Below are 57,671 nucleotides of genomic sequence, written 5' to 3'. Positions count from 1 at the left end.
CTAAATTAAAGGTCACTGGACCGTCATTAACCAAATGCACTTTCATGTCGGCAGCAAAGATGCCTGTTTGTACATGGTCATATTGGCTCTTGGTGTAATCGACCAGCTGTTCATACAGTGCTTTGGCATCGTTTGGCGGCATGGCAGGGCCAAAATCGGGGCGCAGGCCTTTTTGCGTTTGCGCCATCAGGGTAAATTGAGACACCAAGAGGATACCGCCGCCGGCTTGACTGACATTCCAGCCCATCTTGCCTTGTTCATCATCAAAAAAGCGGTATTTCAAGATCTTATCAATCAGCTTTTTGCCTTTTTCTAAATCGTCAGCTTTGCCAAGGCCTAAAAACACCAAAATACCGTGATTAATTTCACCCGTGATCTCACCATCGACCACCACTTTGGCTTCCAAAACACGTTGTAACAAGGCCCGCATAAATTCTTCCGAGTAGAAAATTGAACATAGGGCAGGGATTGTAGCAAAGACAGCATTCTTTCGAAGCGATGTTTAGAAAATTTTGGGCTCAAACATTTGAAAATGAAATGTATATTTTTTATAAATCTAATAATGCGATTGAATTTATGAAAATAATCTGTTTTATCTATTTATTAAATATCAGTATCTTTGCGGGGCAGGAAAGGTATTTAACAGAGAGATTAAGACGATGTTTAAGCGTTCTTTATTGGTTGCGATGTTAGCAACAGCAACAGCGGCGACTCAAGCAGCGCCATTAACAAAAGACAATGGTGCACCAGTAGGCGATAACCAAAACTCGATTACTGCGGGTCCAAATGGTTCAGTTCTACTTCAAGACGTACAATTGGTTCAAAAATTACAACGTTTTGGTCGTGAGCGTATTCCTGAGCGTGTGGTACATGCCCGTGGCACAGGTGCGTATGGTGAATTCGTTGCAACTAAAGATTTATCTGATCTCACCATTGCTTCATTGTTCAAAGCAGGTACTAAGACTCCAGTTTTCTTACGTTTCTCGACTGTAATTCATGGTAAAGGTTCTCCAGAAACTTTACGTGACCCGCACGGTTTTGCGATCAAGTTCTATACACAAGAAGGCAACTGGGACTTAGTGGGTAACCAAACTCCAGTATTCTTCATCCGTGATGCGATCAAATTCCCAGACTTCATCCATGCCATGAAGCCTAGCCCAATCAACAACGTTCAAGACGCAAACCGCGTATTTGATTTCTTGTCTAGCCAGCCATGGGCAACCAACATGTTGACTTATGTGTATGGTAACCAAGGCGTGCCTACCAGCTACCGCGAACAAGACGGCTTTGGTGTACATGCGTACAAGCTTTATAACGACAAAGGCGAATACAAATACGTTAAATTCAACTTCCGCTCTAAACAAGGCGTGAAAGGTCTGAACGTTAAAGAAGCTGCTGAGCAACAAGGTAAAGATTTCAACCACTTGACTAACGATCTTTATAACAACATCAACGCTGGTAAATTCCCGAAATGGGATCTTTATATCCAAGTGTTAGATCCTAAAGATTTAAACAGCTTTGATTTTGACCCGCTTGATCCAACAAAAATCTGGCCGACGAACCTAGTTCCAGAAACTAAAGTCGGTACGTTAACGCTGAACCGTATGCCGAAAAACTTCTTCAATGAAACTGAACAAGTGGCATTGGCTCCAGGTAACTTAGTTCCAGGTATCGAGCCTTCAGAAGACCGTCTATTACAAGGTCGTATCTTCTCTTACTCAGATACTCAAATGTACCGTTTAGGCGCGAACCACCAGCAAATTCCAGTCAACCGTCCGCTTGTTGCTGTTAACAACAACAACCAAGATGGCTACATGAATGTTAGCGAGCGTGATTCTGACGTGAACTACGAGCCAAGCCGTAAAGAGCCTAAAGCTGCCACTGAGAAAGCACGTGCAGTTCAAACACCGCTGACTGGCACAGTTCAACAGATCGGTACCAAAGAGCAAAACTTCAAGCAGGCGGGTGAACTTTACCGTTCATACTCTGCTAAAGAAAAAGACGATTTAATCATGAACTTGGCTGCTGACCTTGGCAACGTGAAAGATTCAGAAACGAAACACATCATGTTGTCTTACTTCTATAAAGCAGATGCAGACTACGGTACACGTATGACTAAAGCAGTAAACGGTAACCTTGCAACTGTAAAAGCTAAAGCAGCACAACTGAAAGACTAATTTCGATCAGTCTGAAGGATTGGTAACTAGGGTCTAGAACGTTACCTCAAAAAAGTCCTATGAAGCTCCATACCTTTCCTGCACCCTAGGGGGAGTTTCATAGGCACTCCTTAAATATTCATTTTTATGAAATGAATCATTTCTAATTCAATTCTACATTTGTTTTCTGTTGGAGTTCATCATGAAAGTTATGCAGCATTTGACTTTAGCCAGTCTTCTTGCGTTTGGTTCCGCATTCGCAAACGTGGCAATCGCGGAAGATATCTCCCCCGCTAAAGCAACTGCAAGCGATCAGATGACCTCACAACAGGAATTGATCGCAATTTTCTTTGCTGCAGCCAAAACTGGCAATGAAGAAGTCATCAATGAATTTCTTAAGCACGGTTTTCCGGTCGATGTGCGCAATGCTTCGGGTTTTACACCACTGATGATGGCGACCTATTATGGTCATCAAAATATTGTGACTCGTTTGCTAGAACAAGGTGCAGACCGCTGCGCACGTGACAATAAAGGCAACACCGCATTGATGGGTGCCATGTTTAAATTAGAATGGGCGATTGCAAAGCAATTACGCCAAGTGGATTGCGATGCAAATGCCAAAAAAATGGGGCAAAAGACTGCAGAACAGTTTGCGCGTGAATTTGGTCAAGAAGAAAAATATCGACAGTTACTCAAAAAATAGTGAGCTTGATCGCGCTCAGCTTCAGCAAAAAAATTGAAAAAAGTCGATGAATCGCGGTGATTTATAAGTTATTCCACTAAATCAATCGGCTTTTTATCAATAAAGTATGCTTTAATGCAAAGAGTTGATAAAAACTGAAAGTCTTTATGTCTCCAATCATCCAATCCTTATTAGACACAGATCTGTATAAATTCACCATGCTTCAGGTGGTGTTACACAAATTTCCGCAAACCCATAGTGTGTATCACTTTCGCTGCCGTAACTTGGATGATACAGCCTATCCACTGGTTGAAATTTTGGATGATTTAAACACGCAACTCGACATGCTGTGTCAGTTGAAGTTTAAAGAAGATGAATTGCAGTATTTACGCAGTTTACGTTTTATTAAAAGCGATTTTGTTGATTATCTTGAATTATTTCAGCTTAAACGCCGTTTTATTAAAGCGGGTATTGATGATGAAGGTCGACTCGACATTTGGGTAGAAGGCCCAATGGTTCAAGCGATGATGTTTGAAATCTTTGTTTTAGCCATCGTCAATGAATTATATTTCCAACGTATTCGTACACCCGAAGTTTTAGCCGAAGGTGAGCGTCGTTTGCAACATAAGATTGCCTTGCTGAAGCAGTATGAAGTACGGCAAAATCCAAATGATCCACCATTCTTGGTCTCTGATTTTGGCACGCGTCGTCGTTATAGTTATGCATGGCAAAAGCATGTAATTGAAGAATTAAATCAGGCTTCACCGTATATTTTCCGCGGTACAAGTAATGTTCTGATTGCCAAAGACTTGAACATTACTCCAATTGGTACAATGGCGCATGAGTTCCTACAAGCATTCCAAGCGCTTGATGTTCGTCTACGTAACTTCCAGAAGTCTGCGCTAGAAACATGGGTACAGGAATACCGCGGTGACTTAGGAATAGCCTTAACGGACGTTGTCGGTATGGATGCGTTCCTACGTGACTTCGATTTGTACTTTGCCAAACTATTCGATGGTTTACGTCATGACAGTGGCGACCCGTATGAATGGGGCGATAAAGCCTATGCACATTACAAAAAGCTTAAAGTCGATAGCAAAAGTAAAATGCTGACCTTTAGTGATGGTCTAAATATCGAAAAAGCGTGGGATTTGCATAATTACTTCAAAGACCGTTTCCAAGTTAGCTTTGGTATTGGCACCAACTTGACCAATGATATGGGGCAAACTGCGCTGAATATCGTACTGAAACTGGTTGAATGTAATGGTCAATCTGTGGCAAAAATTTCAGATAGTCCGGGTAAAACCATGACGGATAATGATACTTTCTTAGCGTATCTACGTCAGGTATTTGACATCCCAGAAGTTAGCGCTTAAACACAGCATTAGATAAAACTAAAAAAGCCGAATCAATGATTCGGCTTTTTTATATCTAAAATATTGCTAAAGGAATGCAAAAATTCAGAATAATAGTGAAAATGACTTATGCTAAGATCGAATTTAATCGCACAAAATACAACACGAACAACGATGACAGCATCTACACTGAATTTTGGTCTGCTGATTGAAGCGGAAGAATTGGTTCCACATCTTGGTAATGAAAAACTACGGATCGTCGATTTGAGTCGTCGTTCAGTTTATGACCAATTGCATATTCCACATGCACTGCATGTGCAGCCGAAACTGTTAGTGCGCCAAGAAGAACAAGCGATGGGGCTTTTACCTGACCAAGCCGGTTTAGAACAGCTCATCAGCTATCTGAATATCAGTCCAGAACATCATGTAGTAGTGTATGACGATGAAGGTGGGGCATGGGCTGGTCGACTGATTTGGAACTTACATTGCCTCGGTTTTGAAAATACCAGTCTCCTCAATGGTGGCATCCATGCTTGGCTTGGGGCAGGCTTACCGACCTCGTCTGAAATTGAGCAATTTGAACCCGTGAGCCCATTGGTTGAAGTAAGTGCAGAGGCGCGTGCTCAGTATCAAACAGATTATGATGAGCTATTGGCTCGTGTGCAGCAGGAGCAAATCCAAGTATGGGACTGCCGTACCGAAGATGAATATACAGGCCTACGTTTGGCTGCGCGACGCGGCGGTCACATTCCGGGGGCACGACATTTCGAATGGAGTACTGCCCTTAACCGGGAAAATCATTTAAAATTGCATCCTTTAGAACGCACACAACAACGCTTAGAACAATTGGGATTCAATTTAAACGAACCTGTGGTGGTATATTGTCAGTCCCATCATCGGTCGGGCCTAGCTTATATACTGGGACGTTTACTCGGTTGGAATATTCGAGCTTATGATGGTGCGTGGAGCGAGTGGGGCAACCGACTCGATAGTCCTGTGATCACCGGAGAGTTGCCGTCTTGAGCCTTACATCTCAGTTAAAAAAACAAATTTTTATTCAAGCTCAGCGTGTTGTTCCGCAGCACAAATTATCACGTATCGTGGGTAAATTGGCTGCGAGTGAAAACCCTGTGGTGAAAAATGCTGTGATTACCGCATTTAAAGCACAGTATGGCATCGACATGTCGATTGCTGAGCAAAGTAATGCCCTGAAATTTAAATCATTCAATGAATTTTTCACTCGTTCTTTAAAAGAAGGCGTACGTGTAGTTGATGCAAATGCCAACAGTGTTGTTTCACCCGCAGATGGTGCGATTTCACAACTGGGTAAAATTGAAAATGGTGATGTATTTCAGGCCAAAGGGCAGAAGTTCACTGTTGAAAACCTGATTGCCGATCCACAATTGGCTGAGCCGTTTAAAAATGGTCAGTTTGCTACGGTCTATTTGTCTCCAAAAGACTACCACCGTGTACATATGCCATTTGCAGGGACATTGACAGAAACTTTGTATGTACCGGGTGAATTATTCTCTGTAAACCAAACCACTGCTGAAAATATTCCGGGTTTATTCGCTCGTAATGAACGCATGGTCTGCTTATTTGATACAGAAGTTGGTCGTATGGCGGTCGTACTGGTAGGTGCAATGATCGTGGCAGGTATTGAAACCGTGGCTACAGGTAAAGTTAAACCGACAGGGCGTTTGGAACTGAATCAACACGATTTATTCTTAGAAAAAGGTGCAGAATTGGGCCGTTTCTATTTAGGTTCAACAGCGGTTGTGTTGTTTGAAGAAAACAAAATGCAATGGGATGCGACCTTTAAAGCCAACTCGACTGTGGTGATGGGCGAAGCTTTAGGGCATACCATTTAATGAATTCCCTGTCCCTTTAGGAGAGGGTTAGGGAGAGGTTTTTGAGCTAAGCTGATGTATTCAAAAAAGAATCCCTTCTAACCTCCCTTTATTAAAGGAATGAATAAAAAAAAGCGCCATCAGGCGCTTTTTTTTAATTTCAAAATTTAGCGTTTTACGACAATCGAGTCGATACTGCTATGACGTAAAGTTTGCTGTGCAATCACAGCAGCTTCTTGTGAATCATAGGGGCCAGACACAACGCGATACCAAACTTTGCCGTTTTCATTACTTTGAATCACATCGGCAGATAAACCGTTCAAAATAATTTCAGCACGTCGTGCATCGGCTTGATCAGGATCATCATAACTGCGCACTTGCAGAATATAACTTGCAGCAACAGGCGCAGTTTCTGTGGTTTCTAGTCCAAGCTCTGTGGTTTCAACTGGCTTTTGTTCTGGTGCATCAACAATCACCACCGTTTCTTTATTTTCGGTTTCTGGAACAGCTTGTTCAGGAATTGGCGTCACTTGTTGCTGAGGCAATAGGTCGTAGAAACGATAGTCTTTATTGGTTTCTTCTTGGTAGTGTTCAGAGGTAATTTGACCTTTTGGCTTCACAGGCTCCCAAGGTTTCCAAAGCATGAGCGCAACTAAGAAACTCAACACGATTAAAATGATGACAAGTGTACCTAGCCATGCTGGAATCAATGGTTTTTTAGGCTTATTTGGCCGATCAGATACACCGCGCTGCGTTTTTCCAAACACGTGGAAACCTCATTTAATTTTAATTGTCACGAACCACTTTGGGGCAGCCCAAAGTAGCAAGTCTTGATTGTTATATATTACATGAGTGTCATCAGGAATTTGTTTAATTTTCACAATTTCAGCACAGCCAAGATGACACGGACATATTGCTGAATATAAACGAAATACAGGCTCATTTCGAGCCTGTATTGAAAAGGATTCTTTTTAGCACAATGCAATTGATGACGCTTAAACCCATGCGCTGTGTTTGTGCATGGGCGATGCCGATGAATTTCTATTGTGCTCGCAACATAAAGGGTTGCTTACATGCTTTCAGGCGCACTCACACCCAATAATTCAAGACCATTGCGTAAAACTTGCTGTACGTTTACAGACAGTAATAAGCGAGCTTGAGTCAGTTCTGCATCATCACCCAAGACTTTATTTTCGTTGTACCAACCATGGAACAACGCCGCCAACTCTTTCAAGTAGTTACCCACTTGGTGTGGTTCATAGCTGTTTGCTGCACGAACCACAATTTCAGGGTAAGCCGCAAGTTTAGCAAGAACTTCAGTTTCAGCTTCTAACTCAAGTTTAGCTGCAAATTGACGTGCAGCTTCAGCAGAGAATTGAACGTCTGTCGCAGCCGCTTTTTCGAGCATACGGCAGATACGTGCGTGTGCGTATTGGATGTAGTACACCGCATTGTCTTTACTTTGAGACACAGCAAGGTCTAAGTCGAAGTCAATGTGTTGTTCTGATTTACGCATGACGTAGTAGAAACGAGCAGCATCGTTGCCCACTTCTTTACGTAAGTCACGTAAAGTCACGAATTGACCTGAACGAGATGACATTTGAACCATCTCGCCGCCACGCCATAGGCTCACAAATTGAACCAAAAGTACGGTCAATTTTTTAGAATCATAGCCAAGCGCATCAATCGCTGCTTTCACACGTGCAATATAACCGTGGTGGTCTGAACCCCAAATATCAATGATATCGGTATAGCCGCGTTGTAGTTTATTTAAGTGATAAGCAATGTCGGATGCGAAGTATGTAGTTTGACCATTACGACGTTTCACAACACGGTCTTTTTCATCACCAAAATCAGTTGATTTGAACCAGATGTTGCCATCTTTTTCGTATAAGAAACCACGTTGATCGAGCATTTGTAATGCTTCATCAATTTTTTCAGTCAAGGTTGCTTCGCTGAACCATTGATTGAAAGTCACGCCAAATTCACCGAGGTCATCTTTAATGTCATCAAGAATGGCTTTCAGCGCAGCTTGATGGAACACACGGTAACCCGCAGCCAAATGGTTTTGTGAATTATGAATTAGGCCATCAATGTGTTTTTCTTTATCGCCTGAAACAACGACTTTATTGCCTTCGCTATCGAGTTCAGCGGCATATTGCACATCTTCTGGAACATCTTTGTAGATGTCGGCAACAGGGCGTACATAAGCATCGCCATCTTTGTCGATAATGCTTTGTGCGATTTCTTTAACGTAGTCGCCTTGATATGCATTTTTAGGGAAGACCAGTTGTTGACCGGTCAATTCTAAATAACGCAAGTAAGTCGATGTCGCCAAGATATCCATTTGACGGCCAGCATCGTTGACATAGTATTCACGGTCAACTTTAGCACCTGTTGCTTCAAGAAGATTGGCAACGGTCATACCGTAAGCTGCGCCACGACCATGACCAACGTGTAGGCTAGACGTTGGGTTGGCTGAAACGAATTCCACTTGAACACGTTTTTCAGCATTGGCCTGTGTGCGACCGAACTGATCTTTCTGAGCTTGAATTTGGTCTAAGACAGCAAAACGTTGGTCAGCATTTAAAAAGAAGTTAATAAAGCCAGGACCTGCAATTTCTGCTTTGCTGATATCTGCGACTTCTGGAAGATTTGCCAGAATTTTTTCGGCTAAATCACGCGGCTTCATACCTGCAGCTTTAGAGGCAATCATGGCAATGTTTGACGCAAAGTCACCGTGGCTTCGGTCTTTGGTTCGGGTCAAATTGCTAGTATTGTTCCAGTCAGTTGGGAGTACACCTTCAGCTTGAAGGGATTGCACTGCATGATCGAGCGCTGCTTGTATTGCCGTATTCATAATCAGTCGAAAAATAAATGTCGCAGAAAAACGGTAAATATAGCAAATTTCAGGCTCTTTAGGTGAACCCATTTGTTGCGAATAAAAAATATTCGATAAAAGTGAAGCATTGCTTATATCGAAGTAAAACGATATAAGTGGTTTAGCGATTCAGGATCACTGCTTGAGTATATGGACATGTCACAACCCACCCCTAAAATTTTTGGCAATGTGCCGAAGTTAGCTGCACGCTGGGCGCTGATTATCGTGCCGTTTATTTTATCCTGTCTCATGAGCGGTATTATTTCGTTTATTAATATGCTCAGAAATTTAGGCTGGTTTGAGGGATTTCTGACTCTATGGCTGCATAATTGGATGATTTCATGGGCAATTGCTTTCCCCATTGTACTGATTTTATTGCCATTTGTTCGAAAGTTTACAGGCCTGCTGGTTGATATGTCAGGGCCACAGCCACCTGCAAAATAAGCCTGCATGTAAGTCACAGTTGAGTAAAACGGTGACTTACTGCATTTCGCTTTAAATATTTATAGGCTATCGCGACAACTTACTGCTTTAGAGAGTAATTCGGCTTTGTTGTTTTGGAAGGTATAGAGTTTTGAGGAATTAAACACTTTAATGACTTTGGCCTGAGCGACAGCGGTTTTAAAGCTTTGGAACTTTTGCTGATGGGCTGTCTCAAACGGATTTCCAAAGTTTTTATTGTCGAGCAGAATTTGAATTTGCCCCACATTTGTATCATGTGCTTTTAGGATGTCTTGGCCATCTGCATTGCTTAAACTGAAAGTAGGGCGCTGAGTGCTGATTTTGCAATTCAATTTGAGGCTCAAGGTGAAATTGTCTGCCGATTTATTTTTGAGGGTAGACGTACCTTGTTGATCATTTTCAATATAGACCCACTGATTTTTCGGCATATTGGTCAGTAGGGTTTCTAACTGTTGTTGGGTACTTTTGCTGATATCGACCGTGCCTTTTTTATCGATTTCAGGGGCTTTTTCTTTACCGAGCATGCCCATCACTTTGTCACTGACTGTGCTGCTGGTTTTGGAAATGGTCTGGCAAGCACTTAAGCTACTGATAATAATAATGAAAGGTAGGGTATAGATGGCAGGTAAATGCATAGATTTTATTGTTCTATTAAATTTTCAGATCGGCAAAGTTTAACGGTTCTACGCATAAAGCTCAAACCTACGACCTATCTCCTGTGAGAAGGACTGTAGCGGGCGGCTAAAGCAGCCATTCTACACAGGCACGAATAACCCCCAGTGCAAGGCCAATAAAACCACCGACCACGACACCATTGACTCGAATCATATGCAGGTCGCCACCGACTTCGTTTTCGATCTTATCGATCATTTCACGTGAGTCCCATTCGTGTATACGTTCACTGATAAACCGAATGACTTTTTCACTGTATTGGTCGGAGAGATTGATGGCAATATCACTCATTTTTTCATTCAGCAATTGGCGTACAGCAACGTTAGAGACAAGATTTTCGCCTACTTGTTGAATGGCGACACGTAGGTTTTGTGCAATGCCAGAGTCGGGTTTTTCTAAATCAGAACGAATCGCATCGCATAAAATCACCACTGCACCACTGATAAAATTCAACATTTGTGGACTATCGAGCATGGCATCTTTGGTGCTATTTAGGCGTTGGCTGGCAACACTCTGATTGTCCGCCAGTTGCTGCATAAGCTGCTGTGCCATGTCTTCGATTTTACGGCGCCACGGATGTTCATGGTCGGCAAGCATGGACTCGACACGACTGACCAGTGAATCAATGGTGCGCTGTTGTACATCAATACCAATCCAACTCGCACCTTTGGCGAGCTTCCAAACTCCAAGTTCTTTAAACAATTGACGTGATAAATCACGGGTTTGTTCAGGGTGTTGTAGCATCCAATCATGGGCTAAATCCAGTCCACGTTGCAGGACATCTTGATGGAAGTCATTTTCTAAAACTGCCCGTAGCATTTCACTGGCAAGATGGTTGACTTGCGTATTGCGTACCCATTGCACGCTGTTATTTTGGATAAAGCGTCCAATTTGTTCCTGACCGACAAATTCGAAAATTTTCGGTACCGTTTGCTGAATGACTTGGGTCACTTGCGCATTATTGTGCGGATTGGCCAACCATTTCCCGACGGCAAGAGAGAGATCCGTCTCCGCTAAACTTTTTTCAACCACTTGGGGTGAAAGAAAATTTTCCTGAACAAAGCGGCCCATGGACTCAGCAATGCGCGCTTTATTGCGTGGAATAATTTCTGTGTGGTCACGTAAAAATTTAGGAATCGGAATACGACCAAAGGGATTGCGAAATAAAACGGTTATCGCATACCAGTCTGCCAAACCACCAACCACGCCAGCTTCTGCTGAAAGCATCAAAATATGAATGAGCCAAACATATTCGGGCAGCAATTTAGCTGCGATCATCAATGCAATCCACGCCAACACCGCCACCACCAAAGCAATGGTGGCGAAGCGTTTACTGCGTTGCAGACTAGGTGAAACAGCGGGCTGTTCAGTTGGGCTCATCAATGATCGGGTCTCTATGGGTTGACTTATTTAGAGGTGGGCTCAGCGGCTACAGGCAAAGGATTTCCTTGGCTGTCTAAACCATATTTAGCTCCGAGTGACTGCAAAATCAAGCGAGCATCAAAGGCATCCTGAGGGGCTTTGGCACGATCTTTATAGCAAGTAATACTGTAGGAAACTTGAGTCGGATCGAGTGTGACCACCTGTGGAACGTCATAAAACGGGCCTGGCCAAAAGCCGGGATGGCGACGATAATAGCTATATGGATAAGGCATAGGGTCTGGGTAAATCACCGCTTGACGCGGTGGTTTTTGACTCCGATTACTCGGATCATCCATGACTTTAAAATATTGAAAGCCATTGTGTAGGGTGGTTTGAGCGGCTTTAACCAAGGTAATTTCTTCGGCAGTACCATAGCTCATATTGGGTCTAGCTTGGAAGCTAATCCGATAGCTTTGAGCATTTAATGGTGTCGCAGAATATTGACCGAGTTGTTCAAAGGTCAAAGGTTTTGATGGGGTTGTGGCACAGCCAGTTAAACCGAGTGCTGCGGTTATGGCTGCTGCGATAATGAGTTTGTTCATGCGCATACTCCTGTTTAATCGGTTCATGGCAAGGGGAGATACTGGCCAAAAGCCGTCAATTAAAAGCTAGAATTGGGCTGAGTTAAAAATTCCAATTCCTCTGCTGTAGATGTTCTGCCCAATACCGCATTGCGATGCGGGTAACGTCCAAATCGATCGATAATCACTTTATGCTTTTTCTCAAATTCTAAGTTGATCGGATTGCCCAGTTGCTCAAATAATTTTAACGCGCTTTGATGGATTTTTGTCGATTCGCTATGCATAAAGGGCATATATAAAAATGAGCGCTGTTCAGGGCTTAATTGTAGATCTAAACCCTGCGCGATGGCTTCTTGTGCAAGCGCCAAAGCCAGTGCATCTTGGGCAAAAGCCAAGCCAGAGTCACGGAATAAATTTCTAGAAAATTGATCTAAAACAATAATTTCAGCCAATCGACCTTCGGCAGTAGTACGCCATTGCCACAGTTCTGCTTGACTGGCCGCTTGATGGATGTCTTTAAACTTTTTTTCGATTAAAACATCAAAATTATTGCTTTTAGCGAACCAATTAGGCTGATTTTCTGGGTTAAACCAAAATTCGAGAATATCTTGATAATTCATAAGTTTTAAGCATTATTAGTATATATTTGTTTATAAAATCACAAATTTCAAATGTCATATAGAGTAAGTTTGTGATAAAAAATTGCCAAAATAAAATCACGGTTTGTCTCAAAACTATACAGTGGGTCATATGCCCACTTCAAATCGCGTTATACTGATATAAACTGATGATTTTATTTTAGTAGTTTCTTCCATTTAAGCGAGATAGCAATGAGTCAACCCGAATCGACCTCTCAAGACATTTTACCGACTTGGGTAGATTCTTCGCTGATTAAAGGAATGTTGCGCGGTATTGAGCGTGAAAGCTTACGTATGCAAAGCAACGGTTTCTTGTCTCAGGCCGACCATCCCCAAGCCTTGGGTGCGGCATTGACTCATCCGCATATTACGACAGACTATTCTGAAGCTTTAATGGAATTTATCACGCCACCAAAAGAAACTATTACAGAGGCGTTGAACTATCTGCAAGATATTCATGCTGTTGCGCATACGCATTTGGAACATGGTGAAAAACTTTGGCCGTTGTCGATGCCATGCATGTTGGATAAAGACGAGGACAGTATTCGTTTAGCGCAATATGGCAGCTCGAATATTGGGCGCTTTAAAACCTTGTACCGTCGTGGTTTAGGGGTGCGTTATGGTCGCCGGATGCAGACCATTTCAGGGGTGCATTATAATTTATCCTTCCCAGATCATTTCTTTGAAGCACTTCAACAGCATGAAACTGACGACGCCCTCAAGGCATTGAGCTTACAGGATTATCGCAGTCATCGTTATTTCGGCCTGATCCGTAATTTTATTCGTTTAACGCCATTGGTGATGTTTTTGGTTGGGGCGAGTCCGTCGGTGTGTAAATGTTTTATGACTGGACGTGAACATCAGCTGTTACCGCTCTTAAAAGGCACGCTATTTTTACCCTATGCAACGGCGCTGCGTATGGGAAATTTTGGCTATCAAAATTCAGCACAAAAACAGTTAGGGATTCACTACAACGACATTCAGGCGTATTTGGAAGGTTTGCAAAAAGCGGTGCATACCCCGTATGCCGCATTTAGTCATTTAGGTTTAAATGATGAACAGGGTGAACCGATTCAAATTAATGACCATGTGTTGCAAATTGAAAATGAATACTACAGTTTGGTTCGTCCGAAACAAGTGCCGCAGGATGGTGAAACACCGTCTGAAGCCCTGCAAAATCGTGGCGTAGGTTATGTTGAATTACGCGCGGTAGATGTCAATCCTTATAGCCCGATTGGGATCAATGAAGACACGGCAGGCTTGCTCGAAGTGGTGGCTTTGTACTGTTTATTGCAAGACAGTCCAGCGTTGTTAGATGCCGAACAAAATGAAATTGAGAAAAATCAGGCGGAAGTAGTGAACCGTGGTCGTGCGCCAAATGCAGTGATTTTACAGCAAGGCCAAGCGATTCCAATTGAAACATGGTGTCGTACACATGTTGCTGCGATGCAACCGTTGGCTGAATTGCTAGATGATTCTTACAATACAGATATTTACACTCAGGCAATGGCTGTGATGCAATCACGCATCGATGAAGTCGATGAAACATTGTCGGCACGTATGATTAGCGATACTTTAGAACAAGGTGGAACTTGGGGCTTTGGTAGCTTTATGGCCTTACAACATGCTGAAGTGTATGAGCAGCATGTCTTGAGCCCTGAAACTGCAGCATACTTTGCACAAGCTGCTGAGCAGTCTTTAGAAAAACAGGCTCAACTTGAGCAAGACTGTACCTTGAGTTTTGAAGAATATTTGAAAAACTTCAGATAAAAAATTTTAAGAGGATTTACCATGAAATGGAGTTTCCGCTTCGTGAGTGGTTTGTTGTTTTTAACCAGCGTGATCGGTATGTCTTTTGCGCTGTTTTTAGAACATGTACAAGGCTTAGAACCATGTCCGTTGTGCGTATTCCAACGTATTGGTTTGATTGGACTCGGCATCATTTCATTGATTGCATTGATTCACAATCCAGCATCGAATTGGGGTAAACGCATTTACGCATTGTTGGGGACACTATCAATTCTTTGGTCTGCTGGGGTAGCTGCGCGTCATATTTGGCTGCAAAACTTACCGCCAGACAAAGTACCTAGCTGTGGCCCAGGACTGGATTATTGGGTAGAAACGCTGCCGTTAAAATCAGTCTTTGAACAAGTACTAACCGGCTCTGGTGAATGTGCCAAAGTGGATTGGACGTTCTTGGGACAATCATTACCGGTTTGGTCATTGGTGTTTTTTGCGGTCTTAACTTTGCTCAGTCTTTGGCAGTTAATACGTAAATACCCAAGCAAACCCGTGCCACGTTTACGTGATAAATTTTAATTCAGTGATACATAAAAAAAGCCCTCAGTTGAGGGCTTTTTTATACGAGTGTGCATGGGGGAAGTTTACCTTAGGTTAGGGCAATACCTTCCATACTTTCCAAGTCCATCATAAATTCATAGATATGATCACAAGCTTTATCGTCATTGTTTGGATAGAACCAATGCACGATTTGCTCGGCCACTTGCGGGTGATGCTGAATTTCAAAATGGTTCAGACCATAAAAAATCGCTTTATGTGAATCTGGCACTTTCAGTTGATAACGTGCATTTGGGTGTTCTCCTAACGCACTTTTCACGCTGACCAAGTAATCTCCAATCACATGTCGCGTTTTATTGCGACGATGTTCATATTCGATGGTTCCTGCCACGAGGTAGGTATTGATATGTGATGGAATCGGGGCAGGTTTACGGTTGTCGTCCATGAGTCCAATGCGGACATCATTATGTTCCCAATCATCATCACGCACGCTGCCATAGCGCAAATCTAAAATGCCGTTACTACGGATATTCACCACGTGGCCCACGATTTTGACCAAGGGGAAACGCCCCAATTGATCTTGCAGATGAAATCCGACACGTTCAAGTACCGCACCATGATGTGGTGAGCCCAAGCAGACTAGATTTTCAACTTGATGAATCCATTGATACATATTTTGTTTGCCATAAAAAATGGCACTACGGGACACTAAGCCCCCCATACTATGACCAATTAAGTCGATACTGGTAATACCTGGGTTGCGACGGACCAAATCTTCTAATGTATTGGCAAGGCTGCGGCCATTGGTCGAAATACGACGACCCGTGTTGTAATTTAAATACAGCATGGTGTTGTGGTCACGTTGTGACAGTAATTTTTCACCAATGCCGCCATATTTGGCTGTCGACCATGACAGATGATTCATGCAGAGCCCATGAATCAACAGGGTAATACGACCGGTTAATTCGCCTTTTTGTACCGCACCATAATGGTCGTAAACTACCATGGGTAAGGCCATCGGGTTGTGATATTTCAGTAAATAGTCGCCCAAGACCCCATTCAGCGCGCCCACTAAAAAATGTAAAGACGGCGTGAGCGGTTTGTCGTGTAAGCGTGGGAATTTTTCAATAATGCTACGCAGCGTTGGTGCAAGTAAATAATTGCCATAGTTGAAAAAGGTGTTGTAAGAAAATTCATAAATCCGTGCAATGGTCGGCTGCTTATGAAAGGCTTTCGAGCCTTGTTCGCTCATTCCAAAAATACTGATTAAAATTTCACGTTGAATGTTTTTGATCAAGTCATGCACGACATCACTAAAACGCATTGTCACGAGCTGTGCCAAACCTTCCAGTACATCTGCTTGACTGGGCGGCGTGCGGTCCCATTTACAATAGGTTTCATGCAATGGTGTTAAGCTAGGCATAATGTTCCTATCCTTACATTCAATGCTATTCCTCGATTGTATTTATTACTGGAATAGCCTGAAGTTTCATTGTTTATTTTATAAAATTCTCACGAACAGCTTTTACAATACCGATAACAGACCTGTCGGTGAATGCCTTTTGTCTGACAATTTTGCTAAAAATTCAAATTTAGAAAATGTGACGCAGTTAGCACTTACATGCCACTTTTAAAGCAATTTAAAGATCAATTTGGAATCAAAATGATGAATATTGTGTATTTGCATGGTTTTCAAAGTAACTCAAATTCAGTGAAAGGACAGATATTGCGGCGCTATTGCGCAGACTTAAATAGTCTGCATGTGCATTTGCCAGATTTGAATATGCCACCGCTACAGGTGATGCAGCAGATGTCAGAGCTGATTGACGGTTTAGATGATGTGGTTTTGGTGGGCAGCAGTTTAGGTGGCTTTTATGCGACGCAGCTGATGACGCGCCATCACATTCCTGCAGTGCTCATCAATCCTGCGGTCTATCCATGGCAATTATTTCGTGATTTATTTGGCGAGACGGCATTGCCCTATCAGGTGACTGAAACGTGGTGCTTGGATGATGCACAGCTAAATCAAATGCAGGCTTTGGCGGTATCTAAGGTTGAGAACGCAGATCAACTGTTGGTCTTGCTCCAACAAGGCGATGAAACCTTGGATTATCGAGATGCCGCTGGTTTTTATAGTGCGGCTCAAGCCGGCATGGCCATGTTGATCACTGAGGTGGGTGGAACACATGGCATGGATGATTTTGCAGAAAAAATACCGATGCTCTTGCAGTTTTTGTCCGATGCTGTCAAAAATATGCCTAAATAAAATGATCCAATACAAATGCTGACCAGCTAGATCTAACATACAAATAATGGGCAGTTACGACATCATTTGACGTTTAAATTGTTTAAGAAAATGGCGGCTGATCGCAAGAGATATGCATTTTAATAAAAAAGCATATACTGTAGCGCTTAAAGAAATGTTTTAACCAAAAAGCAGGGAATTTTGCAACGTGACGCAATATACGGCTCAATCACTTGAAGTTTTATCTGGCCTAGATCCGGTACGTCGTCGTCCGGGGATGTATACAGACACTACACGACCAAACCATTTGGCGCAGGAAGTGATAGATAACGCCGTCGATGAAGCGCTTGCAGGACATGCCAATAAAATTACCGTGACAGTGTATAAAGATGGCTCATTGTCAGTTGAAGATAATGGTCGTGGGATGCCAGTTGACATCCATCCTGAGTATGGTCAAAGCGGGATTGAAATTATTCTGACCAAACTACATGCCGGCGGTAAATTCAGCACAGACAATTATCAATTTTCAGGTGGTCTGCATGGTGTGGGGATTTCTGTCGTCAACGCATTGTCCAACCGTGTTGAGGTGGAAGTTCAACGTCATGGCAACCTGTATAAAATGGCCTTTGAACATGGCGTTCCTGTGGCACCGCTTGAGGTGTTGGAAGGTAAATGCGCTAAACGTGCAACGGGTACTACCGTGCATTTTTGGCCTGAAGCCAAATATTTTGATTCGCCTAAATTTGCGCTGAAAGCCTTAAAACACAACTTAAAAGCCAAGGCTGTTTTGGCGGCAGGCTTGCAGATTATTTATATCGATCAAATCAACAACGAAAAGATCGAATGGCAATTTGAAAATGGTCTGGTTGACTATTTGATGGATGAACTGCAAGACCGTGACATCGTTCCTGCCCCTGCATTTGTGGCGACCGGTGAGGCAGAGCGTGCCAGCGCTGAGTTTGCGATTTGTTGGAATGTGGAAGGTGGTGAGTCCATTCAAGAGTCGTATGTCAACCTCATCCCGACTGCGCAAGGCGGTACCCATGTCAATGGTTTACGTTCGGGTGTGACAGATGCGATTCGTGAATTCTGTGAATTACGGAATTTATTGCCACGGAATATGAAGCTATCTGCCGAAGATGTCTGGGATGGCGTCAACTTTATTCTGTCTTTGAAATTCCAAGAGCCACAATTCTCAGGTCAGACCAAAGAACGACTTTCAAGCCGTGAAGCCTCTGGTGTGGTGTTAAATATTGCCAAAGATGCTTTTGCACTGTGGCTGAATCAAAACTCCGATATTGCTATGCAACTGGCTGAAATGGTGATTGCTAAGGCTGGTCGCCGTTTAAAAGCTGCGAAAAAAGTTGAACGTAAAAGGATCGTTTCCGGCCCAGCTTTGCCGGGTAAACTGGCTGACTGTGTGGGCCATACCCTCGAAGAATCAGAACTGTTTATTGTGGAAGGGGATTCTGCAGGTGGTTCTGCCAAACAAGCACGTGATAAGAACTTCCAAGCGATCATGCCAATCCGTGGTAAGATTTTAAATACTTGGGAAGTGTCTTCAGACGAAGTTTTGGCATCGCAAGAAGTACATGATATTGCGATTGCGATTGGTGTAGATCCGGGCAGTGATGACTTGTCAGAACTACGTTATGGCAAGATTTGTATCTTGGCCGATGCCGACTCAGATGGTTTGCACATTGCAACGTTACTCTGTGCATTGTTCGTCAAACATTTCCATACTTTGGTTGAGGAAGGACATCTGTTTGTGGCGATGCCACCGCTGTTCCGTATAGATGACAATAAAGATGTGCACTATGCCTTGGATGAAGATGAACTAGAAAGCATCTTAAAGAAATGTAAAACCAAAAATCCTCAAATCACACGATTTAAAGGATTGGGCGAGATGAACGCGAGTCAGCTGCGTGAAACGACTATGGATCCCGATACACGTCGTTTAGTGCAACTGGACTTGGATGACGTACAGTTTACTTCAGGTTTACTCGACAAATTATTGGCGAAGAAGCGCTCTTCAGACCGTAAATATTGGTTGGAACAGAAGGGTAATTTGGCCGATTTAGCGGTTTAAAATTGCAACAAGGAAAAAACCACGCAAGTGGTTTTTTTTTGCTTCAAATTTAGGAAAAGCTGCATGATTTGTGTGCCAAAACACCGTGTTTTTTGAAAAACGTCGCAAAATTGTTCAATTATAGGTCAAATGTTGGATACAAGTTTGTATGCATCTTTGCGGTGATTTTACGATTTTTGAATCGACCCATAAAAAATTAAAAGCAAATTTTATGATTGTAACTATGTGAAAAATAACATTTAAAAATAAATAAAAGCACTCAATCAAAATAAAAAATAAGGCTTGGCACAGTTATTGAATTGCTCTGTTGTGATGAAAGACAACAAATGCATTTTAAAAATGTGAATTACAAGCTTAGGTTGGGAGTGTGAATAATGTTTCAACGCAATGTATTTGCTAAAAGTATTTTAGCGGCAACGATGACTGGGGCGATTGCTTTAACGGGCTGTTCAAAACCTGCAGAAGAAAAAACAGAAAGCGCTACATCAGAACCAAAAGCCGCTGCAGCAAGTGGCGATACTATTAAAGTCGGGATCTTACATTCGCTGTCAGGCACGATGGCGATCTCAGAAACTTCTCTAAAAGATACGGCCTTGATGGCGATTAATGAAATTAATGCCAATGGCGGGGTATTGGGCAAAAAACTAGAACCTGTGGTGGTGGATCCGGCATCGGACTGGCCACTATTTGCGGAAAAAACCCGTCAGTTGATTACCCAAGACAAAGTAGCCGTGATTTTTGGTTGCTGGACGTCGGTATCTCGTAAGTCGGTTTTACCCGTGGTTGAAGAATTAAATGGCTTATTGTTCTACCCTGTTCAGTATGAAGGTCAGGAACAATCTAAAAATATTTTCTACACAGGTGCAGCACCGAATCAACAAGCAATTCCTGCTGTTGAGTACCTAATGAGTGAAGAGGGTGGTAAGGCAGAACGCTTTGTACTGTTGGGCACAGACTATGTTTACCCACGCACCACCAACAAAATCTTACGTGCATTCTTGAAGTCGAAAGGCATTGCCGATGCAGATATCATGGAAGAATATACCCCATTTGGTCATAGCAACTATCAAACCATTGTGGGCAATGTGAAGAAGTTTGCGGCAGGGAAAAAGACTGCTGTGATCTCGACCATTAACGGCGATTCAAATGTGCCGTTCTATCGTGAATTGGGCAACCAAGGCATCAAAGCTGCGGATATTCCTGTGATGGCGTTCTCTGTAGGTGAAGAGGAATTACGCGGTATCGACACCAAGCCGCTGGTAGGACACTTGGCGTCGTGGAACTACTTCATGTCGGTGAAAAATCCAGTGAATACTGAATTCACCAATAAAATGAAGCAGTATGCCGTGGAATACAAACTGCCAAATGCCGATAAATTTGTGACCAATGACCCGATGGAGGCTACCTATGTCGGCATCAATATGTGGAAACAAGCGGTAGAAAAAGCAGGAAGTACAGATGTCGATAAAGTGCGTGAAGCTATGGCCGGCCAAGAATTTAAAGCGCCATCGGGCTATACCTTGCAAATGGATGCGTCGAACCATCATTTGCATAAACCAGTCATGATTGGTCAGATCCGTGCCGATGGTCAGTTTGATGTGGTGCACAAAACCGCAAAAACCATTGCTGCAGAGCCATGGAGCCCGTACATCCCGAAATAATTCAATCCGAATGCCTGTTGCCATTGTGTAGCAGGCATTTTTTGATGTGATCCCTGTATGGGGTTGTTCTATTACTCAATAGGGATGCTTATAAGATGAAAAAATTACGCAATTTCCCGATCCTTTTTCTATTCCTAAGCCAATTATTCTGTCTGCAAATCGTGCATGCAGAAACTGCAGCGGATGTGGTGTCTACGGTGCAATCTGTGCAGCAAGGTGACGCCATTCAGCAATTTGTTCGCGGTAGTTTTACCGAGCGCCGCAGCTTACTCAATCAATGGCCGGGCGATATTGAATCCTTAGATCAGTTGGCCGCATTGGTCGAAAAAGACCAGTTATATAGTGGTCAAAGCGGTCAAACCTATATTTTAGAAACTGACGAAAAATTATTGAGCTATCCTGATTTGCAAACCGTGACGGATTGGCCTGCCGATTTATCTCAAGTCACCTTGGTGAATACCCTTCGTAAAGCCTTAACGTTTGCGCAAGCGAAAGAAAAGCTGCAATCGGATGATTTAAACCAACGTTTGGATGCAATTGATATTTTAGAAAATAACTTGGCTGAGTTGGATGTTAAAAATATTAATCAATTGTATTTAAATGAAAAAAATAACAAAGTTAAAGCCCGTTTAGCGCAGCTCAAAGCACGCTTAGATTATCAAAACCCTGATGTTTTACAAAAAATACAGGCGGCCAAAGTGCTGCAAGATTCTAACCGTCCCGATGTGTTGGCGATGGTGGAACAGGAATTACAACAAGCCAACCTGCATCCTGAGTTAAAAGCCGCACTGACAGAAGCCAAGAGCAATATTAAAACTCGTATTCAGGCCAGTGAATGGACTGGACATGTCTTTTCAGGTCTCAGCACGGCCAGTATTTTACTACTGGCGGCGTTGGGCTTAGCCATTACGTATGGTCTGCTAGGCGTGATTAACATGGCGCATGGTGAACTGATCATGATCGGGGCCTATACCACGTATGTGGTGCAAAGCCTGTTTAAGAGTCATCTCAGTAGCTATGTCGATTGGTACTTGATTGCCGCGATTCCTGCTGCATTTATTGTAAGTGCTTTGATCGGCATGTTGATTGAACGTACTGTTATTCGTCCCTTGTATGGCCGTCAATTGGAAACACTATTAGCCACCTTTGGTGTGAGCTTAATTTTAATGCAAGTGGTGCGCATGGTTTTTGGTGCGCAGAACGTTGAGGTGTCGAATATTTCATGGCTGTCAGGGGGCATTGCTGTGACACCAAGCCTGATGCTGCCTTATAACCGTATTGCCATTATTGGCTTTACCGTTGCGGTACTGTTGTTGCTGGTTTATTTACTAAATAAAACCCGTTTTGGTTTATTTGTTCGTGCCGTGACGCAAAACCGTCAAATGGCACAGGCCGTAGGTATCCGTTCTAGCCGCATTGACATGATGGCTTTTGGTTTAGGTTCGGGGCTTGCAGGTCTAGCAGGCTGTGCCTTAGCACAAGTCGGCAATGTCGGTCCTGATTTAGGACAAAACTATATTATCGATGCGTTCTTGGTGGTTGTGGTGGGCGGTGTTGGCCAAGTATGGGGCGCAGTACTGGCTGCCTTAGGTCTAGGTGTCAGTGGCACAGTGTTGGAAATCGGCATGGGTGCAGTCTTAGCGAAAATTATTCTACTGGTTCTTGTGATTTTGTTTATTCAAAAACGTCCACAAGGTTTGTTTGCCATCAAAGGCCGTTTTGTGGAGTAAGCGCATGAAAATCACTTCGTTATTATCAGATAAACCCTATAGTGGTATGGCGATTGCCGTGTGCTTTGCCATTTTGCTGATTTTGCCTTGGCTACATGTATTACCCGCCGATTCAGCACTGCATTTATCAGCGTATTGGGTCACGCTCATTGGCAAGATTATGTGTCTCGCCTTGGTGGCATTGGCCTTAGATTTGGTTTGGGGCTATGCCGGCATTTTAAGCTTGGGGCATGGTTTGTACTTTGCCTTGGGCGGCTATGCCTTTGGCATGTATCTCATGCGTGAGGCGGCAGGCGATGGCTTACCCGACTTTATGCGCTTTTTGAGTTGGACCGAGCTACCGTGGTACTGGATGGGTACTGAACATATCGTGTGGGCATTGGCTTTGGTGGTTTTGGTCCCAGGACTGATTGCCTTCATTTTTGGCTTCTTTGCCTTCCGCTCAAAAATTAAAGGCGTGTATTTTTCAATTATTACCCAAGCCATGACCTTTGCTGCGGCGCTACTGTTTTTCCGCAATGAAACCGGCTTTGGCGGTAACAACGGCTTTACCGGTTTTAAAACCATTTTGGGTATGGATATTACCTCTGCACCAATGCGTACAACCTTGTGTTTCCTCACTGCGCTGACTTTGCTGGTCTGTTTTGTCGGCTTACGCCACCTGATGAATAAACCCTATGGTCGTGTACTCGGTGCAATTCGTGACAGTGAAAACCGTTTGCAATATTTAGGTTACCGCACCTTATGGTACAAGCTCTCTGCATGGGTGTTGTCTGCCGTGATCGCAGGGATTGCAGGCGCTCTGTATGTCCCTCAAGTCGGCATTATTAACCCGAGTGAGATGAACCCTGTCAATTCGATTGAAATGGCGGTGTGGGTGGCTGCAGGTGGTCGCGGTACGCTGATTGGCCCGATACTGGGTGCAGGTTTGATCAACGGGATGAAGACCTATTTCACGGTGGCTTATCCAGAGGTATGGCTATTGATTTTAGGTGCGCTGTTTATTGTGGTAACGATATTCCTGCCAAATGGCGTGATTGGGCTATTAGAGCGGTTTAAAAAGGAGCGCAGCGAATGAATGATCAATGGGTTCAACCGCATGGCGGTCATGCTGTTGAAGGTTATGGACGACCGAAGGAGCAGGGTGCGGACTTCAGTCACGGGATTGCCCTGTATTTGGAAAAAGTCAGCGTTTGGTTTGATTCTTTCCGTGCATTAAATGATTTGTCGTTATATATCAAAGAAGGTGAGCTGCGCTGCATCATTGGTCCCAATGGTGCAGGAAAAACCACGCTGATGGATGTGATTACCGGTAAAACTCGCCCAACAGAAGGTTCGGCTTTTTTCGGGCAAACCTATGATTTGGCAAAAATGAGTACAGAGCAAATTGCAGAAGCCGGGATCGGTCGTAAGTTTCAAAAGCCTACTGTATTTGAAAATTTTACCGTGATGGAAAACCTGTTATTGGCAGCGCCGAAAGATAAACGGGTGAAAAAGAGTTTCTTCAGCAAACTCGATCCAGATGCGCAAAACGCCTTGGACGAATCTTTAGCACAAATCCGCTTAGAAGAATTGATCCATAAACCGGCAGGGCTGTTGTCACATGGTCAAAAGCAGTGGTTAGAAATAGGCATGCTACTAATGCAGCGTCCAAAATTGATTTTGCTGGATGAACCTGTAGCAGGAATGACCGATGCTGAAACAGAGCGTACCGCAGAGCTGTGTTTAGAGTTGAAAAAGAGCCATACCCTTGTTGTGGTTGAACATGACATGAGCTTTATTGACACCATCAGTGAAAAAGTCACCGTGTTGGCGCAAGGTGCGATTTTGGCCGAGGGTACATTGGCCGAAGTCCAAGCCAATGAAGATGTCATTGAAAAATATCTCGGACGTTAAGGAGCAGACCATGTTAGAAGTCAAAGACGTCAATCAGTTTTATGGTGGCAGTCATATTTTAAGAGATGTGACATTTGCCGCTCCCGTGGGGGCATGTTCAGTGGTGCTCGGGCGAAATGGTGTGGGTAAAACCACCCTCTTAAAATGTTTAATGGGCATTTTACCGATCAAGTCAGGGCAGATCCTACTGGATGGCAAAGATATTTCTAAGCTAAGTCCAGAGCAACGTGTACGTGAAGGCTTGGCTTATGTACCGCAAGGACGGGACATTTTCTCAACCTTGACCGTTGAAGAAAATATTTTGATTGGGATGGCAAAATTTAAAGGCGCTAAAACCCGAAAAGTGCCAGAACATCTCTATGAGATTTTCCCCGTATTGGATGAAATGAAACATCGTCGAGGTGGAGATTTATCTGGTGGTCAGCAGCAACAATTGGCGATTGCCCGTGCGCTCGCTTCCGAACCACGGGTATTGATTTTAGATGAACCGACCGAAGGCATTCAGCCGTCGATTATTAAAGACATTGGCCGTGTGATTCGTCAGTTAGCCGATGGCGGAGAAATGGCGATTGTTTTGGTTGAACAGTTTTATGATTTTGCAGAAGAACTGGCAGATGAATATACCGTGATGGCGCGGGGGCAAGTGATTGCACAAGGTGTCGGTAGTGAAATGCCTGAAAAAGGCATTCGGGAATTGGTGGCGATTTAATATTTAGTTGACTGCGATGTGTGGCGGGCTTGTATCAATCAAGCTCGTTACTCTTTTCATTCAATTTACTACGCTCAAAAAATCGTTGCTGGTCATGGAAATGGCATCAAAAAAACGAGTGGAATAAATTTTTTTTGTTTTAAACCATAAGCTTAAGTTGTTCTCAGTATCGTCATTTGAAGCTTCAGCATGTCGTGCTTCAGTGATGCTAAGTGCAGTACTGAAACTTTGGTAAAGGGCGAATGGGCATCCATCAGTATTCGATCAACTGCAGTCGAATATACAAAATATCTGCTTTATTTTTGTGTGGATTACATTAATCTAAATGTACGACATAACAAGAAGATAAGAATATGGACGCGATATTATATTTGATCCCACCGAATGATTTGGAAACTCTGATTTTAGAAGCAGAAACCCCTCAAGATGTCTTGGATTCACCTTTTGTACAACACTCCTTTTTTTTAGGGGAAGCGTGGCAAGAGTTGAATCCATTATTAAGCGTGAACAGTGATTCAGTTGCGGCACTGAGTTATGCCATTCAGGCAGAACATCCTTTGTCAGAGCGACGACCGGGACTGAGCCTTGCAGTGCATTACAATACTGTAGTTCGCGTTGCAGAAATCCATCAGGCATTACAACAGTTAAGCGTGGATGAAATCAAAAAACGTTATTTGGTCACGATTGCAGAAACCGCACCTGAGCAAGAGCTTAAATTGGCCGAATTAAAACTACTTTTTTTACAGTTACAAGATCTTTATCGTGATGCGGTGCGTCATAATTTATCGGTGCTGAGTGTGATACAAGATGGTATTCGTTTGGATAAATTACCATAAACACAGCTCAATACGGGCTATAACTGAAGTTGCATCAGGACCAGATCACGCCATTCACCAAACTTTTGTCCCACTTCAGGCATATAACCTGTTTGCTTAAAGCCTAATTTTTTGTGCAGGGCAATCGAGGCGCTATTGCCGTGATCAATGCCTGCAATCATGACATGCATATTTTGGCTTTTGGCATGCTGAATTAGGTGCTCTAATAATTGCTGACCAAGACCCTGTCGAGCATAGTTTGGGTCAATATAGACAGAATGCTCAACAGTATGTCGATAGCCAGCAAAATGGCGGAAAGAACCATAGTCAGCATAACCGGCGATTTGCTGTTGATCCTGATCTTCAATCACCACAAAAGGAAAATTTTGCTTTTGGAAATCCAGCAATTTCTGTTGAAAAGAGTCAAGAGTGTAAGCTTGATCATTCCATGTCGCAAAGCCGTTGAGAACTTCATGATTATAGATTGCGAGAATGGCCGCTAAGTCTTGTGGAGTTGCAGGTCGAATGAGAAAAGACATGCGCAAATTTCTGATAAAAATAAAGTCAATTTAAAAACTTAGGCATAAAAAAAGCAAGGTGATGAACCTTGCTTTTTTCTTCATCGCGTTCTGAGTCGAACTTAGAAGTGGTATTTCACCAAAGCGCTGACATCGTTTTGGTCCTGACCTTTCAGGCCATATTTGTTGTTCCAAACCGAGTGTTCAACACCTACGTAGAGCTTAGTCTTAGGAGAGATATGCTTACCTATATTCCATTTATATTGGCTTGTCCAGTTTAATTCACTAGCTTGCGCCCCTTTTTCAGCTGTTGACCAGTCAAGGAAAGCATCTACTAGAAAATCTTCAGAGCCAATTTTAAATGGCACAGCATAAGTGATCGTCATTTGATAATCATCTTTAGTACCGGCTGATTTAGAATCATTATCGGCTTTATAGAAGTTGATGTTTGCATACTGTGTATATGGAATGTCTAAAGCAAAGCCAATACCATACAAGAAGTTATTAAACTCAGAATTTTTGTCGTAGCCGGCATTATGTTCCCAAGTCGTTGCAATCAGAACGTCTTTGATCGGCCCCATAGAAAGGTCTTTACCAGAAACTTCGCCTAAGCTAAGGCGCGGTGCAAGCTCAAGGTAAGTTGATGCTTCATCATCTTTGTCCCAAGCTTGGTCAACGAAGAAGAATACATCTGAATATTTCAGTTTAGCGGCATATTCAGCTGTGATCGTTTTCTGTTCATTGTTGTCACCATCAAAAGGCACAACATAATTTTCACCATATAGGCCAGTTAAGCTGAAATCTTGCCATACGATAGGTGAAGCTTGAGTGAAAGCAGCAGCAGATGCTAATGCACATGATGCAACGATTTGTGTAAGTTTCATTAAAAAATATCTCCCCCGAGAAGCACTGAAAGCATACAGATTATTAAGCAAAAATAAAGCCAAATTTTACTCAACGGCAAAATTGTTTTGTAATTTGAAGGGGAAATACGCTGTGCATGATCGATGACGGTAAAAGCGAGATTTTGAGTTTGAATGGAATTGTGCAAATAGAAGGTGGGCGTCGAGGAAATGCACAAAAATATGACCCAAATCAATTAAAACAATGCAAATCTACAATAAAGTCTTACTTTTTTTATGGATATTAAAAAAATATCAAAATAGCACTTGCAAAATTCTAACTTAAGACCGATATTCGAAGTATAAGGACACGGATCTGCAGACTCTAAAGTGTTCATCATTCAATGTGGAGGACGATGTTCCATACAAAGTTGAAGATGGTCATTGCTGTAACATTTACAGCAAATGTAACGTGCCAAGATAATAAGTTTTGCACAAATTTTTATAGCTAATACAGATAGATAGAGGATGATATTATGAACATTGAAATCCGTACAGATAAAAACATTATAAACAGTGATCGACTAATTACATACGTTCGTGCAGAACTTAATGAAGAATTTCAGCGCCATAGTGAACGCATTACCCACTTTTCGGTGCATTTAAGTGATGAAAATGGGGACAAGGGCGGCAGCGACGACATCAAATGTATGATTGAAGCGCGTCCAGCAGGTTTGAAGCCTGTCGTGGTCAACCATCGTGGTCATAATGTAGATACGGCTATTCACGGTGCAATTGATCGACTTAAACGTAGTCTTGAACATGTGTTCGAAAAGAAAGAGAACCCACGCAGTACGCAACCTGCTTTTGCTGAAGCGGATGACAGCGTAGACGACGAATAAGTCTCAAAATTTAAAAAAAGCCCTGCGGGGCTTTTTTTGTGTGTTTTGTATTTTGTTTTACATGAAATTCAAACAAACGCAGCTTTATTCGGCATAATAGATCAAAATAAATTGAAGTGAGCTTTCCAGATGTTAACAGCGCAACAACAGCTTTTTGTGCAAGCGTTAGAAGAACAAGATCTTGCACAGGTGCAACGCCTGTTGGCAGATGGTCTTAATCCAAATTTTATCGACTTTGAGAAAGGACCTGCGGTTTCTGTATGGTCTGATGGTTTGTTTAAATGGTGGGAAATGGTTTGCGAAGCGTATGAAGCAGGCCAACCTTTAACAGCAGAACAGAAAACACAACATTTAGATGTACATATGCAAATCTTGGAAGCGCTGATTCAAGCCAAAGCCAATGTGCATTTATGGGATGCTGAAGAAATTTATGGTCCATTATGGGATGCTGCGAGTGCAGCATGTGTCCCTGCGGTACAGCGCTTATTGGATGAAAAAGTGAATCCAAATATGATTGATAGCGATGGTTTAACCATTTTATCGTCGATTAGTGAATTATTTTTTGACTGTGATTTTGACGCGGTAAATTGGTCGGAAGCATTGGAAGAAGAAAAACAAACCTTGGAGCTTTTGCGTAGCCATGGCGCAAAAATGAGCAAAGAATTAGCATAATTGTGAGTAAAAACATGACTGTATTTAAAGTTTTAAGCATTGCAACATTATCCAGTTTGAGCCTGTCTGCATTTGCGGCGGATTTTTCATTTGACCGTCCGGGTGCGGGTATGGGTACAGGCATTACCCCTGTTGGTCGTTTGGCATGGGAACAAAGTTTGCCAGCAGCGAGCTATAGTGAAAGTCGTGATGAAAATGGTGAAAAAGTAAAAAACACCACTTTAAATGCAGACATGTTGTTCCGTACTGGTTTGGCAAAAGATTTGGAATTGCAATTGGGTTGGCAAGGTCCGGCATGGTCTAAAACCAAAGTTGCGGGTCGCTCAGTTGAAGACGATGGTTTGGGTGATGTCAGCATTGGTCTGAAAAAAGCCATTGATTTGAATGATGAGAAATTGTCGATGGCTATTCTTGCTGAAGCGATTATTGCAACAGGCAATGAAGGTTTTAGTGCTGAGGACGATATTTATAGTCTGACTTCCGCTGTGGCTTATGATTATAGCGATACAATTGGGACTTCAATGACCATGCGTTATGAAGTTCAAGATGGTGATTGGGCTGTGAGTGCCATTCCGGGAATGGAATATCAAATTGCGGGTAATTTATCGGGTTTTTCTGAGCTGGTTTATCGCAAAGCAGAGAGTACGGATCAGGAAGTGTCTTTGGCTTCCGGTCTAACGTATGCCGTTTCGGATCGTATGCAGTTGGATGCGAGTGTCGGTCTAGAACTCACTGGCGGTCATAAAAATTATCAGTCAGGTTTGGGCGTATCTTACCTGTTCTAAAAAAACCTAAATTTTAAAACGTAAAAATACAGACTGAGGATGAATTCAGCTGAATGAAACAATGGACTTATGTTGCGGCAGCGGCTGTGCTGTCGTTCAGTATGGGCGTCTCTGCTCAGGATGCATTACTTTCAGCTGAAGATGCTTTTCCTTTCTCAGTGGTCTCTGATCGTGCAGATCAGGCGGAGCTGAGTTGGGATATTCCAGCGCATTATTATCTGTATCAGCACAAAATAGAGGTGAAGCAGGGCAATCAAGTTTTAGCTTTGGATTTGCCTGCTGCTGAGGATTTAAAAGACGATAACTATGGTCATACGCAGGTGTATTACCAACAGTTGAGTTTTAAAATTCCGACTCAAAAACTGCAGACCTATCAAGTCAGTTGGCAAGGCTGTGCCAAGGATCGGGTGTGTTATCCACCACAGAGCATCAGCTTTGAAACGGATGCTTCTGGCTTGGTCACACAGCAAAATCTTGCCAGTCCAAATAAACGCTTACTCGATTTTGCAGCAGAAAATACTGCCGAACAGCCTACGGCGAATCGTTTAGATCAGCAGCGGGCAGATAATGCTGCACTGGCTTCTGATCGCTATACCGCAAGTGACCAAATGTGGTCTGAAAAATTAGCACAAAGCTCAATATTTTATGGCCTTTTGCTGTTTTTTGGCTTGGGTTTTTTGTTGGCTTTTACGCCATGTTCATTGCCGATGCTGCCGATTTTAACCTCACTGATTGTCCGCGACAGCCGAGGTTTAAAAGCATGGATGATTGCACTGACTTTTGTCACCAATATGGCGATGGTGTATGCCATTCTCGGCTTGGTGGCGTCGTCTGCAGGTTTGAATTTCCAGCGTTGGTTGCAACAACCCTCGACCTTAATTGCCTTTAGCGTACTCTTTGTGGTTTTTGCCCTGAATTTATTTGGTTTATTTGAACTGAAATTGCCACGCAGTTGGGTCAATCGCTTAGACCAAGCTCAGTCGATGCAAAAGGGCGGTAGTCTCGTTGGCGCTGGGGTCATGGGGATGATTTCAGCATTACTGGTCGGTCCTTGTATGACAGCACCGTTGGCAGGCGCATTATTATTTATTTCCCAAACCCAAAGTCAGTGGCAAGGTGCGTTATTGTTATTCACCCTCGGCTTTGGCATGGGGACCCCGCTATTGTTGGCCAGTGTCCTTGGCTCACGGGTATTGCCTAAAGCGGGTTTGTGGATGAATCAAATCAAGGTGCTCTTTGCTTTCATTATGTTGGCATTGGCTTTGTATTTTATTCGACCATTGATCAGTGAAGCTTGGTTACAGTGGTTATCCCTTGCTCTGGGTCTGGTGTTTAGCGCTTATGTGCTTTGGCGCATTTTATGGCGCAGTACTCAGCTCAAATGGTTGTATATCTTGGTGTTCTGCGCAACCATACCTTATATTGTGTACAGTCAATATCAACACAGCCAACGTTTTTTAGTCGAAGAAAATCAACAACAAAGTGCTTGGCATGTGGCACATACAGCGGAAGAGTTTCAACGTTTGTTAAGTGAAATTCCTCAAGGTCAATCCGCGATTATTGATGTCTATGCTGATTGGTGTGTGGCCTGTCAGCCGATTGAACATAAAGTTTTAAAATCGGCTGCGGTACAACAGGCTTTGGCACCGTATTACTTAATTAAGTTAGATTTGAGTCAGTATGATGCAACCCATCAAGTACTGCTTAATCAATGGGATATTTTAGGGCCACCGACCTATTTATTTTTAGATACAGCGCATCAAGAGATACGTGGACTGCGTTTGACGGGTGCTTTTAGTGAGGAAGAATTGCTAGCGCAATTGGAAAAATTTAAATCGCGTGGAGAATAAAAATGATGCAATTATATATTGCCAATAAAAACTATTCGACGTGGTCTATGCGACCGTGGTTGGTGTTACACGCGTTTAATTTATCCTTTCAAGAGATCTTGATTCCTTTTTCTGAAGAAGCAGATGGCGGAGCATTCAAGCAGCAAATGTTAGCCCTACATGCCAATGGTAAAGTGCCCCTACTGCAACATGACGGTGTGATGATTTGGGACTCATTGGCAATTTGTGAATATTTGGCAGAGCAGTTTCAAGATCTTCCACTGTGGCCTAAAGATCCCGCGCAACGCGCATGGGCACGTAGTATTTGCGCGGAAATGCACAGTAGTTTTATGCAATTGCGTAGCTTATGTAGTATGAATCTGCAGGCGGATTATGGTCGTCATGGTCAGAGATTATGGTCTGAACATGCCGAATTGCGTGCTGAAGTGACTCGAATCGAACAGATTTGGTCGAGTCGTGCTGCGGTGGATGGCTTTCTATGCGGTGAATTTACTATTGCCGATGCTTTTTTTGCACCCGTGGTAACACGTTTACAGACCTTTCAGTTACCTGTGAGTGACAACACACAGCGTTATATGCAAAAGATTTTGCAGCATCCTTCTGTGGTGGCATGGATCACGGCTGCTCAACAGGAACAGCCAGTCCGTCGTATGGAACAGTATCCACGTTAAAAGCTCAACGCCACGTCTGATCTATATAAAAGTTTTAAACCAAATGGCTAAAGCTTTGTTGTTCAGTGTAGGCCATCACCATGTTACGACCACCAGCTTTAGCTGCATATAGCGCCTGATCAGCATGGGTCAGCAATTGTTGCGGTACCAATTCTGGCGTAGAAATCGCAATGCCAAAACTGGCTGTCACATGAATTGACTGACCATCATGTCCCCAAATTTCAAGCTGCTCAATGGCTTTTCGACAGCGCTCTGCAATGAATATCGCTTGTTCTAAGTTAGAATTTTTTAGCACCAAAATAAACTCTTCCCCGCCAAACCGCCCAACCACATCACTACCGCGTAAATGTTGGTTTAATACTTGGCTGACGAGAATCAAGGTTTCATCGCCTTTATCGTGTCCATATTCATCATTGATGCGTTTGAAATGGTCTAAGTCCAATAAGACCAGTGCATATGTATCTGTTTTAGCACTATCGAGCTGTTCCAAACATTGATTGATACTGCGTCGATTAAATAAATTGGTCAGTGGGTCGACTTGACTAAGTTTTTGAATCAGATGCTCTCGATGACGCCATTGGCTGAGTAAGATTTCAAATAAAGCCAAACAGGTTAATAAAATAGGAACAATGAAAAAGATCATTGAGAAGAGCCAAAAACTATTTTGATAGCCATAGGCATGAGGTTGAAAAATCGGGGCATAGGGGATAATGCCGCGGATGCTTAAATACATGCAAATAGATAAAAAAATCGTGGCTGGGATCAGCATGCTATAGACGATTTTTCGTGTAAATAGTACCAATCCAACGGTCACAAGGCTCACGTAGGAGATCATGGTGGCTGGACTCATAACGCCAATTAAATAACCATCACGACATAAAGAAATGACGAATAAGCCGACCGAAAGATAAGGTAAAATTAGCTGAATCTTGGGATTATCTTTTCCAGCATAGCAAGGCCAAATCAGGAGGACCATTAAGCAAAAAAAGACGATATTGGTCCACAATTGAGAGTGGATGAGATCAAGGTTAACCCACTGCCAAAGTTCTGGCGTGACATAAACATAAAATTTCCAAATGATCCAAAGCAGATGAATGGCTGAGCCAAGCATCAGCATGAGCATACACTTTTTCAGGATACTCCAATTCATCACCACTTCATCTTCCAGTAAATACTGGGCGATTCTATTGCGGAGGATCATGTCACGTATGCTTGATTTCACCGTCATCCTGTGTCATTGCCCTGTTCGAGTTATCAGTTTTTTTCTTAAAGTTTATATAGATATCATTTTATAGGCTTACATTAGCATGAAAATTTACACTTGATAACGGTCAAGAACCGCTCAGTAATTTTAAATTTTTTGCGAGTTCAAAATGATTGTTCTAAAAATAAAACATAGTGTCATAAGGATCGGGATTATTCTATTTATGAAAAGTGATTACACTAGGCTCAAGTTAATAACAACAGCTTTAGGTTTTAGTCATGAAAATTCTGCATATTGATTCAAGCATCATGGGCGACGCTTCAGTTTCACGTCAACTCAGCGCTGAAATTGTACAACAGCTACAGCAAAAACATGGTGATGCGGCACAGGTTCAACATCTCGATTTAGCTGTACAGCAGATTCCACATCTCAGCAGTGAAATTTTGATGGGTCAAAATGCAGAACAATCGGCTTTAGGCGAGCAGTTGTTGCAACAGTATTTAGATGCTGATGTGGTTGTGGTTGGTGCTGCTATGTATAACTTCGGTTTGCCATCAACTTTGAAAGCATGGATTGACCGTATCAGTGTTGCAGGTCGTACCTTTAAATATACAGAACAAGGTCCAGTGGGCTTGGCAGGTGACAAAAAAGTTTATATTGCCAGCAGTCGTGGCGGTGTGTATGGCGATAACAGCCCTGTAGATTATCAAGAAGGTTTATTAAAAGCCGTGTTTAATTTTACAGGTGTCAGCGATATTGATGTGATTCGTGCCGAAGGTGTCAATATGGGGCCTGATATGAAAGCACAAGCAATGGCGACAGCTCAGGCTCAAATTCAAGCCATTTAATAGATTGACATTTCCCTCTTAGGTCAGCATCTGCTGACCTTTTTTTATGGTGACTTTGATTAGTTTCAGGGATCAGTTTTCAGGAATTGGTTTTCACGGATTAGTCCTGATCCAGTCGGTGTGCAAAATCAGCTAAATCACTCAGCGCACGTTGTCCTTCTTCAAACCAAGAGCTAAACATTTGGAAGTTATGCCACATGCCAGTGTACAGCTTAAATTCGACATCTAGGCCGGCTTCTTCTGCTTTGACTTTAAAGCGCTGCGCATCATCCAGTAAAATTTCTTTAGAACCCACTTGAATATGAATCGGAGGCAGTCCTTTGAGCTCGGCAAAAAAAGGCGAGACCAAGGGATCAGCTCGATCGACCGAGCGTGGTACATAATAATCAATGCCGGTTTCGAGGGCTTCTATGCTTAACAGCGCATCATGCTTACGGTTATAGCGTAGGGACTCACTGCTCAGCGTCAAGTCTAAAAACGGTGACATCAACACCAAACCACTGACTTGTGGAAGTTGTTCCTGTTGAATTTTAAGGGCTAAGGCAAGCGCCAAGTTTGCACCACAAGAGTCGCCTGACAAAATAATATCTTTGGCTTGAACCCCTTGATCTAATAACACCGCATACACATCAAAAAGAGCATCGAGTGTTTCAGGAAACTGTGCTTCTGGGGATAAAGGATAATCCAAATGTAACACTTGCATTTGCGTGCGCGCAGCAACTTGAGTCAGAAACGCCCGATGTGTGTTCATCGAACCCAAGAAAAATGCGCCCCCATGAATATGAAAAATGAGTTGGGTCGATGCCTGTTGAGGTTTGATTTCTTCGGCTTTTAAGCCGGCTAAGCGAATTGGACGAATTTGTACATCCGGGTTTTGGGGAAATGCACGACACATTTGTTCCAAAGCAAAACGTAAAGTATTGGGCGGTAAATTGAACTGGCTCGGCCCACGGATTGTGGTTTTTAAAATGCTTTCTGTAATCAGTTGTTTCGTCAGTGGTGATATCTTCATTGTCTTTCCATCTTTTTCTATTTTTGGAATCGTGTGAGCATATTTACCAACACAAATTACAAGGTTACACTAAACGGTCACATACAAAAATTGATAAATTGTTGTGACTTTTGGATACTAATGTCGTCTATATCAGACCAGGGAAATAAACAAAAATGAAAAAAATTGCACTAGCATTAGGATTGATGAGTTTAGCCGCATTTGCAAATGCTGCAGACCCTCTAAATGGTACAACTTGGAAAACCATTGATGATAAAACCAAGCAGCCAAAAGCGATTGTAAAATTCACTGAGCAAAAAAATGGTACGCTTTCTGCGAGCATTCAGTCAGTTTTGACACCAGGTGAAGAGAATGCATGTAAAAAATGCGAAGGCCCATATCACAACAAATCATTAAAAGGCTTGCGTATTGTGACCGGTCTTAAAAATGTTGGTGGTACAAGTTATGAGAACGGTTCAATTTTGGATCCTCAATCAGGTAAAACGTACAAATTAAAAGGTCAGTTGGCTGATGGCGGCAAAAAATTAGAGCTTCGCGGCTTTATTGGTGTTGCTGCTTTAGGTCGTAACCAAACATGGATCCGCGCCAACTAATTTGACGTGATTCCAACAAAAAGCCTGACGATGTCAGGCTTTTTTTATGACTGCTTGCTCAGTCAAAATTGAACAAGGGCAGTGCATGAGTGTGATGAAAACATTTATTTCAATGCACGGTAAGCGTTTTCATCATAGCCAACCAATAAGTCGCTACCTGTATCCAGTACTGGGCGTTTAATCATGCTGCTATGCGCTGTTAAGCACTGAATCAAATTTTCTTCACTGGCTAAGGTTGTCTGTTGCTCTTCTTCACTGAGTTTTTTCCATGTTGTGCCTTTTTTGTTGAGAATCACATCAGCGCCTTTGGCATCGAGCCATTTTTTTACGGTTTCAGCATCAATCGCTTGTTTTTTATAGTCATGAAATTCGTAGCTTAGGCCTAATTCGTTGAGCAAGTCGAAAGCTTTTTTCATGGTATTGCAGTTTTTGATGCCATAAATTTTAAGCATGAACAGGTGTCCTTAATTATTCAAACAATAAGATAAAAAATACAATTCAGCATTATCCTACAGGCTAATTCATCAATGCTCAAAGCTCGATCGTGATGTGGATTGAGAAATAAATATTTTGCTGTAAAAGTCGCATGTAATAAATATTGGGTATTGTCATCAAAACGACATTTTGGTCTTTTAGAATAGCCTACAGAACAAAACGATGCTCAGAAAAGAAAGCGATGCAATAACAAGAAAATTCAGCTTAAGGTTGCACAGTCAAAATTAGAAAGAAAGCGAGAATAAGAAAATGCTGTGCAGATCGAATTTTTAGCTGTTTTATTTGGGGGATGTTTGAGTCTATAGATGTGGGGACTAGATAAGAGAAAACCCGCATTTAATCATCCTGATCATGCGGGTCTCAATCCAACGTCCATTGTCACATCCTTGAAAACAAGCTAAATCATTTAGTTTGTTTTTATACTTCCTTCGGCGTCCAATCCTTTTATGTCATCCTGACATGTCCCTTTGCCGTGCGACCATAATGCTATGTTCAAGTTATGAGATAAATCCACAAATTCGTCATGTAATGTGAGAAATAAGCTCTAATTGAGTAAACAATCGTTCACTCAATTAATTGTTGGCAGCTTAAATTTTATAATCAATAATCACAGGGGCGTGGTCGCTAAACCATTCATCTTTAAATATCCAAGCATTGACTGTACGTTCTTTCCAGTCTGGTGAACATGCATGGTAGTCGATACGCCAACCCACATTTTTGGCACGTGCTTGTCCTCGGTTAGACCACCAAGAGTAAAGCTCAGCTTCTTTGCGAACCTCACGGAAGGTGTCGACATAGCCAAGTTCATCATAAATATGATCGAGCCATGCACGTTCATGCGGTAAGCAGCCCGAAGCCTTTTGGTTCCCAGACCAATTTTTAATATCGATACGTTTATGCACGATGTTGTAGTCACCGCAAACAATCACTGACTTATTTTCAGCACGCCATTGCTTCAAAATTTGTTGATATTCGCCTAAAAATAGGTCTTTGCGCGCCTGAGCTTCATCACCCGATGAACCTGAAGGCAGGTAGAGCGAGCAAATATGCGCAGTTTGTCCAAGTCCTAAATCGAACTCAGCAGAAATAAAGCGGCCTTGAGTGTCTGCCAATTCAAAACCTAAACCATCTGTCACCGAAACAAAGGGTATGCGGCTATAAATCGCTGTACCTGCGTAGCCTGGGCGTTCTGCAGGGAAGAGGTGTGTAAACCAACCTTCGGGTTTAAATTTATCGGTCCATTGTTCATGGGTAATGCGGCTTTCTTGCATACAAATGACGTCTGCATCGGATTGGGAAATCCAGTCAAAGATGCCTTTCTTTTCTGCCGAACGTAGACCATTCACATTAATTGAAACGACACGAAGAATTTTTTGATCACTTGGATAGCTACTCTTTGGTATCATGCTCAGGTTTAACCTCAAACTTAAAAAAATGGAGCACCTCATGACAGCGCAAGCGGCATTTAATCCACAAGCTTTTATCGAACTCGCATTATCACGTGGTGTGCTTAAATTTGGTGAGTTTACTTTAAAATCGGGTCGTGTGAGTCCTTATTTTTTTAATGCCGGCTTGCTGAATGACGGCGAAGCTTTGTCATTGCTGGCTTCCGGCTATGCAGCAAAATTAACAGAATGCGATAATGTGGAAGTGGTCTTTGGCCCAGCTTATAAAGGCATTCCATTTGTAGCGGCAACGGCTGTGGCGCTGTCACAGAACCATGGTGTGAGTGTACCTTGGGGCTTTAACCGTAAAGAAGCGAAAGACCATGGGGAAGGCGGTGTATTGGTTGGTGCGTCTGTTGAAGGTAAAAAAGTCTGGATCATTGATGATGTGATCACTGCGGGTACTGCGATTCGTGAAGTAGTAACTATTCTGAAAAATGCCGGTGCACAAATTGCGGGCGTATTGGTGGCGCTAGACCGTCAAGAAAAAGGTCAGGGCGATTTGTCTGCGATTCAAGAAGTGCAAAAAGAGTTAGAAATTCCTGTACATGCTTTAATCACTATGAAAGATTTAATGACTTTCTTAGATGCAAAAGGCGAAACTGAAGCCTTGGCGAAAATGGAAGCGTACCGTGTTAAATACGGCATCTAATTTTTCGGGATTTCAAAAGGCAGCTGAAGCTGCCTTTTTTACGTCTTTAAATGATGATTGTTGCATCTAACTAACAAAAAACGTGAAATATTGCTTAAAAAGTAGGCGTTAAACGTGAAGAATCAATAAAAAGCCGTCTCAGTGCGCTATTTACTGAAACGGCTTTAGTTAAAGTATTGATGCTTATAGAAAATTTAAAGAATTTCGTATAACGTGTATTATGTTAATTTAGGAAAACTTACAAAATGTATATGTTAAAGATTATTGTTTGGGTGATCCTCATTTTAGTAATCTTATGGGGAATACAATGGATGTTTCATGGCTTTCCAACAGGAAATTAATATTAAACATTTATAAAAAAATTCATAAATTAGACTTAAGGTAAACATAATAATTAAGGCTTATCTAGATAGCCTAACATCTTAATGTCATGCTTATTACTCTTGAAAGCATCTATGTCTTTAAAGGAATTTTCTGAAATAGCTTCAATACTGGGTGTTATATTACTTGAAGAAATGTAATATAAATCATTAAATTTTTTAATAAAAATTTTTATAGAAGTTTCATTATTTCCCATAACTAAAGAGTTTGTATACTTCATTTTTGCATACTTATTTCCATATTTAGCGTAGATATAATAATCACTATATTTATTGATTTTAGTATTTCTATAATCTTGAATCTGAGCATCCTTATATAAAAATAAATACGTATTTGTCTGACCAATATGTTTACTTGGCTCATAACCATCTAATAAATAACCATATGTATTTATTATTATTTTTAAATTATCTTTCCTTATATCTTCATCTAAGTCAATACTGATCTGAGTTTCATATTTCTTTTCAAAATTAGCAGCTATTACCATAATTAGGCCTATAAGGATGATAAAAATTCCAATTTTTTTCTTCAATTTACGTTATTCCTATGATCATTAAATTGATTTTGGAATGCTGTTTCTATTAATACACCATTGATAAATTTTTTCATGGGTAGAGCAGGTGGAGAAAATAGTGGCACACCACGAGTTGCAGCAAAACCATCACCGAATTGATTTCCACAGATCTACAGAACCTTTATACTGATTTAAAGGACTATGTAGCATTTTCTAATCAAGCAGAATGGATTAATTATTATATCAACCGTCTAGCTCCGATCTATCAAAAGCAAAGCCACCAAGATTCACTGATGAGTCAGAGCTTTGATTTCTTTTTTCAAGCGAAGAATGAATATATTATTGGCCATGTACCCAATACTCAAAATTCAGCCACAAAATTTAAAGAAATTTCTTCTAATTTTTAGTTTATTTAACATAAAATCTCTTATACGAAACTCTCTTCATCACACTTCTTACATTCCAACATTACCCCTAACTTTTCTTTCCGTCCTTGCTCAGTGATAACCCAAGGACGGTTTTGCCATGGAGGATCATGTCGGACATGTTGTGTATGGCCACAAGCTAAAATGGCATACCAATGATTTTCATCATCCAAGGCAAAATCAACAATGGCTTGCTGCATATCGGACACCTATCTAAACTGAACTTATGCTGAAAAGGGAATAGAGTTCATCTTGAACAATTACAACGGTTTGAATATCAAATTGCTAAATAAACTGTGAAATTTGGTTTATTTCTGCCGCACGCTTAGGCCGCGACAATTCTATTTTTCCCGCCATGTTTGGCTTTATACAGCGCTAGATCAGCACGCTTAATTGTATCTTCGTAGGTACAATCTTCAGGCATGATGGTTGTCACTCCTATGCTCATGGTGACATGCGCGTTATCTATTGAAAACCGACTTAATTCTTTTCTGGAATGTTCATGAATCCGTTTTGCAAACTGAATGGCCTGATCGCAGCCCGTGTTGGGCAAGGCGACCACAAACTCATTTCCACCTAAGCGGCAGGCGCAATCGGTCTTGCGCAGCGTTAAACGAAGAATATCTGCGACTGCTCGGATTGCCTCATCACCGACATGATGGCCTTTGCTGTCGTTGATCTTTTTGAGGTTATCAAGATCGAACATCAAGATCGAGGTCTGTATAGAATGTCGTAGGTATGACTCATAATGTAATGCTAAGTCATGCTCTAATTTTCTTCGGTTGAAAAGACCGGTTAACTGCTCTGTATGGCTGAGTTCTTTCAGCTTGATTTCCAGGTTGTGACGCGCTGAAATATTACTTGCGACCCAAAGTACAACGTCTTCTTCATCTACCGAAAAACTGAGGGATTGGATGCGCACCTCAAACCAAATGGGCTCTTCAGGACCATAATCGGGCAGACCTTTTATATCCCTATTGCTCAGTTCATACTCTTCGATGAGTAGATTTCCTGACGCTAGAGCTTGGTCGATCAATTGCATAAAAAAGTTGGCTTTATCTGGCTTGATCACATCTGAAATATAGGTACCAACAAGACCGGAACCATCGTGGTAATAACGATTATCGCGCCCGCCAAAAACTGCAACGTATTTTCCACTACGTGATATGACAAATGCAGGGTCTGGTAAAGCATCAAGAATGATAGCCATCTGCTCAATGTTGATCATCAATGAATTCTATTTTTTATTTACAATAATTAACAAAATAGCTAAAAAAATAAAAAATCACGTATTTTTTAACCAAAAATAGGGCTAAGTTTATTTGGAAGTAATTAGACAGGTAGCAATGCTTTGGTATTTATTTACGCAGACCTATCACGTAATGTTATTAAAGCTTATTTCCATTATTGAGATAAGGTGGATGATAGAAATGTTTTGAAATATTGCATGCATCACACGAATCCATACATACACATGCAAAATCAGAATAAACAAAAGAAAAATCTCGGCTATACTCGTTCATAAATTGATAATGAACAGAGCACTGAATAATGCGTGTACTTGTTGTGATGGATCCCATCGAAAATGTAAACCTAAAAAAAGATACCTCAATGGCGATGCTATGGGCAGCAGCACGTCGTGGACATGAGCTAGGCTATGCATTACAGCAAGATTTATATATCGATCAAGGCAAAGCCTTTGGTTTGATTTCACCGCTAAAAGTTTTTGAAGACTACAATCACTATTTTGAACTCGGCGAAAAACAAAAAGAATCAATTGCTGCTTATGACGTGGTTTTGATGCGTAAAGATCCGCCGTTTGACATGAACTTTGTCTACACCACCTATATTTTGGAACAGGCTGAACGCGAAGGTGCATGGATTATTAACAAGCCACAAAGCCTACGTGACTGCAATGAAAAATTGTTTGCGACACAATTCCCTGAACTTCAAGTACCAACCTTGGTGACTTCGCAGCAAAGTCTGATTCGTGAATTTTTACAAGAACATGGTGATGTGATTGTGAAGCCATTAGACGGCATGGGCGGCATGGGCATTTTCCGTTTATACCAAGATGGCGTTAATATTGGTTCAACCATTGAAATCCTGACCAATAACGGCACACAGCCGATTATGGCGCAGCGATACATCCCTGAAATTGTGGATGGTGACAAACGTATTTTGATGATCAATGGCGAACCCGTACCGTATTGTTTGGCGCGTATTCCGCAAAATGGTGAAGTGCGTGGCAACTTGGCGGCAGGTGGTTTGGGCGAGGCGCGTCCATTGACCGAAAATGATAAAGCCATTGCAGCCAAAGTCGGACCATTCCTTCGTGAAAAAGGTTTGGTCTTTGTTGGTTTGGATGTGATTGGTAATTACGTGACTGAAATCAATGTCACCAGTCCGACCTGCGTACGTGAAATTGATGCGCAATTTGGCACCTCGATTGCCGATGATTTATTTGATGTCCTTGAGACAGGTTTAAAAGCTTAATTTTGCACTAGATTTAAAAGAGTCCTTCACGGGCTCTTTTTTGTCCTGCGCTAAGGGGAGGGGAGCTAAAAAAGCAAAAAAACTGTAAGTGAATGCAATTAAAGTGAAAAATTGTCTGATTTTTTTTCAATTCTCATAGATTAATAATAAAACTAGTTTAAACTTTTAAAATAGTAGAAAAAAACAATCATACGCCTGTTGAAAAAAAGTAAATTACCTTTCACGGTCATGCGTTTGTGATTACAATTGTTTGCTTAAAATCGAATATCATTAGCCTCTTTTTAGAATTGAAGAATTAGACAGTGACCGAAGTAACGCAAGTAAAGCCGAAACATGTCATGATGATGGCTGCCGGAACCGGTGGTCACGTCTTTCCAGCGCTCGCTGTTGCCAAAGAGTTGCAACAACAAGGCTGTGAAGTTTCTTGGCTCGCAACGCCAACAGGCATGGAAAATCGCCTGCTTAAAAATCATAATATTCCAATTTATCAAATTGATATCCAAGGCGTACGCGGCAATGGAGTCGTGCGTAAGCTGATGGCACCGTTTAAAATTCTCAAAGCTACTTTGAGTGCCATGCGTTATATGAAACAACTCAAAGTCGATGCAGTTGCAGGCTTTGGGGGGTATGTGGCTGGGCCTGGTGGTCTTGCTGCACGCGCACTCGGTATTCCTGTGATTATTCATGAACAAAATGCTGTGGCTGGTTTTACCAATACGCAATTATCGCGTGTGGCGAAAACGGTGTGTCAGGCATTTCCAAATACTTTTCCAGCTCAAGATAAAATCGTGACCACAGGCAATCCTGTACGGAAGGAAATTACAGAAATTTTAAATCCGTCATGGCGTTACCAAGAGCGTGAAAAAGCTGGGTTGCCATTACGTATTTTAATTGTGGGTGGTTCACTCGGTGCGCGTGCTTTAAATGAATGTGTGCCAGCTGCCTTACAGCAATTAGAACAGCCCCTGAGTGTATATCACCAGTGTGGTCAAAATAATGCTGAAAGCACATTGGCTCGTTATGCAAATGCACCTGAACATATGCAAGTTGAAGTTCAGCCGTTTATTGAAGATATGGCAGCAGCCTATTCTGCAGCGGATTTGATTATCTGCCGTGCTGGTGCGCTAACCGTCACTGAAATTGCGACAGCGGGTGTAGCAGCCGTGTTTGTTCCTCTGCCAAGTGCAGTGGATGACCATCAAACTGCAAATGCCGGATTCTTGGCCAATATCAATGCTGCAAAAATTTGCCCACAAGCGGACATGACCGCAGAAAGTTTAACAGCGTTGTTGAAGCCGCTGATGAATCGCCAACGACTTATGGAAATGGCGGTTAAGGCTCGACAACAGGCACAACCCGATGCGACACAGCACGTGGTTGGTTTAATTCAAGATTTGTAAAATTCGAGTAATCTATGTCTCCATCAACGCCTGCCGATCAAGCGAAAAAGCTCATTAAAGTGCCAGAAATGCGCCGTATTAAACACATCCATTTTATTGGGATTGGTGGTGCGGGCATGTGCGGTATTGCCGAAGTATTGAAAAACCAAGGCTATAAAGTTTCAGGTTCAGATATTAAAGCGTCGAAAACCACGGCTCAGCTTGAAGAAAACGGCATTCAAGTTTTCATCGGTCATGCTGCTGAAAATATTCAAGGTGCCAATGTAATCGTGGTATCAACAGCCATTGATTCTGAAAACCCGGAAGTGAAAGCGGCGATTGAAACCCGTACACCTGTCGTGCGTCGTGCAGAAATGTTGGGTGAATTAATGCGTTACCGTCATGGTATTGCCGTTGCGGGGACGCATGGTAAAACCACGACAACCAGTCTTGTGACCTGCATGTTGGCAGAAGAAAATCTGGACCCAACTTATGTCATTGGTGGTTTGTTAAATCGTACTGGTGTGAATGCTGCATTGGGTGCAAGTCGTTATATCGTGGCCGAAGCGGATGAATCAGATGCGTCATTCCTGCATTTACAGCCGATGGCAACGATTGTCACCAATATCGATGCTGACCATATGGATACCTATGGCGGTAGCTTTGATGTATTGAAAGATACCTTCGTACAATTCTTACAGCGCCTTCCATTTTACGGTTTAGCTGTGATGTGTGGTGATGATGCCAACATCCGTGAAATTATGCCGCGTATTGGTCGTCCTGTCGTGACTTATGGTTTCAATGAAGACAATGACATTCGTGCCGTTGATGTGGCTCAAGAAGGCATGCAATCACACTTTACCGTTTTGCGTAAAGACCGTGAGCCGTTACGTTTAACCATTAACTTGCCGGGTCTTCATAATATCTTAAATGCCTTGGCAGCGATTGGTATTGCAACGGATGAAGGCGTTTCTGATGCTGCGATTGCGCGTGCCTTAGAAAGCTTCAGTGGTGTAGGTCGTCGTTTCCAAGTCCAAGGCGAATTTGAAGTTGAAGATGGCTTGGTGAAATTGGTCGATGACTATGGTCACCATCCAAAAGAAGTGGAAGCGACCATTAAAGCGGCACGTGCAAGTCATCCAGATCGTCGTTTGGTGATGATGTTCCAACCGCACCGTTTTAGCCGTACGCGTGACTGTTTTGATGACTTCGTCGATGTCTTGTCACAAGTCGATCAACTGTTGTTATTAGAAGTTTATCCTGCAGGTGAAAAACCAATTGTGGGTGCGGATAGTCGTGCGTTGGCTCGAAGCATTCGTCTCCGTGGTGAGGTTGAGCCGATTCTCATCGATCCAGTAGAAGGCAACTTACAAGCAGTAATGAAAAAAGTGTTACAAGCAAATGACTTGTTATTAACACAGGGCGCAGGTAATGTTGGAGCAATCTCAATCGAACTTGCTCAAAACAATCTCTATGTAAAATGATCACCGCTTGGTGATCCAAAGTTTGTTTAGACCGTAGATAAAAGTTTAAGGATATAAACGTGTCAAATGCTTCAAAATTCGGCAAAGTTGCCGTGTTATTAGGTGGGAAATCTGCCGAACGTGAGGTTTCTCTCGATAGTGGTAAAGCTGTACTTGAAGCATTGGTGCGTTCGGGTGTAAATGCCGAAGCATTCGATCCGCAGCAACGCAGTGTGACTGAGTTGGTGGCTTATGACCGTGCATTTATCGTACTTCATGGCCGTGGTGGTGAAGATGGTCAAATTCAGGGTACTTTGGAATGGTTAAACATTCCGTACACTGGAACGGGCGTTCAAGGCTCGGCGATTGGTATGGATAAAGTCAAAACTAAACAAGTTTGGCAAGGTTCAGAACTACCGACAGCACCTTATCGTATTGTCAGTAAAGATTCAGATTTACAAGAAATTGTAGATTCAATTGGTTTGCCATTTATCATCAAGCCCGTGCATGAAGGCTCAAGCATTGGTATGAGCAAAGTTGAAAAAATTGAAGACTTTGCAACCGCAATTGCCAAAGCGACCCAGCATGATGCAGTCGTGATGGCTGAAAAATGGATTACAGGACGTGAATTTACTATTGTGATTTTAAATGGTCAGGCTTTACCGGTGATTCGTTTAGAACCGCCTGCAGATGTGGCTTTTTACGATTACGAAGCGAAATATAACCGTAACGATGTGCAATATGGTATTCCATGTGGCTTGACTGAAGATGAAGAAAAGCGTTTACAAGCTTTATCTTTACGCGCTTTCCAAGCGGTGGGTGCGAGTGGTTGGGGTCGTATTGACGCGATGCAGGATGCAGAAGGAAACTTCTGGTTACTTGAGGTAAATACTGTTCCGGGTATGACCAGTCATTCTCTAGTGCCAAAAGCGGCCAATGCCGTAGGTTATAGTTTTGATGATCTTTGTGTCGCGATTTTGGAACAAACCCTAACAGGTGCGGCACACTAAATTATGGCTCAACTTCCTGCGTCTATGCGCCGTAAACGTGCAGCAACGACATCGATACATGACAAACCACCGACACGTAAGGAAAAGCTTACCAATGTGGGTGGATGGCTGTTGTTGTTTATTGCATGTATGGTCTTGATTGCCGGAATTTGGGGGCTATATAAAGTCATGACGGATGCACGTGTGGCTGAACTTGATGTGGTGGGTGTGCGGAGCGTCCAAGAAAAACAACAAGTCATGTCATACGTTTCACCGATGATGACTCAAAATTATTTTACCTCTGATTTACGTGTCATTCGTGACCGTACTTTAGAAATCTCGTGGGTCGATCGCGTGGTGGTATCGCGTGCTTGGCCAAATGCAATTCGTGTACGGGTGATGCCGCGTCAAGCAATTGCACGTTGGGGAACTGGGCGACTGTTAAGCGACAGTGGTGATGTATTTGCCGAATTAACCCCGACCAATCATCAGAATTTGCCGTTATTGCATGGGCCGACGAGTCAGTCCAAAATGATGATGCGTCGCTATAATGAAATTAATCAATTATTTATACCTGTTGGCATTCGTTTAAAAGAATTATATTTAACCGAACGAATGACTTGGTTTATGCAGTTTGATTCAGGCTTACGCGTGATTGTCGATCAAGATCAGACCATGAGTAAGTTGCAGCGTTTAAGTTATCTCGCACACAGTGACTTAAAACCTGTATGGCCACGAATTTCTGCCATCGATTTGCGCTACCGAAATGGTTTAGCGATTCAATGGAAAAACTCTGTGCCAGCAAAGTCGGTAAATGGTCAGTTTGTTGTAACCAGTGATGACATAGGCATTGCGAATGCAGCGCCGGTAAAGCCATAATGATCGGCTTTATAAGTAGAGGCTTTAAGCCATAAATTAAACAAACATGTGAATGGTAGTAGTAAATAATGAATGAAGCTGTTCCCTCGGTTGTTGCGATTGACATTGGGACACACAAAGTTTCAGTTTTGATTGGTAAGGTACACGCGCCAGACAATATCCAAGTGGTAGGGATGGCGACCGCTCGTAACCGCGGCATGAATAAAGGGAAAATTGTCAGTCTCGATAAAGTTGTTACCGCAATTAAAAATGCAGTGCAGGAAGCGGAAGATATGGCGGAATGTCGTGTACATTCTGCGTGGATTTCCATTCCAAGTGCTGAACTAAAAAGTTTTTATGCCTCTGGTCGCACTCCAATTGAAAATAATGACCATGCGATTACCACCAATGAAGTGGTGCGTGCATTAGAACTGGCTAAAGCCAGTCATTTAACGTCTGACCACTATTTGGTGAGTGCTGTACCTTTAGGTTTTGAACTAGATGATGAACCTGAGTGGGTATTAAACCCGATTCGCATGTCAGCACGGAGTATGACAGGGCATTATCATTTGATGATGTTGCCCATCAGCACCATGCAGAATTTGGATCGTGCATTAAAAGGCGCCAATATTGGTGTTGAACGCATGGTCATTTCATCATTAGCAACAGCTGAAGCCAGCTTGCTTAAAGATGAAAAAGAATATGGTGTGTGCTTGGTCGATATTGGTGCTGGTACGACCAATATCGCGGTGTATTTAGATGGTCGCTTGGCGATGACACACACCTTGCAACGTGGCGGTGAGCATGTAACACGTGATATTGCTGCTGTATTGCAAACCACAACAGAAGAAGCTGAACGCATTAAGCTGTTGTATGGTTGTGTTGACCTGAAAGTGGTTAAACCTGAAAGTATGATTCAGTTCCAAGGGATTGATGGTCCACAAACCATTAGCCGTATTGAACTGACCGAAATCATTATTGCGCGCTATGAAGAAATCTTTAATCAAGTACGTAATGAATTGGTCGATCATGGTGCGATTCATGGTTTATATCATGGTGTTGTACTCACAGGTGATGCCTGCCAAATTGAAGGGATGGTGACATTTGCACGTCGGATTTTAGGTGTCTCTGCACATTTAGGTAATCCACCTATGCAAGTGTATGCCGATGATCAACAGCAAGCTGCTTTACGTCGTTCACAATACGCGACTGCCGCAGGTCTGTTAATTTTCAGTCAAAGCGAAACACAAGATACGATCGTTGAGCCAGAAGATACGGAAAAACTTTCAGTATTGAATCGGGTAAAACGGGCATGGTCGGGCTTCAATGACACCTTGAAGTCGATCTTTTAAGTTGAAATATTTGGGAATATTGTTGGGAAGTTGTACGGATTATTGCTTGTACTTGACAAGCTGGAACTTGGACAGCATTCTAAAAAACAATTTTTATTAAGATCAAGGCAGTATACGGGCTGAAGTGTCTGCCAATTATGGATTAGGAATTTTTTAGGCATGGCCTCATTTGAATTTTTAGAAGATGATCAAAGCGACAGCAACGGTCAAGCCCGTTTCACAGTATTCGGTGTGGGTGGAGCTGGCGGTAACGCTGTGCAACACATGTTGGAATCAGATATCGAGGGTGTAAAATTTGTTTGTGCCAATACAGACAAACAAGCACTCGACCGCATGAATGCACAATTTAAAATCCAACTCGGCGAGCAAAGCACGCGTGGTTTGGGTGCAGGTGCAAATCCACAAGTGGGTCAAACTGCTGCTGAAGAAAGCCGTGAGTTGATTCGCCAACACCTTGAAGGTACGGACATGGTGTTCGTGACTGCAGGTATGGGCGGTGGTACTGGTACAGGTGCTGCGCCGGTTGTTGCTGAAATTGCCAAAGAAATGGGTATCTTAACTGTAGGTGTGGTGACGACTCCGTTTAACTTTGAAGGTAAACGTCGTCAGCAATCTGCTGAGAAAGGTATCGAAGCCCTTGAGCAACATGTTGATTCTCTAATTATTATTCCGAACCAACGCCTGCTAAAAGTGTTCCGTGATATCTCGATGAAAGATGCTTACAAAAAAGCAGACGACGTACTGTTAAATGCTGTACGTAGTATCTTTGATCTTGTGGTGCGTCCTGGTCATATCAACCTTGACTTTGCCGATTTGAAAACTGCGATGAGTACCCGTGGTTATGCCATGATGGGTGCAGGTTCAGGCCGTGGTGAAAACCGTGCACGTCAAGCAGCTGAACAAGCGATCCGTAGTCCATTGTTAGATAACGTGACCATCATGAATGCAAAAGGCATTTTGATTAACGTTACAGGTGGCGATGACGTAACCTTCGGTGAAATTGAAGAAATCACAGATGTAGTGAACCAAATTGTGGATCTTGATGAAGGTCAAGTGTTCTACGGTACGGTATTTGATCCAGATGCACGTGATGAAATTAGTGTAACTGTGATCGCAACGGGTTTAACGCGTAATTCTGCCGATTCTGCTGAGCCAGTGAAACGCCCTGTCGCACAAGCAACGCGTACAGTCGCTTCTGCACAAGCACCTGTAGATGAAGATGATGTACCAGCGATTCAACGTCAGCACAATGAAGCAGCTGCTCCGGCGGCTGCGGCGGCGTCAGCATCGAATTCACGCCCTACGCCAATGAGTATTCAAGACTACTTGAAAAATCAGCAACGTAAATAAAACAAATTCAATGACTTAAGTGTCTATTGATTACAAAAGGTAGCTGATCAGCTACCTTTTTGTTTTTTATCAATGGCTAAATATGCTAACGTATAGCGGTTTTGTGAACTGATGATAGAAGACACATGTTGAAACAACGTACCCTGAAACGCATCGTGAAAGCGAGTGGCATCGGACTGCATAGTGGGCAAAAAGTGATGATTAACTTTGTGCCACATCATGCCGATGGGGGCATTGTGTTTCGTCGTATCGACTTAAATCCACCGATTGATATTCCAGCTGATGCTATGCTGATTCAAGAAGCATTCATGTGTTCTAACTTGGTGCAAGAAAACGCCAAGGTGGGCACAATTGAGCACATTATGAGTGCGATTGCTGGTTTAGGGATTGATAACCTGATTGTGGAAGTGTCGGCATCTGAAGTGCCAATTATGGATGGGAGTGCCGGCCCGTTCATTTATTTGCTTATGCAAGGTGAACTACAAGAACAAAATGCACCTAAAAAATTCATAAAAATACGCAAACCTGTCGAAGCACTGATCGATGATAAACGTGCTGCCTTCCAACCCCATGACGGTTTCCAATTAAATTTTACGATTGATTTTGACCATCCTGCATTTAAGAAAGAATTTCAGTCGGCAACAATCGACTTTTCAACCGAAACATTTGTCTATGAAGTTAGTGAAGCGCGGACTTTTGGCTTTATGAAAGATTTGGACTACCTAAAAGCTAATAATTTGGCTTTAGGGGCGAGTCTCGAAAATGCCATTGGTGTAGATGACAATGGTGTGGTCAATGAAGAGGGCTTACGCTTCTCGGATGAGTTTGTTCGTCACAAAATATTAGATGCTGTGGGTGATTTATACTTGCTCGGTCATCAAATTATTGCGAAATATGATGCCTATAAGTCAGGTCATGCATTAAATAATCAGTTATTACGCAATGTCAAAAGTGATCCAGATAGCTATGAAATTGTAACATTTGATGACATTAATGATTGCCCAATTAGTTATGTGAATGTGACATAAGTCATTGTCTTATAATGGTGATGTTATATTGTATCATTTGTAAGTGTTAAGTCTGTCACATTCTGAGCATTCAAATTTGTCTGTTACAACTGGGTGGTTACTTTTTATTGCTTGCCAAACGCAGCATTGCTTGGCTAAGCTTAGGGTCGCTCACAAAGTCAGCAGCATTACGGAGTAAATCCTGAGTTTCTGTACTGAGGGTTCTTGAAATTTTTTCAGGGGAATGGGGCGTTGAAGACGGAGTTCTCAGACGGACTTGAATCTTGTGCAAATCCTTGAATTCGTATATTTGTGATAATTGTGCAATATATTGCTTTTGCAAATAGGCCAACTGACTAATCAGTGCCTGATTTTCTCCAGTTAATATAAGTACACCATTTATATAACAAACAACTTGCCATTGATCCGGTTGGGGCAATAGCGGTTGAACAATTTTCGTAAGTTTCTGCCATACAGCAACTTGCGTTGAGAGAAACGACAAGTTTCCTGTTTTTATGTGTTTTCTTGTTGGTTGAAAGACGTTGACAGGTTCTGACATACATATTTCCTACATGTTTATGTCTTAATCTTATGCGCTCCTTTTGGCTGATATCAAGGACGAAATCACACAAGGAACAAAAGAGAACAGTTTATAGAGGTTTTTTATGCATTTACGACGTATTTTATTGGCGTTTTCATTGGCAGCTTCGGCCGCTTCAGTCGCTTTTGCAGATTTAGTTGAATTAAATCAAGCAGACTCATCATCAGATCGTATTGAACAGTTAACTCGCACCTTGTCTCAAGGTGCTTACTCTGAAAGCAATGATATTGATGTTCCAGCTGAAACGAAGTTGAATGTTCAAATTCGTGAAAAATCAATTGAACTCAACAATGCGACAATCGCAAAAAAATACGGTTCAAGCACTTCCTCTAAAAACTATTCAGCAAGTTCAAATAATCCATATTCATGGTTAATTGCCCACCCACTTCCAGACATGAAGCGCGTGAGCTCAAACTATGGTGGCCGTACCATGGGTGGCCGTGCAGAAAATCATTCAGGTTTAGATCTTTCTGCGGCAAGCGGTACGCCTATTTATGCAACAGGTCCAGGCATTGTAACCAAATCTGGCTGGGGCACAGGTTATGGCCAATATGTTGAAATCAACCATGGTAACGGTTACCTGACACGTTATGCACATGCATCACGCTTAATTGCACGTGTAGGCGACCGTGTTGCTGCGGGTGAACATATTGCTAACGTTGGTTGTACTGGTCGTTGTACTGGCCCACATTTGCATTACGAAGTAGTGAAAGATGGTCAACGTAAAAACCCATCGACGTATTTAGCGATGTTGCCATAAGCGCATACAACATCTGTATACGAAGCCATTGTCTGAACCTCTACAGACAATGGCTTTTTTATTTATCGCTAATAACTATAAAATTATCACTCAAAAAAATATTGTCTGTATGAAATATGGCGAAAATTGACCCAAAAATGTAAATTTGTGTAATTGTTAATCAATAAGTATTTAGTAAATAAATAATAGAGCTATTTCGTATTCATCTATGGCGATAACTGAGCCTAGCCAAAATATGGTACTAATAGAGCCATATATTTAGCACATAGGATAGGTGAAGTATGGCGTTTTATGGCGATACAGATGCGCAAGAAACCCAAGAATGGCAGGACGCATTTGATTCAGTTTTACAGCACATGGGAACTGACCGCGCTGCATTTTTGCTTGAAAAACTCTATCAACAAGCGATTGCTAAGCACGTTCCCATTCAGCGACTAAATACTCCTTACTTAAATACCATTTCAGTTGAAGAACAACCGCCTATGCCGGGTGATTCGGATATGGAGCGCCGTATTCGTGCGCTGATCCGCTGGAATGCCTTAGCGATGGTACTGCGTGCCAATAAAACTGGTGATGACTTAGGTGGTCACTTGGCAAGTTTTGCATCATCTGCAACTTTATATGACGTGGGATTTAACCACTTCTTCCGTGCCAATAGCGATAGCTTTGGCGGTGACATGATCTATTATCAAGGTCACTGTGCACCGGGTATCTATGCACGTTCGTTCTTAGAAGGTCGTTTGACTGAAGAACACTTAAATAATTTCCGTCGTGAAGTTGGCGGTAAAGGTTTGCCTTCATACCCACATCCATATTTGATGCCAGATTATTGGCAGTTCCCAACCGTATCGATGGGTCTAGGCCCAATCATGTCGATCTATCAAGCACACATTCAAAAGTACTTGATGAACCGTGGCCTGATCAAAGAAGAAAACCGTAAAGTTTGGGCTTACCTCGGTGATGGTGAAATGGATGAACCTGAAAGTACAGGTGCCATTTCACTTGCAGGTCGTGAAAAGCTCGACAATCTGATTTGGGTCGTGAACTGTAACTTACAGCGTCTAGATGGCCCAGTTCGTGGTAATGGTAAAATTATTCAAGAACTTGAATCATTGTTCCGTGGTGCAGGCTGGCGGGTAATTAAAGTGGTATGGGGTCGTCATTGGGATCCGCTACTGGCAAAAGATGATTCAGGTGCCTTAAAAGCGGTGATGGAAGAAGCGGTTGATGGTGACTTCCAACGCTATCAAGTGAAAGGCGGTGCGTATACGCGTGCACATTTCTTTGGTAAGTATCCTGAGGCTGAAGAGTTGGTGCGCAACTTAAGCGATGAAGATATTGATAACCTGAACCGTGGTGGTCATGACCCATTCAAAGTGTATGCGGCTTATGCCGAAGCGATGAAGGAAACGGGTCAGCCAACCGTAATCCTTGCGAAAACAGTCAAAGGCTATGGTTTGTCGGAAGAGATTGAAGCTGTCAACAAGACGCATCAAATCAAGAAAATGCAGCTTGAATCGTTGAAATACGTACGTAATCGTTTCAACTTGCCATTTACCGATGAACAGCTTGAAGAAGTGCCATTCTATCGTCCGAGCGAAAACTCGCCTGAATTGAAATACATGAAGGCACGTCGTGAGGCATTGGGGGGTTATTTACCTGCACGTCGTAAAGAAAGTGAACAGCTGGCGATTCCTGAATTGTCTGTGTTTGATGCGGTATTGAAAGGCAGTGGCGGTAAAGAGCAATCGACGACTATGTTGATGGTGCGTTTGATTTCTTCGTTATTGAAAGAAAAAGCCATTAAAGATCGTGTCGTACCAATTGTGCCAGATGAAGCGCGTACTTTCGGTTTGGAAGGTATGTTCCGTCAGTTGGGGATCTATGCTGCGCATGGTCAAAAATATACCCCTGAAGACCAAGAACAGTTGATGCATTACCGTGAAGCTAAAGATGGTCACATGTTACAAGAAGGGATTAACGAAGCGGGTGCGATGAGTGCTTGGGCTGCGTTAGGAACCAGTTATTCAACCAATAACTTGCCAATGATTCCGATGTATATGTACTACTCGATGTTTGGTTTCCAACGTATTGGAGATATTGCATGGGCGGCAGGTGATGCGCAGGCGCAAGGTTTCTTGCTCGGTGCAACTGCGGGTCGTACAACACTGAACGGCGAAGGTTTACAGCACCAAGATGGTCATTCACATATCTTGGCAAATACGATTCCAAACTGTATTTCTTATGACCCATGTTTTGGTTATGAGTTGGCAGTAATCGTACATGATGGTTTAAAACGCATGTACGTGAACCAAGAGCGCGTGTTCTATTACTTAACAGTAATGAATGAAAACTACGAACACCCTGCTATTCCTGAAGGTGCTGAAGAAGGCATTAAACGTGGTATGTATCTCTTCGAAGAAGATGAGAAGGCAACGGTTCAGTTGATGGGTTCAGGTGTGATTCTGCGCGAAGTGATTAAAGCGGCGAAAATCCTTCGTGATGAATATCAAATTCATTCAAACGTATGGAGCGTCACTAGCTTTAACGAATTAGCTCGTGATGGTATGGCGTGTGAAGAATACAACCGCTTACATCCGTTGGCTGAAGATACGAAAGAAGCTTGGGTCTCTCAATTACTTCGTGAAAAAGACGGTATTGTGGTATCGGCAACTGATCACATGCGTGCTTATAGCGAACAAATCCGTGCCTATCTTCCAGACAATCGTCCGTTCGTTGCATTAGGTACAGATGGTTATGGTCGTTCAGATACACGTGGCAACTTACGTAGCTACTTTGGTGTCGATGCCGCACATATTGTGGTAGCAACATTGAAAAAACTCGCGGATGAAGGCGAAGTTGATGCACGTTTAGTTAAAGATGCCATCTCAAGCTTTGAACTAGATACTGACCGTCCAGTGGCATGGGCTCCGCAGGAAACGCCGGAACTGCATGCTGTGGCTGACTACAAAGAGGAGAACTAATCATGCAAATTACGACTCCTGATATTGGTGTAGATAAAGCAACGGTCGCTGAGATTTTAGTGAAAGTCGGCGACACCATTAGCGTCGATGACAGCATTGTGTTGTTAGAGTCTGATAAAGCCTCTGTTGAAGTGCCCAGCACTTCGGCAGGCGTGGTGAAAAGCATTGCAGTTAATCTGGGTGACAGTGTTGCTGAAGGTGCTGTGCTGATCGAGTTAGAAGAAGAAGGTCAAAGTACTGCTACAGCTGAGCCAGTACAAAATGCAACGGAAGACCAAGCAGAAGAACCCACACCGGTTGTGGAAGCAGAACAAGCTGCAGCACCTGTTGCAGCCAATGCTACTCAGTCGCAAAGCATCGATGTGCAAGTTCCTGATATTGGCGTAGAGAAAGCTACGGTAAGTGAGATTTTGGTCTCTGTTGGTGATGAGATTGATGTTGATCAAAGCATTATCGTGGTGGAATCAGATAAAGCGACAGTCGAAGTCCCAAGTACTGTATCAGGCCGTGTTGAATCGATCACGATCAGTGCTGGCGATGTGGTGAAAGAAGGTGTAGTGATTTTAACGGTGAAAACGGCGGCTTCATCTGCTGCGGTTGAATCGGCTGCTGTGCAAGAAACTGCACAGCCTGTTGCTGCACCTGTTGTTGCAGAAGCAACACCAGCGCCGTCTACGGCTGCGGCGTCTGGACCTGTTGAAATTGCAGTGCCTGACTTAGGTGTTGATAAAGCAGCAGTGGCTGAAATTTTAGTCGCTGTGGGTGATGTGGTTGAAAAAGACCAAAGCATCATCGTGGTGGAATCAGACAAAGCAACGGTAGAAGTGCCAAGCTCTACAGCTGGTAAAATCACCGCGATTCATGTTCAGTTAGGGCAAAGTGTCTCTGAAGGCGTCGCTTTGGTGACGATAGAAGCCGAAGGTCAAGCTGTTGCAGCACCCGCGCCAGCAGCGAAACCTGCACCAGCTGTAGCACAGCCTGCGACAGTTGCACCTAAAGCTGAAAGCAAAGTTGAAGCAGCAGCACCGCAACCACAAGGCGCAGATAAGCTCACCAAAGAGCAAAATGCTGCCAATGCCAAAGTGTATGCAGGACCTGCCGTTCGTAAGCTTGCACGTGAATTAGGTGTGGTTTTGGCAGAAGTCAAAGCATCGGGCCCGCATGAGCGTTTAATGAAAGAAGATTTATTCGCTTATGTAAAAACCCGTTTGACCACTCCGCAAGTTGCACCTGCAGCTCAAGCTGTGGCACAGGTTTCAGGCTTGCCGAAATTACCAAGCTTTGATGCTTTTGGTGGTGTGGAAGAGAAAGTTTTGACACGTTTACAACAAGTGTCGATTCCGCAATTGTCTTTAAACAATTTTATCCCGCAAGTGACGCAGTTCGATGCTGCGGATATTACCGATCTTGAAGCTTGGCGTAATGATTTAAAAGCCAACTTTAAGAAAGAAGGTATTGGCTTAACCATTATGGCCTTCATCATCAAAGCAGTGGCTTACTTGTTGAAAGAAGAGCGTGAATTTGCAGGTCATTTGTCTGATGATGGCAAGTCAGTATTGTTACGCAATGAAATCCACATGGGGATTGCCGTGGCAACGCCTGATGGTTTGACCGTGCCTGTACTGCGTAATCCAGATCAAAAATCGATTAAGCAGATTGCAATTGAGCTGGGTGAACTGAGTCAAAAAGCACGTGACAAAAAACTGTCGCCGAAAGATCTACAAGGTGCGAACTTTACCATTACCAGTCTGGGTTCAATTGGTGGTACGGCATTTACACCGCTGGTTAATTGGCCACAGGTGGCGATTTTAGGTATTTCACCTGCAACTATGCAGCCGGTGTGGAATGGTGAAGGCTTTGATCCACGTTTGATGCTGCCGCTGTCATTGTCATACGATCACCGTGTAATTAATGGTGCGGATGCTGCACGTTTTGCCAATAAGCTGACGAAGCTGCTCAAAGATATCCGAACTTTATTGATCTAATCTGACCTGTTTAAGTTTCAAAATGAACCCTGCTTTGGCAGGGTTTTTTTATGGCGTCGTGGTGGTGGACTGACAAAGCCAATCAGGAAGTTCAATGGGTGAAGGGTAGAGCTTTAATGCTGAGTTTGCATTGAGGTTATAAGTGAGTGGAAGTGTACGATGTGGGTGCGCCGTCGACCAAAGCTTTTGTCGTAAATGTTCAAAGCGTTGGAAGTCTTTTAAAAATAAGCCCCAAAACTTTTCATAATGCTCCAGTTCTTGCACATGTTGATGCTGATACGCATGTGTTTGGCCCTGTTGGTGCTGGAAGTCATAGCCCATCAGCCAAATACGCTGCGGTTGAAAGAGATGTGCGAGTGAATAGGCTTGAAGGCCGCAATTATTACCATACACAAAGTACGGTGAATGAAATAACTCCGCTTGCGTATCGATGCGCACGGTTTTGAAGTTAATCACTTCATGTTCAGGATATGGACGGTTGTGACCTAAACCACATCCGCTAATGATGTCACCTTGAAAGCAGGCTTTGAGCATGGGTTGATAGTGTAACCACCAT

54 protein-coding genes and 1 pseudogene (2 of these 55 cut by a window edge) are annotated in these 57,671 nt (G+C 42.7%); 36 read left to right on the top strand and 19 right to left on the bottom strand.

Annotation, left to right across the window (positions count from 1 at the left end):
- A protein-coding gene (gene dtd, locus FTV37_RS03550) for a D-aminoacyl-tRNA deacylase (RefSeq protein ID WP_168379709.1) crosses the window boundary here: on the bottom strand, positions 1-430 show its 5' portion. The gene continues 11 nt to the left of window position 1, outside the view; the window shows 430 of its 441 coding nt (coding positions 1-430); its start codon is at positions 428-430; the stop codon falls past the left edge of the window.
- 229 nt (positions 431-659) lie between these two features.
- On the opposite strand from dtd, the gene FTV37_RS03545 reads away from it, so the two are divergent.
- The 5 genes from FTV37_RS03545 (at position 660) to asd (ending at position 6,064) form a co-directional block, all read left to right on the top strand.
- On the top strand, positions 660-2,177 hold the full coding sequence (locus tag FTV37_RS03545) for a catalase (protein WP_180063046.1): 1,518 nt from the start codon (positions 660-662) through the stop codon (positions 2,175-2,177).
- A 181-nt stretch (positions 2,178-2,358) separates the two neighbouring features.
- Positions 2,359-2,859, top strand: coding sequence for an ankyrin repeat domain-containing protein (locus FTV37_RS03540; protein WP_078193253.1), 501 nt, complete (start codon positions 2,359-2,361; stop codon positions 2,857-2,859).
- Between the two features lie 146 nt (positions 2,860-3,005).
- Positions 3,006-4,214, top strand: a complete 1,209-nt coding sequence (pncB, locus tag FTV37_RS03535) for a nicotinate phosphoribosyltransferase (RefSeq protein WP_180063045.1) — start codon at positions 3,006-3,008, stop codon at positions 4,212-4,214.
- 153 nt (positions 4,215-4,367) lie between these two features.
- Positions 4,368-5,216: a sulfurtransferase gene (locus FTV37_RS03530; RefSeq protein WP_180008663.1), complete on the top strand. Its 849-nt coding sequence runs from the start codon at positions 4,368-4,370 to the stop codon at positions 5,214-5,216.
- On the top strand, positions 5,213-6,064 hold the full coding sequence (gene asd / locus FTV37_RS03525; protein WP_078193251.1) for an archaetidylserine decarboxylase: 852 nt from the start codon (positions 5,213-5,215) through the stop codon (positions 6,062-6,064). The genes FTV37_RS03530 and asd overlap by 4 nt, the downstream gene beginning before the upstream one ends.
- Before the next feature lie 146 nt (positions 6,065-6,210).
- On the opposite strand, the gene FTV37_RS03520 is transcribed toward asd, so the two are convergent.
- Together FTV37_RS03520 and argS are read right to left on the bottom strand one after the other, a co-directional pair.
- The gene (locus tag FTV37_RS03520) at positions 6,211-6,810 is read right to left on the bottom strand and encodes an SPOR domain-containing protein (RefSeq protein WP_180004357.1); all 600 of its coding nucleotides are present in this window, start codon (positions 6,808-6,810) and stop codon (positions 6,211-6,213) included.
- Between the two features lie 302 nt (positions 6,811-7,112).
- Positions 7,113-8,903 (bottom strand): arginine--tRNA ligase, encoded by a 1,791-nt coding sequence (gene argS, locus FTV37_RS03515; RefSeq protein ID WP_078193315.1) that lies wholly within the window; start codon positions 8,901-8,903, stop codon positions 7,113-7,115.
- A 177-nt stretch (positions 8,904-9,080) separates the two neighbouring features.
- Here argS and FTV37_RS03510 point away from each other — a divergent pair, with 177 nt between their 5' ends.
- Positions 9,081-9,368 (top strand): DUF2798 domain-containing protein, encoded by a 288-nt coding sequence (locus tag FTV37_RS03510; RefSeq protein WP_372491143.1) that lies wholly within the window; start codon positions 9,081-9,083, stop codon positions 9,366-9,368.
- A 59-nt stretch (positions 9,369-9,427) separates the two neighbouring features.
- On the opposite strand, the gene FTV37_RS03505 is transcribed toward FTV37_RS03510, so the two are convergent.
- The 4 genes from FTV37_RS03505 to FTV37_RS03490 form a co-directional block, all read right to left on the bottom strand.
- Complete coding sequence (locus tag FTV37_RS03505) at positions 9,428-10,021, bottom strand: hypothetical protein (RefSeq protein ID WP_180063044.1); 594 nt, start codon at positions 10,019-10,021, stop codon at positions 9,428-9,430.
- Between the two features lie 106 nt (positions 10,022-10,127).
- Positions 10,128-11,438 (bottom strand): DUF445 domain-containing protein, encoded by a 1,311-nt coding sequence (locus FTV37_RS03500; RefSeq protein WP_180063043.1) that lies wholly within the window; start codon positions 11,436-11,438, stop codon positions 10,128-10,130.
- Between the two features lie 26 nt (positions 11,439-11,464).
- A complete protein-coding gene (locus FTV37_RS03495; protein WP_180063042.1) occupies positions 11,465-12,022 on the bottom strand; it encodes a hypothetical protein in 558 nt (185 codons plus the stop codon).
- 59 nt (positions 12,023-12,081) lie between these two features.
- On the bottom strand, positions 12,082-12,621 hold the full coding sequence (locus FTV37_RS03490; RefSeq protein ID WP_078190604.1) for a DUF924 family protein: 540 nt from the start codon (positions 12,619-12,621) through the stop codon (positions 12,082-12,084).
- Between the two features lie 210 nt (positions 12,622-12,831).
- Here FTV37_RS03490 and gshA point away from each other — a divergent pair, with 210 nt between their 5' ends.
- Both gshA and FTV37_RS03480 read left to right on the top strand, forming a co-directional pair.
- On the top strand, positions 12,832-14,409 hold the full coding sequence (gene gshA / locus FTV37_RS03485) for a glutamate--cysteine ligase (RefSeq protein WP_168379700.1): 1,578 nt from the start codon (positions 12,832-12,834) through the stop codon (positions 14,407-14,409).
- A gap of 21 nt (positions 14,410-14,430) precedes the next feature.
- The gene (locus FTV37_RS03480; RefSeq protein WP_180063041.1) at positions 14,431-14,958 is read left to right on the top strand and encodes a disulfide bond formation protein B; all 528 of its coding nucleotides are present in this window, start codon (positions 14,431-14,433) and stop codon (positions 14,956-14,958) included.
- A 70-nt stretch (positions 14,959-15,028) separates the two neighbouring features.
- Here FTV37_RS03480 and FTV37_RS03475 read toward each other — a convergent pair whose 3' ends face one another.
- Entirely contained in the window at positions 15,029-16,360 is a 1,332-nt protein-coding gene (locus FTV37_RS03475) for an alpha/beta hydrolase (protein ID WP_180025879.1), read from the bottom strand.
- Between the two features lie 243 nt (positions 16,361-16,603).
- Here FTV37_RS03475 and FTV37_RS03470 point away from each other — a divergent pair, with 243 nt between their 5' ends.
- The 8 genes from FTV37_RS03470 to FTV37_RS03435 all read left to right on the top strand — a co-directional run bounded on the left by FTV37_RS03470 (position 16,604) and on the right by FTV37_RS03435 (position 26,103).
- Positions 16,604-17,203 carry a YqiA/YcfP family alpha/beta fold hydrolase gene (locus FTV37_RS03470; RefSeq protein ID WP_180063078.1) on the top strand — a complete coding sequence of 200 codons (600 nt, stop codon included), beginning with the start codon at positions 16,604-16,606 and terminating at the stop codon, positions 17,201-17,203.
- 187 nt (positions 17,204-17,390) lie between these two features.
- Complete coding sequence (parE, locus tag FTV37_RS03465) at positions 17,391-19,271, top strand: DNA topoisomerase IV subunit B (protein ID WP_180063040.1); 1,881 nt, start codon at positions 17,391-17,393, stop codon at positions 19,269-19,271.
- Positions 19,272-19,645: 374 nt separating this feature from the next.
- The gene (gene urtA / locus FTV37_RS03460; protein ID WP_180004371.1) at positions 19,646-20,932 is read left to right on the top strand and encodes an urea ABC transporter substrate-binding protein; all 1,287 of its coding nucleotides are present in this window, start codon (positions 19,646-19,648) and stop codon (positions 20,930-20,932) included.
- 95 nt (positions 20,933-21,027) lie between these two features.
- Positions 21,028-22,662: an urea ABC transporter permease subunit UrtB gene (gene urtB / locus FTV37_RS03455; RefSeq protein WP_180063039.1), complete on the top strand. Its 1,635-nt coding sequence runs from the start codon at positions 21,028-21,030 to the stop codon at positions 22,660-22,662.
- A 4-nt stretch (positions 22,663-22,666) separates the two neighbouring features.
- Positions 22,667-23,740 (top strand): urea ABC transporter permease subunit UrtC, encoded by a 1,074-nt coding sequence (gene urtC / locus FTV37_RS03450; protein WP_180063038.1) that lies wholly within the window; start codon positions 22,667-22,669, stop codon positions 23,738-23,740.
- Positions 23,737-24,558, top strand: coding sequence for an urea ABC transporter ATP-binding protein UrtD (urtD, locus tag FTV37_RS03445; RefSeq protein ID WP_180063037.1), 822 nt, complete (start codon positions 23,737-23,739; stop codon positions 24,556-24,558). The genes urtC and urtD overlap by 4 nt, the downstream gene beginning before the upstream one ends.
- Before the next feature lie 10 nt (positions 24,559-24,568).
- The gene (gene urtE, locus FTV37_RS03440) at positions 24,569-25,267 is read left to right on the top strand and encodes an urea ABC transporter ATP-binding subunit UrtE (protein ID WP_068532840.1); all 699 of its coding nucleotides are present in this window, start codon (positions 24,569-24,571) and stop codon (positions 25,265-25,267) included.
- 353 nt (positions 25,268-25,620) lie between these two features.
- Entirely contained in the window at positions 25,621-26,103 is a 483-nt protein-coding gene (locus FTV37_RS03435) for a DUF1877 family protein (RefSeq protein ID WP_168379686.1), read from the top strand.
- Between the two features lie 17 nt (positions 26,104-26,120).
- On the opposite strand, the gene FTV37_RS03430 is transcribed toward FTV37_RS03435, so the two are convergent.
- Both FTV37_RS03430 and FTV37_RS03425 read right to left on the bottom strand, forming a co-directional pair.
- A complete protein-coding gene (locus tag FTV37_RS03430) occupies positions 26,121-26,621 on the bottom strand; it encodes a GNAT family N-acetyltransferase (protein ID WP_180022328.1) in 501 nt (166 codons plus the stop codon).
- Between the two features lie 101 nt (positions 26,622-26,722).
- Positions 26,723-27,484 carry an outer membrane protein OmpK gene (locus FTV37_RS03425; RefSeq protein WP_168379688.1) on the bottom strand — a complete coding sequence of 254 codons (762 nt, stop codon included), beginning with the start codon at positions 27,482-27,484 and terminating at the stop codon, positions 26,723-26,725.
- A gap of 494 nt (positions 27,485-27,978) precedes the next feature.
- Between FTV37_RS03425 and FTV37_RS03420 the strand changes: the two genes are divergently transcribed.
- The 5 genes from FTV37_RS03420 to FTV37_RS03400 all read left to right on the top strand — a co-directional run bounded on the left by FTV37_RS03420 (position 27,979) and on the right by FTV37_RS03400 (position 32,322).
- Positions 27,979-28,344, top strand: a complete 366-nt coding sequence (locus FTV37_RS03420; protein WP_078190593.1) for an HPF/RaiA family ribosome-associated protein — start codon at positions 27,979-27,981, stop codon at positions 28,342-28,344.
- A 129-nt stretch (positions 28,345-28,473) separates the two neighbouring features.
- The gene (locus tag FTV37_RS03415) at positions 28,474-29,016 is read left to right on the top strand and encodes an ankyrin repeat domain-containing protein (RefSeq protein ID WP_111885128.1); all 543 of its coding nucleotides are present in this window, start codon (positions 28,474-28,476) and stop codon (positions 29,014-29,016) included.
- A gap of 14 nt (positions 29,017-29,030) precedes the next feature.
- Positions 29,031-29,801: a transporter gene (locus FTV37_RS03410; RefSeq protein WP_180022329.1), complete on the top strand. Its 771-nt coding sequence runs from the start codon at positions 29,031-29,033 to the stop codon at positions 29,799-29,801.
- 53 nt (positions 29,802-29,854) lie between these two features.
- The gene (gene dsbD / locus FTV37_RS03405; protein WP_180063036.1) at positions 29,855-31,651 is read left to right on the top strand and encodes a protein-disulfide reductase DsbD; all 1,797 of its coding nucleotides are present in this window, start codon (positions 29,855-29,857) and stop codon (positions 31,649-31,651) included.
- Positions 31,652-31,653: 2 nt separating this feature from the next.
- On the top strand, positions 31,654-32,322 hold the full coding sequence (locus FTV37_RS03400; RefSeq protein ID WP_180063035.1) for a glutathione S-transferase family protein: 669 nt from the start codon (positions 31,654-31,656) through the stop codon (positions 32,320-32,322).
- Between the two features lie 34 nt (positions 32,323-32,356).
- Here FTV37_RS03400 and FTV37_RS03395 read toward each other — a convergent pair whose 3' ends face one another.
- On the bottom strand, positions 32,357-33,523 hold the full coding sequence (locus FTV37_RS03395; RefSeq protein ID WP_228145159.1) for a GGDEF domain-containing protein: 1,167 nt from the start codon (positions 33,521-33,523) through the stop codon (positions 32,357-32,359).
- A gap of 281 nt (positions 33,524-33,804) precedes the next feature.
- Here FTV37_RS03395 and FTV37_RS03390 point away from each other — a divergent pair, with 281 nt between their 5' ends.
- The gene (locus FTV37_RS03390; protein ID WP_078190588.1) at positions 33,805-34,374 is read left to right on the top strand and encodes an FMN-dependent NADH-azoreductase; all 570 of its coding nucleotides are present in this window, start codon (positions 33,805-33,807) and stop codon (positions 34,372-34,374) included.
- A gap of 100 nt (positions 34,375-34,474) precedes the next feature.
- Here the strand turns inward: FTV37_RS03390 and FTV37_RS03385 are convergent, their stop codons facing one another.
- Positions 34,475-35,386 (bottom strand): alpha/beta hydrolase, encoded by a 912-nt coding sequence (locus tag FTV37_RS03385; RefSeq protein ID WP_180049723.1) that lies wholly within the window; start codon positions 35,384-35,386, stop codon positions 34,475-34,477.
- A 155-nt stretch (positions 35,387-35,541) separates the two neighbouring features.
- Here FTV37_RS03385 and FTV37_RS03380 point away from each other — a divergent pair, with 155 nt between their 5' ends.
- Positions 35,542-35,979: a DUF2147 domain-containing protein gene (locus FTV37_RS03380; RefSeq protein ID WP_180024632.1), complete on the top strand. Its 438-nt coding sequence runs from the start codon at positions 35,542-35,544 to the stop codon at positions 35,977-35,979.
- 104 nt (positions 35,980-36,083) lie between these two features.
- Here FTV37_RS03380 and FTV37_RS03375 read toward each other — a convergent pair whose 3' ends face one another.
- Both FTV37_RS03375 and FTV37_RS03370 read right to left on the bottom strand, forming a co-directional pair.
- Positions 36,084-36,431 (bottom strand): Spx/MgsR family RNA polymerase-binding regulatory protein, encoded by a 348-nt coding sequence (locus tag FTV37_RS03375; RefSeq protein WP_180063034.1) that lies wholly within the window; start codon positions 36,429-36,431, stop codon positions 36,084-36,086.
- A gap of 630 nt (positions 36,432-37,061) precedes the next feature.
- On the bottom strand, positions 37,062-37,880 hold the full coding sequence (locus FTV37_RS03370) for an exodeoxyribonuclease III (protein ID WP_180063033.1): 819 nt from the start codon (positions 37,878-37,880) through the stop codon (positions 37,062-37,064).
- A gap of 40 nt (positions 37,881-37,920) precedes the next feature.
- Here FTV37_RS03370 and pyrE point away from each other — a divergent pair, with 40 nt between their 5' ends.
- Positions 37,921-38,571 (top strand): orotate phosphoribosyltransferase, encoded by a 651-nt coding sequence (gene pyrE / locus FTV37_RS03365; protein WP_078193224.1) that lies wholly within the window; start codon positions 37,921-37,923, stop codon positions 38,569-38,571.
- A 394-nt stretch (positions 38,572-38,965) separates the two neighbouring features.
- Here the strand turns inward: pyrE and FTV37_RS03360 are convergent, their stop codons facing one another.
- Complete coding sequence (locus tag FTV37_RS03360; protein WP_257224199.1) at positions 38,966-39,484, bottom strand: hypothetical protein; 519 nt, start codon at positions 39,482-39,484, stop codon at positions 38,966-38,968.
- 134 nt (positions 39,485-39,618) lie between these two features.
- Between FTV37_RS03360 and FTV37_RS17815 the strand changes: the two are divergent.
- Positions 39,619-39,873 (top strand): annotated as a pseudogene (locus FTV37_RS17815) (hypothetical protein); the annotation flags it as partial.
- Between the two features lie 20 nt (positions 39,874-39,893).
- On the opposite strand, the gene FTV37_RS03355 reads toward FTV37_RS17815, so the two are convergent.
- Both FTV37_RS03355 and FTV37_RS03350 read right to left on the bottom strand, forming a co-directional pair.
- The gene (locus FTV37_RS03355; protein ID WP_180024624.1) at positions 39,894-40,091 is read right to left on the bottom strand and encodes a DUF3565 domain-containing protein; all 198 of its coding nucleotides are present in this window, start codon (positions 40,089-40,091) and stop codon (positions 39,894-39,896) included.
- A gap of 125 nt (positions 40,092-40,216) precedes the next feature.
- Positions 40,217-41,119 (bottom strand): sensor domain-containing diguanylate cyclase, encoded by a 903-nt coding sequence (locus FTV37_RS03350; protein ID WP_180063032.1) that lies wholly within the window; start codon positions 41,117-41,119, stop codon positions 40,217-40,219.
- Positions 41,120-41,442: 323 nt separating this feature from the next.
- Here FTV37_RS03350 and gshB point away from each other — a divergent pair, with 323 nt between their 5' ends.
- From gshB to lpxC, 8 genes are all read left to right on the top strand, one after another.
- Complete coding sequence (gshB, locus tag FTV37_RS03345; protein ID WP_180063031.1) at positions 41,443-42,387, top strand: glutathione synthase; 945 nt, start codon at positions 41,443-41,445, stop codon at positions 42,385-42,387.
- A 302-nt stretch (positions 42,388-42,689) separates the two neighbouring features.
- Positions 42,690-43,787: an undecaprenyldiphospho-muramoylpentapeptide beta-N-acetylglucosaminyltransferase gene (murG, locus tag FTV37_RS03340; RefSeq protein WP_180063030.1), complete on the top strand. Its 1,098-nt coding sequence runs from the start codon at positions 42,690-42,692 to the stop codon at positions 43,785-43,787.
- Positions 43,788-43,801: 14 nt separating this feature from the next.
- A complete protein-coding gene (gene murC, locus FTV37_RS03335) occupies positions 43,802-45,250 on the top strand; it encodes a UDP-N-acetylmuramate--L-alanine ligase (protein ID WP_078190576.1) in 1,449 nt (482 codons plus the stop codon).
- A 59-nt stretch (positions 45,251-45,309) separates the two neighbouring features.
- Entirely contained in the window at positions 45,310-46,239 is a 930-nt protein-coding gene (locus FTV37_RS03330; RefSeq protein ID WP_078193219.1) for a D-alanine--D-alanine ligase, read from the top strand.
- Between the two features lie 3 nt (positions 46,240-46,242).
- Entirely contained in the window at positions 46,243-47,097 is an 855-nt protein-coding gene (locus tag FTV37_RS03325) for a cell division protein FtsQ/DivIB (RefSeq protein WP_180063029.1), read from the top strand.
- A gap of 68 nt (positions 47,098-47,165) precedes the next feature.
- Positions 47,166-48,428: a cell division protein FtsA gene (gene ftsA, locus FTV37_RS03320; RefSeq protein WP_078190573.1), complete on the top strand. Its 1,263-nt coding sequence runs from the start codon at positions 47,166-47,168 to the stop codon at positions 48,426-48,428.
- Positions 48,429-48,587: 159 nt separating this feature from the next.
- Positions 48,588-49,778, top strand: coding sequence for a cell division protein FtsZ (gene ftsZ, locus FTV37_RS03315; RefSeq protein WP_168379400.1), 1,191 nt, complete (start codon positions 48,588-48,590; stop codon positions 49,776-49,778).
- 125 nt (positions 49,779-49,903) lie between these two features.
- Positions 49,904-50,806: a UDP-3-O-acyl-N-acetylglucosamine deacetylase gene (lpxC, locus tag FTV37_RS03310; protein WP_180063028.1), complete on the top strand. Its 903-nt coding sequence runs from the start codon at positions 49,904-49,906 to the stop codon at positions 50,804-50,806.
- A gap of 97 nt (positions 50,807-50,903) precedes the next feature.
- On the opposite strand, the gene FTV37_RS03305 is transcribed toward lpxC, so the two are convergent.
- Positions 50,904-51,344: a DciA family protein gene (locus tag FTV37_RS03305; protein WP_180063027.1), complete on the bottom strand. Its 441-nt coding sequence runs from the start codon at positions 51,342-51,344 to the stop codon at positions 50,904-50,906.
- A gap of 106 nt (positions 51,345-51,450) precedes the next feature.
- Here FTV37_RS03305 and FTV37_RS03300 point away from each other — a divergent pair, with 106 nt between their 5' ends.
- The 3 genes from FTV37_RS03300 (at position 51,451) to FTV37_RS03290 (ending at position 57,115) form a co-directional block, all read left to right on the top strand.
- Positions 51,451-52,146, top strand: a complete 696-nt coding sequence (locus FTV37_RS03300; protein WP_078190569.1) for a M23 family metallopeptidase — start codon at positions 51,451-51,453, stop codon at positions 52,144-52,146.
- Positions 52,147-52,427: 281 nt separating this feature from the next.
- Positions 52,428-55,130: a pyruvate dehydrogenase (acetyl-transferring), homodimeric type gene (aceE, locus tag FTV37_RS03295; RefSeq protein ID WP_180041745.1), complete on the top strand. Its 2,703-nt coding sequence runs from the start codon at positions 52,428-52,430 to the stop codon at positions 55,128-55,130.
- 2 nt (positions 55,131-55,132) lie between these two features.
- On the top strand, positions 55,133-57,115 hold the full coding sequence (locus FTV37_RS03290) for a 2-oxo acid dehydrogenase subunit E2 (protein ID WP_180063026.1): 1,983 nt from the start codon (positions 55,133-55,135) through the stop codon (positions 57,113-57,115).
- 48 nt (positions 57,116-57,163) lie between these two features.
- Here FTV37_RS03290 and FTV37_RS03285 read toward each other — a convergent pair whose 3' ends face one another.
- Positions 57,164-57,671 carry the 3' portion of a methyltransferase type 11 gene (locus tag FTV37_RS03285; protein WP_180008776.1) on the bottom strand. Its footprint extends 203 nt past the window's final position, so 508 of the gene's 711 nt are visible here — the last part of the coding sequence; the start codon falls outside the window, past its right edge; the stop codon is at positions 57,164-57,166.

Source organism: Acinetobacter sp. YH16042, from assembly GCF_013417245.1.
Lineage (GTDB): Bacteria > Pseudomonadota > Gammaproteobacteria > Pseudomonadales > Moraxellaceae > Acinetobacter > Acinetobacter amyesii.
Note: the sequence above shows the minus strand (reverse complement) of the source record. Positions and strands in the feature narration are given on the sequence as shown.

Coding starts and splice junctions, on each gene's coding strand:
- FTV37_RS03545 (WP_180063046.1), top strand. CDS start 660: ATGTTTAAGCGTTCTTTATTGGTTGCGATGTTAGCAACAGCAACAGCG.
- FTV37_RS03540 (WP_078193253.1), top strand. CDS start 2,359: ATGAAAGTTATGCAGCATTTGACTTTAGCCAGTCTTCTTGCGTTTGGT.
- pncB (WP_180063045.1), top strand. CDS start 3,006: ATGTCTCCAATCATCCAATCCTTATTAGACACAGATCTGTATAAATTC.
- FTV37_RS03530 (WP_180008663.1), top strand. CDS start 4,368: ATGACAGCATCTACACTGAATTTTGGTCTGCTGATTGAAGCGGAAGAA.
- argS (WP_078193315.1), bottom strand. CDS start 8,903: ATGAATACGGCAATACAAGCAGCGCTCGATCATGCAGTGCAATCCCTT.
- FTV37_RS03510 (WP_372491143.1), top strand. CDS start 9,081: ATGTCACAACCCACCCCTAAAATTTTTGGCAATGTGCCGAAGTTAGCT.
- FTV37_RS03505 (WP_180063044.1), bottom strand. CDS start 10,021: ATGCATTTACCTGCCATCTATACCCTACCTTTCATTATTATTATCAGT.
- FTV37_RS03500 (WP_180063043.1), bottom strand. CDS start 11,438: ATGAGCCCAACTGAACAGCCCGCTGTTTCACCTAGTCTGCAACGCAGT.
- FTV37_RS03495 (WP_180063042.1), bottom strand. CDS start 12,022: ATGAACAAACTCATTATCGCAGCAGCCATAACCGCAGCACTCGGTTTA.
- FTV37_RS03490 (WP_078190604.1), bottom strand. CDS start 12,621: ATGAATTATCAAGATATTCTCGAATTTTGGTTTAACCCAGAAAATCAG.
- gshA (WP_168379700.1), top strand. CDS start 12,832: ATGAGTCAACCCGAATCGACCTCTCAAGACATTTTACCGACTTGGGTA.
- FTV37_RS03480 (WP_180063041.1), top strand. CDS start 14,431: ATGAAATGGAGTTTCCGCTTCGTGAGTGGTTTGTTGTTTTTAACCAGC.
- FTV37_RS03475 (WP_180025879.1), bottom strand. CDS start 16,360: ATGCCTAGCTTAACACCATTGCATGAAACCTATTGTAAATGGGACCGC.
- FTV37_RS03470 (WP_180063078.1), top strand. CDS start 16,604: ATGAATATTGTGTATTTGCATGGTTTTCAAAGTAACTCAAATTCAGTG.
- urtA (WP_180004371.1), top strand. CDS start 19,646: ATGTTTCAACGCAATGTATTTGCTAAAAGTATTTTAGCGGCAACGATG.
- urtB (WP_180063039.1), top strand. CDS start 21,028: ATGAAAAAATTACGCAATTTCCCGATCCTTTTTCTATTCCTAAGCCAA.
- urtC (WP_180063038.1), top strand. CDS start 22,667: ATGAAAATCACTTCGTTATTATCAGATAAACCCTATAGTGGTATGGCG.
- urtD (WP_180063037.1), top strand. CDS start 23,737: ATGAATGATCAATGGGTTCAACCGCATGGCGGTCATGCTGTTGAAGGT.
- urtE (WP_068532840.1), top strand. CDS start 24,569: ATGTTAGAAGTCAAAGACGTCAATCAGTTTTATGGTGGCAGTCATATT.
- FTV37_RS03435 (WP_168379686.1), top strand. CDS start 25,621: ATGGACGCGATATTATATTTGATCCCACCGAATGATTTGGAAACTCTG.
- FTV37_RS03430 (WP_180022328.1), bottom strand. CDS start 26,621: ATGTCTTTTCTCATTCGACCTGCAACTCCACAAGACTTAGCGGCCATT.
- FTV37_RS03425 (WP_168379688.1), bottom strand. CDS start 27,484: ATGAAACTTACACAAATCGTTGCATCATGTGCATTAGCATCTGCTGCT.
- FTV37_RS03420 (WP_078190593.1), top strand. CDS start 27,979: ATGAACATTGAAATCCGTACAGATAAAAACATTATAAACAGTGATCGA.
- FTV37_RS03415 (WP_111885128.1), top strand. CDS start 28,474: ATGTTAACAGCGCAACAACAGCTTTTTGTGCAAGCGTTAGAAGAACAA.
- FTV37_RS03410 (WP_180022329.1), top strand. CDS start 29,031: ATGACTGTATTTAAAGTTTTAAGCATTGCAACATTATCCAGTTTGAGC.
- dsbD (WP_180063036.1), top strand. CDS start 29,855: ATGAAACAATGGACTTATGTTGCGGCAGCGGCTGTGCTGTCGTTCAGT.
- FTV37_RS03400 (WP_180063035.1), top strand. CDS start 31,654: ATGATGCAATTATATATTGCCAATAAAAACTATTCGACGTGGTCTATG.
- FTV37_RS03395 (WP_228145159.1), bottom strand. CDS start 33,523: ATGATCCTCCGCAATAGAATCGCCCAGTATTTACTGGAAGATGAAGTG.
- FTV37_RS03390 (WP_078190588.1), top strand. CDS start 33,805: ATGAAAATTCTGCATATTGATTCAAGCATCATGGGCGACGCTTCAGTT.
- FTV37_RS03385 (WP_180049723.1), bottom strand. CDS start 35,386: ATGAAGATATCACCACTGACGAAACAACTGATTACAGAAAGCATTTTA.
- FTV37_RS03380 (WP_180024632.1), top strand. CDS start 35,542: ATGAAAAAAATTGCACTAGCATTAGGATTGATGAGTTTAGCCGCATTT.
- FTV37_RS03375 (WP_180063034.1), bottom strand. CDS start 36,431: ATGCTTAAAATTTATGGCATCAAAAACTGCAATACCATGAAAAAAGCT.
- FTV37_RS03370 (WP_180063033.1), bottom strand. CDS start 37,880: ATGATACCAAAGAGTAGCTATCCAAGTGATCAAAAAATTCTTCGTGTC.
- pyrE (WP_078193224.1), top strand. CDS start 37,921: ATGACAGCGCAAGCGGCATTTAATCCACAAGCTTTTATCGAACTCGCA.
- FTV37_RS03355 (WP_180024624.1), bottom strand. CDS start 40,091: ATGCAGCAAGCCATTGTTGATTTTGCCTTGGATGATGAAAATCATTGG.
- FTV37_RS03350 (WP_180063032.1), bottom strand. CDS start 41,119: ATGATCAACATTGAGCAGATGGCTATCATTCTTGATGCTTTACCAGAC.
- gshB (WP_180063031.1), top strand. CDS start 41,443: ATGCGTGTACTTGTTGTGATGGATCCCATCGAAAATGTAAACCTAAAA.
- murC (WP_078190576.1), top strand. CDS start 43,802: ATGTCTCCATCAACGCCTGCCGATCAAGCGAAAAAGCTCATTAAAGTG.
- FTV37_RS03325 (WP_180063029.1), top strand. CDS start 46,243: ATGGCTCAACTTCCTGCGTCTATGCGCCGTAAACGTGCAGCAACGACA.
- ftsA (WP_078190573.1), top strand. CDS start 47,166: ATGAATGAAGCTGTTCCCTCGGTTGTTGCGATTGACATTGGGACACAC.
- ftsZ (WP_168379400.1), top strand. CDS start 48,588: ATGGCCTCATTTGAATTTTTAGAAGATGATCAAAGCGACAGCAACGGT.
- lpxC (WP_180063028.1), top strand. CDS start 49,904: ATGTTGAAACAACGTACCCTGAAACGCATCGTGAAAGCGAGTGGCATC.
- FTV37_RS03305 (WP_180063027.1), bottom strand. CDS start 51,344: ATGTCAGAACCTGTCAACGTCTTTCAACCAACAAGAAAACACATAAAA.
- FTV37_RS03300 (WP_078190569.1), top strand. CDS start 51,451: ATGCATTTACGACGTATTTTATTGGCGTTTTCATTGGCAGCTTCGGCC.
- aceE (WP_180041745.1), top strand. CDS start 52,428: ATGGCGTTTTATGGCGATACAGATGCGCAAGAAACCCAAGAATGGCAG.
- FTV37_RS03290 (WP_180063026.1), top strand. CDS start 55,133: ATGCAAATTACGACTCCTGATATTGGTGTAGATAAAGCAACGGTCGCT.